Origin of the sequence: Niabella pedocola (assembly GCF_021044425.1) — a bacterium.
GTDB lineage: Bacteria > Bacteroidota > Bacteroidia > Chitinophagales > Chitinophagaceae > Niabella > Niabella pedocola.
The window spans coordinates 173,014-230,684 of the sequence record NZ_JAJNEC010000005.1; the positions used below are offsets into that span (position 1 = coordinate 173,014).

The window sequence follows — 57,671 nt, forward strand, 5'->3', positions numbered from 1 at the left end:
CGCCGGATGCCGGTGAGTTTGACGGACGGCATATTGAATTTGCAAAGATCGATATCGATCTCCGGAAAGTGCGGTGGTGGATGGACACGATCACCACCCAGATCGATCTTACAACAGCGGAAAGAAGCGGACTCCTGGTAAAAAAACTGGCGGCCAACGCCCGGGTTACCCCACGGGAAATTACCTTTAACAACCTCGACCTGCAAACGAACGACAGCCGGCTTACAGATTACTTCAGTATGAAGTTCGCCAGCTTCGCAAGTATGAACCGGTATATTTCCGATGTGCATATGGAAGGGCGGTTTAAAAAAGCCAATGTGAACAGCGATGATATCGCCTTCTTTGCACCGGCCATGCGCACCTGGAAGAAGAAGATCATTTTAAGCGGTGATATCAAAGGACCGGTAGCCTCCCTCACCGGTCATAAACTCGAGATCCAGGCCGGCAACCAAACCTATTTTGCAGGTGATGCCACGCTAAGCGGGTTGCCGGATATCGATGAAACGTTTATCGACATTAAGGCCAATGATTTCCGTACCACCTATGCAGATGCACTGGCCTTTGCCCCCGCCCTCAAAAAAATAACGGTGCCAGACCTGGCACGACTGCAATACCTCAATTTTGTGGGAAGCTATACCGGATTTATCCGTGACTTTGTAACCTATGGTACACTACGCACGGCGCTGGGAACCGTAAAAACGGATGTCAATATGAAGATCCCGGCAACGGGTAACCCGGTATACTCCGGTAACGTGTCTACCGACAATTTCAACCTCGGCCCTTTCCTGAAAAACCAGGACCTTGGTTTTGTAAGCTTCAATGCCAAACTGAAGGGAGCCGGCTTTGATCCCGCCAGGGGAAGTGTAGCCCTTTCGGCCACGGTGAATTATGTCGATTTTAATCAATACCGCTATAAGAACATTACCGCCGACGGAGAGATCAACAACAAGGTTTTTGACGGAAAGCTTAAGGTGGCAGACCCTAATGCCGACCTCGACCTGAACGGGCTGGTAGACTTCAGTAAAACAACACCGGCTTTTAATTTTATCTCCGACATCCGTAAGATCCGTTTTAAAACCCTGAATCTTTTCCAGGAGAACATCGAACTCACCGGCAAGATCAATGCCCAGTTTACCGGCAAATCGATTGATGACTTCCTGGGGCATGCCACCGTTACCGACGCCGTGCTGATACGCAATGATTCGCCGCTGTCCTTCGACTCGCTGGCCATTTATTCTTCGCAGGAAGAGGACAAGAAACGGCTTCATATTGCTTCCAACGAGTTTTCGGTAGATCTGTTTGGCATTTACAATATCCGGGATCTCCCCAATTCCGTGATCGGTTTTCTCAACCGCTACTATCCCGCCTATATCAAACCACCCACCCGGGCGGTGAAGGAACAGGCATTTTCATTTGAAATAAAAACGCACAACTTCGACGCCTTTACCCCCATTATCGATAGCAGCCTGGGTGGGCTCAACAATGCCTCCGTTACGGGCAGCATCAATACCTTTACCAATAGCCTGGCACTGGATGCAGAGGTACCTTTCTTTAGCTACGACCGTTTGAAGTTCAACGATGTTAGCTTAACGGGAAGAGGCAATTACGACAGCCTGTCGCTTACCGGGAGAACCACCAACATCCTGATCGGCGATAGTTTAAATGTTCCGCTCGCGCTGTTTAATATCTCTGCCCGGAATGATGTATCACGGGTGATGATCTACTCCGGAGGGGCGGCGGGACTCGACCAGGCCCGGCTGAACACCCTGGTGCGCACTTACAGCAATGGGGTCAAGATCGAGTTTGCCCCCTCCTCTTTTGTACTCAATGGAAAAACCTGGAACATTGAGAATAACGGCGAACTGGAATTCCGCCAGAATGTTCCGGCACACGGGCAGCTGGTGCTGCGGGAAAGCAGCCAGGAAATCCGCATCCGTACCCTGCCCTCGGATGTTGGCAGCTGGAACGATATTGCCGTTACATTAAAAGACCTGAACCTGGGGGATCTTTCCAAATACATTGTGCCGGATAACCGGTTAGAAGGGATGGCCTCCGGCGACTTCCTGCTGGAGAACCCGGGAAAAAACATGCGGATCATCTCTAATAATTTTATGGGCAGGGGCATCCGCTTCGACAACGACTCCCTCGGCGATATATCAGCCCGGATGGTCTTTGATCTTCCAACCAGGGAACTGGTGGTCAATGGCAAAACGCTGCATCCCCAGCAAAAAGACCTGGCGTTTAACATCAACCTCTTTTTAAAAGACCACCAAAGTCAGCAAAACAACATCATCTCCCTTAACGCTACCAGCTTCGATATCAAATATATCAACCGGTTCCTGGGCTTTTTATTTTCCGATATGCAGGGTGAGATCACCGGGAAATTTGATCTGAAGGGGCCGTTTGACCAGCTGAACATCGTGGGCAAAGGACGCCTGCATAAGGCCGGGCTTCGGGTAAACTTTACCCAATGTTACTATGCCCTGGAAGACAATGAAATTGAACTGAAGGAAAACGAGATCAACCTGGACGGCATCGTATTGCGGGACACCATTACCAATAACCCGGTATACCTCCAGGGAAGCATTGCACATAATTCGTTTAAGAATATGTTCTTTGACGTAAACGTATCTACCCGTAAACCCGGCACCCGTGGCGCCGCCAATAACCGGCCGGTACAGGTGTTGAACACTACGTATAACGACAACAAAACATTCTATGGCAAGGTAAGGGCTACCGGTTCTTTTTCACTGGTGGGTCCGGAAGACAATGCCTATATGAAAATAGATGCCATTGCCTCCAGCAAGGATGAAAGCACGTTTACCATTGCCTCCTCCAGTTCCAAAGCGGGTCAGATGCCGGACTGGCTGGTAGAACGGAAGTTTGGAGAAGCGATCGGCGACAGTATCTACCGGGATAAAACCAGTAAGATCACCTACGATCTGGATGTAACAGCGAACCCGAAAGTAGAAATGAAATTCGTGATGGACGACCTTACGGGTGATGAGATCAAGGGGCGCGGATCGGGCACGCTGAACATTCACTCCGGCACTACGGAACCCCTGAGCATTCACGGACGTTTTGACATTACCGAGGGCAGTTATAACTATACCTTCCAGTCTTTCTTTAAAAAACCGTTTGAAATAAAGAAAGGCGGCGAAAATTATATTTCCTGGACGGGAGACCCCATCAGGGCCAACCTCAACCTGGAAGCCCAGTACAAGGCCGAGCGTGTAAGTTTCTCGCCCCTGGCAAAGATCAATATCGACCAGGCCTATGCCAATACCCGGGAGAATGTTTATGTAACGGCGCTGCTTACCGGCTTGCTGTCAAAGCCCGATTTTAAGTTCCGCCTGGAACTGGACCCCAACAGTAAATACCGGAACGATTTTAATATCACCAATGCCCTGCAGCAGATTGAAACCAACGAAACCGAAGTAACCCGCCAGGTAACTTACCTGATCGTTTTCAATAGTTTTGCGCCACCGGAAACCGGCTCCAATTTCGGAAGCACTGTAAACGAATTCACATATAATACCATATCCAGTTTATCCGGGTTATTCTTTAACGAGATCAATAAAAAGCTGAATAACGAGCTCACAAAGATCCTGGGCGCCGATGTAAGTGTGGTCTTTAACGGTTCGGTATACAACCGCAATATCTTATCAACGCCCAGCAATAATTTCGACATCAACCAGGCCAATGTAAACGGCGCGATACTGGTACCGTTGTTTAAAGACCGTTTTGTAATTTCCCTGGGCAGCTCGATGGAAGTGCCGCTGGCCTCCTCCATCCAGCAGAGCGTTCAGTTCCTTCCCGATGTAACAGCTGCGTGGATGCTGAACCAGAGCGGTACCATCCGGTTAAACTTTTTTTACCGGGAAAACCTGGATTACCTTACCACCAACAGCACCGGGGCCGCCAAGCTCAAACGGACGGGGGGCGGTATTTCCTTCCGGAAAGAATTTGATACCCTCGGCGAAATTTTCCGTAATGTACGTAAACAGGTACAGCGGGAAATGCTGCTGCAAAGTCCCGTACGGCCGGATTCTTCAAAGCCGGCGCCATCCGATTCATCCCTGCAAAAACGGGTAGAACCCGCGCTTATGGAAAAGAAGAAGGAACCGCTTTCGGCTACACCCAAGCCGAAGGTGGATTGATGGTTGGAATGGAGATTCAGGATTTCAGAATTGAGCTTTCAGACAATTTGAAACATGTGTAAGTGGAGGTATGGATACAGCGCCTCCGGGCCACTTCAGCCTTGCTCAAAATTTCCTACTTTTACCCTTTTTGATTCCAGTGAAATACGACAGCACTATGTGGAGAAAACTTTTGGGCATTCCATGCATGATCATTGGCGGCATGATCTTTTTATTTTTCCTGTACAATCTGCAAAACATCCACATACCTCGGGCCGGGCTGTATACTACAGCGGGAGCTGTTATTTTTATAGCCGGAACCCTTCTTATAGACCCGCACCCTTATTTTAAATACCGCAAACAAAGAGCCGCCGCCCTAAACGCATTCAACAACCTGCTGGCAAACGGGGAAAAGATCACCGTAGATCTCAGGGAATGTATAATAACAGCACACCAGTATTATGAGGAATTTGAAACCGGCACCAACCGCTCGCGCGCTTTGGATGCAGCCATTGGCGAAGCCCATCGCAATATCCGGTCGGCTGAAATCCGTCAGAGTTTCTTTTCCTTTTCGTATTTCAACCCCCGCTTAAATCAAACGGAAATCTTTAAAAGTCCGGTTATTTATAAAGACAAAATCACATTGGAATTCCTGTTGCATCATCAGCAAACAACGCTTTTGTATGTCAGCAAGTCGGATCGTTCTTTATACTACTTCGACCTCGATTTTTTGGAAACATAACGGCTGCCACCCGGGAGTCAATCATCGAGCCATCAGCTATTAGCTATCAGCAGTCAGTTATCAGTTGGTTCTGGACTGAATTTGAAGATTTGAAAATGAAAATCCCATGGTCCATCTTCAGGTTTCATCTATCAGTGGATCCCGTTGAGCGACATGGATTCTATTCCAGGCATTAAACGAAATTCAACCTGAAACGTTGAACATTTAACCTGGAACGGACCTTTAGCTCACGCTTGAAAATCCTTCCGTTGTAACCGTTATTTTCTCGCGCATCATTTCGCGCACAGCAGTTATAATACCTTCGGCATCATAACCACATTCCCGGTGCAGCTCCTTGGGTGTGCCATGCTCTACAAGACGATCAGGAATCCCCAGGATCCGTACCTCGTTTTTATAACCGTGTTTGGCCATAAATTCGAGTACCGCGGCACCGATGCCACCGATAACGGTTCCATCTTCTACCGTAACCAGTTTGGGATATTTTTGACAGGCTTCGTGAAGCAATGCTTCATCCAGCGGTTTTGCAAAACGCAGATCGTAATGTCCGGGTAAAATGCCGTCCTGGTGCAGGGTACGGATCGCGGATGCTGCAAAATTGCCCGGGTGGCCAAAGCTCAGGATGGCAATATCTTTTCCTTCCTTTAACCGGCGGCCCTTACCAACAGGAATTTCTTCCATGGGCGTGCGCCATTCCGGCATCACTCCCTCGCCGCGCGGATAGCGGATCACAAAAGGAAATTCATTTTTTTTCAGTTGCGCGGTATACATCAGGTTGCGCAGCTCCGACTCATTCATCGGCGCGCTCACAATCATATTGGGAATACAGCGGAAGTACGCAATATCATAACAACCATGGTGGGTGGGGCCATCATCCCCTACCAACCCGGCCCGATCTAAACAAAAGATCACCGGCAGCTGCTGGATGGCTACATCATGCACGGCCTGATCATAGGCACGCTGCATAAAGGAGGAATAAATATTACAAAAAACCCGCAACCCCTGGGTGGCCATACCCGCACTGAGGGTAACCGCATGTTGCTCACAGATTCCCACATCCAGTGCACGGTTGGGCATTTGCTCCATCATGTACTTTAAGGAGCTACCCGACGGCATGGCCGGGGTAATTCCAAAGATGCGGTCATTTTTTTCTGCGAGTTCGATGATCGTTTTACCAAATACATCCTGGTATTTGGGAGGCTGGGGCGTTTCAAAAGTCTTTTTAATGATCTCGCCGGTCACCTTATCAAACAAGCCGGGTGCATGCCATTTGGTTTGGTCCTTTTCAGCCAGCGCATATCCCTTTCCTTTTGTGGTGATCACGTGCAGGATCTTGGGACCGCCGATCTGTTTCAGATCCTTTAAAGTATCTACCAGTTTGGTGATATTATGCCCGTCGATAGGCCCGAAATACCGCAGCTTCAGCGACTCAAAAAGATTCGAGTTGCTGTTCAGCATGCCCTTTAGCCCTTCCGCCAGTTTATGCGCAATGCTCTTGGAAATGCTTTTGCCCACCGGCAGTTTATTCAAGGCATTCCAAACATCATCTTTAAATTTATTGTACTTTGGAGAAACGGTAATATCGGTAAGGTACTCTTTTAATGCCCCTACATTCGGATCAATGCCGATGCCATTATCATTCAGGATGATCAGCATATCGGTATTGGATACACCTGCGTGATTCATGGCTTCAAAAGCCATCCCTGCCGTCATGGAACCATCGCCGATCACAGCCACCACCTTACGATCCTTTTCACCTTTGTATTTTGCCGCAATCGCCATACCCAAAGCCGCCGAAATAGACGTGGAGGAATGTCCCACTCCAAAGGTATCATATTCGCTTTCCGCGATCTTGGGAAACCCGCTCAACCCGTTATACTTCCGGTTGGTTTCAAAGCGATCCCGGCGGCCGGTAATAATTTTATGCCCATAGGCCTGATGCCCCACATCCCAAACCAGGAGATCTTCCGGTGTATTGTATACATAGTGCAGGGCCGTGGTCAGTTCCACCACCCCTAAACTGGCAGCAAAATGCCCGCCATGTACACTTACTACATCAATAATGTATTGCCTGAGTTCATCGCAAAATTCGTGAAGTTTATCTTCCGGTATCTTTTTAAGATCCGCAGGTGTATTCACTTGCTGCAAAAGTGGTCCAGGAGTTATTGCCATTCGCATCCGATTATGCTGCAAAAATACATAAATATTCCCTTTATGGAGGAGTTTTCCTTTCCCGGAAGGAATGCCTCAGAAGCACTGAAACACAGAAATTTAAATACCAGGTATAGGGGTCAAAGACATAAATCCGAAATAAAGACGGCTGTTCCGGGAATTTATAATCTTTTCATGGCTCCGGTGTGTGCGCTGCCCCGTTTCACGCAACGATGCTGAGGGGCAAAGACGTAAAGCGACTGCAAAAGCCACGAATACGTTCGTTGCCGGTTATTTATCGAAGTACCGTGCTTTGATCCATTTCGATTCAGTCCCAAATTAAATAAAAAAAATTCAACGCTTCAGTGTCTCAGTGCTTCTGTGGCCATTACCCCGGCTTCAGGAAAGATCCAGTGTTTCATAGGAGGTCAGCGCATCATCAAACACCGAAAAAACCGCCGGGTAACCCTTTTTTATAAACCCGATGCGGTCATCCATCCGTATGGCCCGTGCCGGCCGGCAGGTAGCCATCTCTACAGCCTCCTGTAAGGAAACACCCACGAAATCCACGGCGTTCTTCATGGCCTCGGGCATTGATATCGCTGCCCCGGCTAAACTGCCTGCTTTATCGCGGTAATAGCCATCGATCATTTCAATATCCAGCCCCTCCCAATCGAAACGCGTTTTCCGGCGTCCCAGGAAGGATGCATCGCTGATGAGGAACAGGTGGTCTTTTTTCTGCCGGTACGCAACCCGGGCAGCCGCGTAATGACAGTGCCCTCCGTCCAGTATAATAGGTGCATAGACCGCTTCGTTATCAAAAGTAGCCCCCACCAGGCCGCATTCCCGGTGCCCCAGTTGAGTCATGGCGTTATAAAGATGCGTAACCAGGCGAATGCCCATCGCGAAATAACGTTGCGCCTGTTCGTAATTCATCATTGAATGACCCGCCGACAACACAATACCGGTATTGAGCAGGCGTTCCAGCTGTACATCGGTAAAACATTCCGGGGCGATGGTCATAACCTGTATCACCCCCTGGCCCAATGCAATGATTTCATCCAGTTCGCGGTCCGTGGGTTTGCGGATGATCTGTTCATTATGCGCTCCTTTTTTTGCCGGGTTCATAAACGGTCCTTCCAGGTGCATGCCCAGGGTGCCGGGTTGTGTTTCGTTAAACCGGCGGATGGCATCAATGGCAGTGCGTATGGTTTCCTGCGGGGAACTGATCAGGGTGGTCAGGAAAAAAGGCGTAGCATAGGCCCTGCTGGCCTGGTACATATCCTCAAGGGTTTCCAGGTCCGGATTTTTTGAAAAGTAACGCCCGGTGCCCCCGTTTAGCTGGATATCGATAAAGCCTGCGGAAATATTTTTGCCTTTGAGCTCAACCGGTTCGGCCGTCTCCGGCACTTCTTTTTGCACAGCAACGATCCGGCCTTCGTTTATAAGGATACAATGTTCTGTTAACACTTCACTGCCGGTATAAATAACGGCATTGTGGATTGCCTTCATGGTAATGGGGTTTATGCAAATATAACAACTGGCTAAACGCAGAACGCCAAACGCAGAACGCAGATTTCTGGTTGAATGCTACAGGTTCAATTACTGTTTAATACTCAATGTATGTTCACAATTGACCATTCACCATTGCCTTTCGGGGACATGGACACAGAGGAAACCTGCCATAGATTTCAGTTCATCGATCCCGGACGTAATCAGCTGAAGACTGATTGCTGAATGCTGACGGCTCATTTTCACATTCCTACGTCTTCATATTTTCAAATTCCCCGGAGTCCCGCATCTCCTGTATATTTACAGTAATTGAAGCAAGATGTCAAAGAGAACCGATTATATTTCCTGGGATGAATATTTTATGGGCGTGGCCCTGTTGTCTGGCAAGCGGAGCAAGGATCCTTCCACACAGGTGGGAGCCTGCATCGTAAATCAACAGAACAAGATCGTAGGTGTAGGATATAACGGGTTGCCCATCGGCATCAGCGACGACCAGTTTCCCTGGCAAAACGAAGGTGCGTTCCTGGATACCAAGTACCCCTATGTTTGTCATGCAGAGCTCAATGCCATCCTGAACAATATCGGCATGAATCTCAGTGGCTGTAAGATCTACACTGCTTTATTCCCCTGCAATGAATGCAGCAAGGCCATTATACAATCCGGCATCGGCGAAGTGATTTACCTTTCAGACAAATATGCCAGTAAAGAAAGTTTTATTGCAGCCAAACGCATGCTGCAAACAGCCGGTATTCAGCTCCGGAAGATGACGCCGGATGTAAATGAGGTTACTCTTTCCTTTGATGAAAAAGGCGTATGATCCGCAGGACATCCCTTTAAAGATTTTGTAAAAGCAGTGTTACAGGTGAAACCATTCAGCAAGCTGTGCCGGTATCCCGCAATGGCGCTGCTGCCATCATTAAAGTTTTTTATACCGCAACTGCAGCACATCATTACTCAGTTGCTCCTGTGCAACCAACTTAAGCCGGATATTTAACCCGTCATTTGTACCTAAGATTCCCCCAACTGTAATCGTTGGAATCACATTTAACACCACATCGGTTACCCGGTCCTTTTCAAGGAATGCATTGTAGGTCTCTGTACCGCCGCCAATAAACATTTCATTAGCGCCCCTTGCCTCCAGGTATTTCACCGCCTCTTCGGGACTATTGGTTACCTGATATGCATCAGTTGTTTGTCGAGTTGAAGAAAGTATAACAAATACCACCTCCGGAAGTACTTCCCTCACCTTGTCGATTCCACCAAAGGCGGTTACAAAATTTTCGAATGATTTTCTTCCCATTACAAGATTCCCCACACGGTTTATATACTGAATGGACAAGCCGATTATCTCCGACGGCACTTCATGACCGGCATTTTCAGACAGGAGTAGTTTTCCATTTGCAGAAACATTTGCGTATACTGTTATTTTCATAAAAAGAATTTGTATCACCAAAAGTATCAGCGAATTACTTTACTTTCATTATCCGTTAACCGGAGGTAACCACTTACCTGGAAGTAACTATGCATATAAAAAGACCAGAAAAAACAAGGCCAGAATGTATCCAGAACCTGCTTGCACTAAGGGACAGTCTTGAACTTTTAGGAGGCAAGTGGAAACTTTTGATCGTACTGCATATCAGCTGCCGGCCAAAAGAATTGCTGCATTTCAAAAAACTGGAAAAAGAAATCACCGGCATATCGGCGAAGATGCTTTCAAAAGAGTTGAAAATACTTGAAGAAAATAAAATCGTAACCCGTACCGTCCAAAACACCCGGCCGGTTACCGTTACCTATACCCTCACAACATACGGGCAAACACTTATTCCCATCGCAGATGCATTGCAACAATGGGGCTTACACCACCGGAAAATAATAAAAGGAAAATAAAGCAAGCGGAATATTAATCAACAGACACGGTGCTGGCGACTAGTTAAATATTCCGTTGATTTCCGTTAGTATAATGGGTTTGCCACCCGTTACTACGATGGTATGCTCATGTTGGGCCATATACCCGCCGTTGTTTCCAACCAGCGTCCACCCGTCATTCAGTTCTGTTGCATAGGAGGATGTGGTAGCAATAAATGTTTCAATGGCCACAACGGAGTTCTTTTTAAACCGGCGTTGGTCAAACCGGTTTTTGTAATTGAGCAACTCTTCCGGCTGTTCGTGCAGTCCTCTGCCGATGCCATGCCCGCCGAGATTTTTAATGACCAGGAACCCCTTCTTTTTAGCTGCGGTTTCCATGATATGTCCCACATCGGCAATCTTAACCCCGCCTTTAATGTGTTCAAGCGCCTGTTTCAGTATGGCACGGGATGCCTCCACCAATGGCTGATGTTGATGGATGTCGTTTCCAAGAACAAAGGAGGCGCCGTTATCTGCCCAAAAGCCGTTCAGCTCAGCCGATACATCAATATTGACCAGGCTACCCTCCCTTAATATCCGTTTAACGGACGGTATACCATGACAGAATTCATGATCAACACTGATGCAGGCACATCCCGGGAATCCGTAGGTTAGCTTCGGAGCGGGTCTTGCACCAAAACCTGAGAGTATCGCAGCTCCGTAATCGTCCAGCTCTTTTGTGCTCATTCCCGGCCGGGCATAGTCCATCATTTGTTTTAATGTATATGCAACCGCTTCTCCTGCATGTTGCATACCGGTCAGCTCCGATTCCTTGGTTATAGACATGGTTGTTGTTTTAAGATTGTAAAGGTATGCACTCTTGCAAATTTACTTTTTTATTGTTCATGGCAGACGGGGGAAAAGAGTGCGCATTCTCAACCCGGGGGCATAGTTCCCCGCTAAAAGCAAATAGTGCCCCTCACTCAAATATTTTATCGATCTGTGCGGAAGGGTCTGCAAAGAATTCTTTAACGCTACACAGTTCCTTGAACTCCTGGTGCTCATAGTCTGCAAAAGCAAAGCATTTCTTTTTGGGATACCACACCAAAAAACCGTCGCTGCTGTAATTATCCACAGCACTCAGCAGGTCTAAAAATTTATGTTTCATCCAGTTTACCTCCTTCACTTCTAAAACTGTATTGAATTCAATAAACCGTACATTTTCATTACCGGGCAGCTCTATCCGCCGGTTGGCACCGCGCAGTATTTTCAGGAGCGCATCCGGCAACTTATAACTTTTTAGCGCTTCCAGCCGTTGTTCCTCGTTGTGCCATTGCTCGGGCTCCAGCGCTTTCAGAAAGGCCTTCATCTCTTCGTTCTGATTGACCGCTGCACAGTTATACGGCCGTTCTCCATAATGGTCCTTTATCGTAACATCCGCTCCGTGCGCTACCAGGCGTTTTACCGTTTCCAGGTCGTTGTTCCCCGCTGCAACATGTACTGGTGTGGAGTTATAGGGAAATACCATATCCGGTTTGCAAAAGTTTACATCCACCCCCTGCTCCAGCAACAACGCAATGGCCTTATACTGGCGGTTGGAGACGGCCTGCCGCAGGGAACTGCCATCATTTTTAAGATCATAACCGGCTTCGATCAATACGGGAATCAGGTGGTAGTTATTACCATACAGTGCAGCTCCCAGAGCAGACTTACCTATTTTATGCCGGGCATTGACATCGGCACCGTTTTCAATCAGGTGCTTTACTATTTTTACATCGCCCCAGGAACAGCCTCCTAAAATGGCCGGATTTTCGGTATTATTCAATTCCACCTTTTTTGAGAGCAGCCAATCCAGTACCTTTTTCTTCTTTTCGTATAGGGCAAGGGTAAGCGGCGTTTCGGCAACCCGTACGGTAATCTGGATCTTTTTATTGATGTCAAGTCCGCCGGTCATTTTATGTTCCAAAGCGGCAATATCTTCGGCCATGATCAGTTGGGCGATTTCGGTCAGTTCGGCGTTCGGTCCAAATAATTTCATTTCTTGTTTTTTGATGTGAAGGCTCCATGCATTCACACAGATGTAGCAGACACAAGATATTACTTTTTACGACAGATACATATAACCGCCTTATATCCCTGCCGCACCTCGGATTTAAAAAACAACTATACAGATCATCATTCCGCAAGCCAGTATGGAAAACAGCGTCCGGATATGATTGTACCGGTTCCAGGGAGTTTCAAAACGGGAGCGCACGGCTTTAGCCGCCTCCGGATCCAGCTGATCAATATCCTGCCGCTCCAGGTAATTGTTCAATGGTACATTGCATAACATCGTAACCATAAACACGCCGCCCGTATACACCAGCGCAATCACCAGCATCCACATAAACAAAAACTGATCTTCAAAAAAACGGATAATTGTGGTAGCAATAAGAAAGAGGGGGGCACCGATAAAACACAACAGGAACACGGGATTCAGGATTGCTTTATTGATTTTTTGCATTGCCAATAAATAGCTTTTATCATCCAGTTGCTTCAGTCCCTGCGTTACCGCAACGCTGAACGAAAAGAAGAGTCCTGCCATCAATGCTACCAGCATCAGGGCTACAAAAAAACACACATTCCCCAGTATCATGTTAAATAGATTTGATTCATAAAAATGTACCCGGTCGTTATCAATAGCCGGCACACGGCGTTATCCGAGCGTCTGCCAGGAAATGCCGTCCGGCTTTTCCAGTGCCAGGCATTCCGCGGCCCATTCCAGTTCGATGGCAACCAGTTTTACAAAAACCGTCTTTAGCCAGTCAGGCATAGGTTCATGCCTGATCCGGCTGAAATGTACCGCACAGGCGGCCGCTGCTGCGCTTCCGCCATCCGGTATGATCGTTGCCGGCCGGGGTCCTCCTTCCAGGTATAGTGTAGGCAACAGCCGTGCCAGATCGGAACGGGCACTGCCCTGCGCGGCATGGCTCCAATCTACAAACACCACCTGCTGCCCGTCAAAACAGATATTGTCACTGCGCATATCACCATGAACAAGATGGTTGCCCGATTCATCATTAAGCGCTTCGGCTGCGGTTAATGCAGCTACCGACGCCCGGAACCGACGTTCCGAACATAATTCCAGCGCCAAAAACGGTTCGGGGTTTGCAGCAAGCTCCGGCCAAAGCAGCCATTGTTTAGAAGGCAGCAACGGGAGATCCGCTATAGTAGGTAACCCGGTCAGCCTCCGTAGTCCTGAAAAAACTTGTTCCTGATCGCCCCGCCGCCAATGTACCCCACGGTGGCCCGCCGGCCAATAGGCCGCACTCAGGTCCTGGGTTAACAGTACCGGATAGCCGCCTGGCACTTCGATCCAATCGATCACGCGGGGCATCAGCGGCTCCTGAACAGCAGCCAATACCAACTGTTCCCGGTGCAGCCATACGGTGGTCTGCGGATCCGTTGCCGCCTTTACAAATACCTTGCTGCCATCGTTGAAGGATACAGAGAACCGGTGTGCCGCCGAAAGACCACATTCCGGAACCGTCCAGACCATGGTCTTTTTCCGGAAGCGGGTTTCTACCAGCTCCCGCAGATATGACGGGGGTTGATTGTTTGCATTCATATAGCAGCACATTGTATGTTTTCACAGAAATAAAATTTCAATATCAGGTCAACAAAACCCAGGGCGGTCCTGTTCAGCGCTACCGCACACAGAGCAGGGCTGCCGCCACCACACCTGCGGTTTCCGTACGCAGCCTTGTTGCACCAAGGGTTACGGGCTGGTACCCGTTTGCCAACGCGGTGCCGATTTCCTCCGTTGTAAAATCACCTTCCGGTCCTATAAGGATAATAGTGTCTGCATCTGCCAGCTGGTCTTTCAGGGAATACTTTTCATTTTCCACGCAATGTGCAATAAACTTCCGGGGAACAGCATGAAAATCCCGGTCTTTTATAAAGTCTGCATACTTCAGAGGTTCGGGCAGCTGCGGCAACCAAACCTGCCGGCTTTGCAATAAAGCACTGATCAGGATCTGCTGCAGCCGTTCTGTTTTAGCGCGTTCTTTTTCCGTACGCTCACTGATCAGGGGAATGATTGCCGCAACGCCGATCTCCGTTGCTTTTTCGAGGAACCATTCAAAACGGTTCGCATTTTTTAGTAAAGAAATGGCGACCGTAACCCGCGGATGGCGGGGCGGTGAAAAAACGGTGTCGGAAACCGTTACCGTGCAATGTTTTTTATGGGGATCAGCAATGATAGCGGTAAGCAGATGGCCTTTACCATCTGTAAGATGCAGCCTTTCGCCGGTCTGCATCCGCAATACCTGTACGATATGACGGGAATTGTTTTCGTCCAGCACCATGTTACTTTCGCCGGGCGTATATTGACTGATATAAAAAAAAGGAAGCTGCAAAACAGCGCTTTGTTTAAGGTTTAAAATTCAGGGTTCAATGTTCAAGGCCTGCCCGCCGTACTAGTTTCAATATGAACCGTTACACGTTGCACCTTAAACTAAATTAAAAAGGCGCTTCCTCCAGGTCGTCAAACTCATCGTCCTTCATCTTATTCATCTTGCTCTCTACCTGGAACAATTTGGCGCCGCCGCCACCACCGCCTTCTTCTTCATCGATCCGCTTCCAGCTGCTGCCCGGCGCGGCCATAATATTATACGGATCTTCTTCCCAACTGATGAATTTTTGAATATGTAGTAATGCCTTCAGTTTAATGGTTTCGAGTGAACCATTCCGGTGCTTGGCGATCTTTACCTCGGTTAACCCCCGCTGGTCCTCACCTTCGGCGCTGGTGTTCATATCATAGTAATCCGGGCGGTACAGGAACATAACCATATCCGCATCCTGCTCAATGGCACCCGATTCCCGAAGGTCACTCAACTGCGGTACCCGGTTACCATCCTTGGAGCCCCGTTGCTCCACGGCCCGGCTTAGCTGAGACAATGCAATGATGGGCACGCTTAACTCCTTGGCCAATCCTTTCAGGTTCCGGCTGATGGAGCTGATCTCCTGTTCCCGGTTGCCTTTGGAATCGCCACTGCCGCTCATCAGCTGCAGGTAGTCGATAATGATCATGCCGATATTGTGTTTATTTTTGAGTTTACGGCATTTGGCCCGCAGCTCAAAGATATTCAGTGCCGGTGTATCATCTATAAACAACGGAGCCTGTGAAAGCCGCTGGATACCCTTGGTATAGAGCTGCTTCATTTCATGATCTTCCATTTTACCCCGTGCGATCTTTTCCAGCATGATTTCACTTTCGGCAGACAGCACCCGCTGTACCAGCTGGGCGGCACTCATCTCCAGGGAAAAGAAGGCCACCGCCGTGGGGCGTTCTTTCTTTTTATCCATCACCGCGTTACGTGCCAGGTTCAGCGCAAAGGCGGTCTTCCCCACCGCAGGACGTGCCGCAAGGATGATCAGATCCGTATTCTGCCAGCCATAGGTGACCTTGTCCAGCATTTTAAACCCACTGGGTACACCGGTAATGTCTTCGTTGCGGTGCCGCAGGTCTTCGATCCGTTGTATGGTTTGCACCAATACCGAATCGATCGGTTGTATGGTACTGCGCAGGTGTGAATTGGTGATCTCAAATAGTTTAGATTCGGCGTCGTCCAGCAGTTCAAATACATCTGTGCTGTCTTCAAATGCATCATTGATGATTTCCCCGCTGATCCGGATCAGTTCGCGCTGTATAAACTTCTGTAATACGATCCGTGCATGCGATTCAATATTCGCCGCGGAAACAACAGCGTTGGTAAGCCGGGTAACATAATAGGCGCCCCCTACCATTTCCAGCTCCTCACGTCCTCTTAATTCCTCAACAACGGTAAGGATATCGATGGGCTGACTTTTATGCGCCAGCGACTGCATGGCCCGGAAGATCCGCTGGTTGGCGTCTACATAAAAACAATCCGCTTTTAATACTTCGATAACAGCGTCAAACGCATTCTTCTCCAGCATGATGGCACCCAGGATGGCCTCCTCCAGCTCTCTGGCCTGAGGGGGTACCTTTCCATAAACCATCGTTCCCAGGTCAACCGCCGTTCTGCGTTTCTGCTTCCGATCTTTATTTACATCTTTTAAATCCATTATATTAAAACAACTGTTTTTCTGCCCTTTAAGACAAAAATCCGCTATCATTAGCTATACACCAATGATTTCGCGGTTCATTTTTCCAACCTTAAATTTATCAATTTTAGGGAAGATTCTGTTATGGTCCCTTGAAATCAGGAAGCGAATTTAGACCCTAAAAAGGGTAGAAAAAAATCTTTATTTCTGGACCAATTATTAACAGGGTTATACACAGGAGCGAGGATTGAGATTTGAGAATCGGGAATCGGGAAATCGGGTGTGCAGTTCCAAAGCCGGGCGTTACGGCCATCGCTCTTCCGGCCGAACGCTAAAAGCAGCGCCCTCACCTTCATCACAAATCCCGAATCTGAATACTGAGCTAAAAATCGTTTTCTTTGCAGTATGGACATCGTGCAGAAATACTTTGATGATTTTACGGCTACGCAACAGGACCAACTAAAGGCGTTGGAAGAATTGTACCGCGACTGGAATGAAAAAATAAATGTGATCAGCCGTAAGGATATCGAAAGTCTTTATGAAAAGCATGTGCTGCATTCGCTCAGCATTGCCGCGGTTTTTCACTTCCCGCCCGGCACACAGGTGGTAGACCTGGGCGCAGGCGGTGGGTTTCCCGGTGTTCCGCTGGCCATCTTCTTCCCGGAGGTAGAGTTTTTGCTGGTAGACAGCATTGGTAAAAAATTAAAAGTAGTAGATGCTGTAAGTGAGGCCATCGGCCTGAAAAATTTACAGACGCGGCATTGTCGTATCGAAGACGTAAAAGACAAAAAGTTTGATTTTGTCGTTTCCAGGGCCGTAGCACCGCTGAAGGATCTCTGGCAATGGAGCCGGCCGCTGATCCGGAAAGACCCCGCCAAACATACGGTGCGGCTGATTGAAAAAGGAGATCATGCCCCCGGGCTGATCTGTTTGAAGGGCGGCGATCTTACACAGGAAATTTTTGAAAGCGGCACCCGGCCGCATATAATGGCCATCAGTGACCTGTTTACCGAACCCTTCTTCGAAGAAAAGTACCTGGTATACGTGCCGAAATAGTGCTGGCCAGCTATTGCTTCGGAGGTTCCGGCCATACAACATTTCCGGTCCATTGTCGCAAACTATCCTCCAGCACCCGTGTTACAATAGCTTGGATCTTCGAAGGTAGTTTATCAAACTCTTTAATTTGCTGGGGAGCATATTGACTTTCATCCTTCCAATGGGCTTCAGTACCAGGATTTATACGAGTATAAGCAGTATAGGATACATAAGACTGATACACCATTGGGTTTTCAGGATCAAACACCTTCGGGCGATATGGACCATTCATAAGCGGTATTTGAACAACCTTAAAAACTTTTAAAATACCGGATTCTAATACCCAACAAGAAGCATTAGATTTAAAGCCTCAACAATCTTGTTCATTGCCAAGCAGCAAGACGATTATCACTTTTAAATCCGCATTCCTTCTTCAATGTCGTTTACTTAGACGATTTTTTTTATCATTGCCGCAGATACGCTGATGGTGCCTGCAGCGCTTTCGCTGCGCTATTGTTGAGTACGATTAAGGCCTGTGCCAGATCTGCGTATCTGCTGCCCTTAACGGGGCAACACTGGTTCCTTATTACAATTGCACATGCGGCATTTCCCGCTCCGCATCATAGGCCATAAAAAAGTAATTATATCCTTTTTCAAACTGACCGATGAACTCATGCCGGTTAAAGCCGGGCTGGCCTCTCAGGAAATATTGTTGCAGGGTAAGGGTATACCCCAAGGCATCAAAAAAGTCAAACATTAGTTCCGGTGTGGCGCCGTAAAGATCGCTGCCGCCCTTTCCAAACTCAAACAATACCACGGGGCGGTGTTGTTGCAGGATCCGCTGCCCTCCTTTCAATACTTCCAACTCCGCCCCTTCCACATCGATCTTGATCAAACGGACCGGCATTTCCGGCGGAACCACTTCTTCCAGACGTTCTACTTTCACCCGGATCTTTTCAGTGGCATATTGTGTATCCTGAAAATTCCGCTCCTTTAATCCGCTTACCGCAGGGCGGTCTTTAAACACAGTAAATTCCGCTTCCCCGGCCTCGCTGGAAAGGGCCGTATTAAAAAGACGCACCCGGCTGCCATATTTTTTTTGTAACTGGGCAAACAGGTATGGGATGGGTTCAAATCCTATATGTTGCCCTTGCGGCGCTCTTTTCAGAATAGCAGAAAGGATCTCGCCCTTGTGCGCGCCGATATCAATGCAGTTGCTGTCCTCTTTTAATATCCGTTTGATCACGTCAAAGGTTTCAAAGTCGTACCGGTCAAACGGCGGCTGCAATACTTTTTCTGAAAAATGATAAAAACGGTACGCCATTTTTTTAGCTGCCGTTGTTACCACCTGTGGAACATATTTGCGTTTCATGAGCTGTAAAAATAGGGCATTTAGCGTCAAAGGACAATGAGCCGCAAAAAGAACTTCATAAGGATCGGCCGATCCCCGCTCCTAGCTCCCCGCTCCTTTGATGGTTACCGGTTTGCGCTAAGCAGCGGTATGTAATGGTAACCAATGGTGTTTACCAACGGGGCTACAAAGCGCACCATTTACTGCTGATTATTTGAGGCTAAAGCCTGACTGCTGAATGGCCTAAACAATTTGTGCTTTTATCTGGTTGAACCAGTTTTGATTGGCACTTCCGAAAAAATGATAATCAATAAAAAAGTACATCACCTGGCCGCTGCTGGTGGCAATACGCAACGGTTGCCCGCCCAAACCAAAGTTATGCATAAGCGTTTTCGTATAGTATTCGTCAAACCCGATATACAGCTGCGAAATCCGGTCCAGCGGAACCGAATAGTATTCATTGCCCGATAATTCGATGGATTTTTCGGTAAGTGCAATATCCGTTGCATGTTGATGAAATGGCGGACCACCGGTAATACGGATTCCCCCACCGCGATCTTTGCCACGCGTTAAAACCTCATGTTTAAAACACCACAAGGCAGTACCGGTTATCAATAGTGTTTTCATGCCTTAATAATGCCCTTTAAAGGTACAGCTTTTTATTTTTTAACCGAAAGTGCCTATATTGGTGCAGCGCGCATGCATAAACAACACGCCGTAGTGGCGCTGGTTATTTTCAATCAATCAGCTGCAAGGCCTGTACGGGTTCAAATGACTGCAACGATACCAGTACCGTTTATGCATCCGGGCCAACGTTATACAAATATTTTCTATATGACCCGATACACGTCCCTGCTTTTTTGCCTGGTTTTTTTACTAACCAGCCCGTTCCTGCATGCACAACCAGCATCGCAGAGCCGCGAGCCCCTGTTACCTATAGTGGAAAAGATTGTTGATGAGGTGCAGCAGCACTCCCAATTGGAAAAACTGGCGGGCGAGCTGCTGGATGGTATTGGTCCCCGTCTGGTAGGCACACCCGAAATGCAAAAAGCCGGCGATTGGGCGATCGCGAAATTTCAAAGCTGGGGCATCAGCGGGAGCAAACAATCGTTTGGTGAATGGCGCGGATGGCAGCGGGGCATTTCACAGGTAGAGATGATCGCCCCACGCATCAAAAGCCTCGAAGCCACACAACTGGCCTGGAGCCCTGCAACCAAAACACCGGTACAGGGCGAGGTAGTGGTTTTGCCCCCTGTAAACAATGCGGATGCATTTGCCGAATGGTTAAAAACGATAAGAGGGAAAGTGGTATTGATCTCCCAATACCAGCGCTCCGGCCGGCCCGATTACCAGATCAAGGAATTTGCCACCCCGGAATTGTATGAGAAGATGATGCGGGAACGGGCCGGCGATGCAGAAGCCTTCCGTAAATCTATGGCCAATACCGGGTATACAGCCAATACATTGCCGGAGGCCCTGGAAAAATCCGGGGCTGCGGCCATTGCCATTTCAAACTGGACGGGCATTATGGGCGCTAACCGTATTTTTGGGGCGCGTACCAAAAAGATCCCGACCATCGATATTGCGGTGGAAGACTATGGCATGTTATACAGGATGGCGGTAAACGGGTTAGCACCCCGCATCCGGATCCATGTACAATCCAAAGAGCTGGGCATGGTTCCAACCTTCAATATTGTGGGTCGCATCGAGGGGAAGGAAAAGCCCAATGAATATGTAGTGCTTTCAGCACACTTCGATTCCTGGGACGGCGCCCAGGGAGCCACCGATAATGGTACGGGTACCATTACCATGATGGAAACGATACGGGTATTAAAAAAATTATACCCCAACAACAAACGCACCATACTGGTTTGTTTGTGGGGAAGCGAGGAACAGGGACTGAACGGTTCCCGCGCCTTTGTAAAAGACAATCCGCAAATCGTACAAAACATCCAGGCGGTATTTAACCAGGATAATGGTACCGGACGTATTGCCAATATCAGCGGCCAGGGTTTTGTAAATGCATACGACTACCTGGGCCGGTGGCTGTCCGCCGCTCCTAAAAAGATCACCACAGGTATTGAAACCAGCTTCCCCGGAATGCCCGGTGGCGGCGGATCGGATCATGCGTCTTTTGTAGCTGCAGGCGTGCCGGCATTTATGCTCAGCTCATTGAGCTGGGGCTACGGCGGCTATACCTGGCATACCAACCGGGACACCTATGATAAGATCGTTTTTGATGAAGTAAAGAATAATGTGATCCTTACGGCTGTACTGGCTTATATGGCATCAGAAGATCCTCAGACGGCCAACCGCGATCAGCGGGTACTACCGGTTGTAAACGGTAAACCATCGGCATGGCCGGAAATAAAAGATCCCGAACGCCGGGGCGGCGTTGAAAAATAGCGCTTTGTTTTCCGGGTGCTTACGGGTGCTGCTCAAAAGAATGGTGCGTTCGGATGCCCATCTAACAGCCCCCGGGTACACTGCTACGTTGGAACAACGCTTTTTTATTACACGCCATTTTTGTTGATCATCATCGCGGTAAAAATTCCTGCAAACCGTTTTTCACAGACGGCGCAACTTCTTTTATTTCAAATTTCTTTCTTTCAGTAGTTTTTCCAATGCTTTTTGATATTTCCGGTTCCGGGTCGCTATCGGAATATAAATTAAGGGCAGCAAACTTAGCAGGCCAAAACCTTTTTTAACGATGCTGAAAACCGATATACCGATTAAAACACCAATAATTGCAGCATCGAAAATAACAGTTGTTTTACTTTTTTTTACTTCCTGTAATAACGCCTCATCTGTTAATGTGGACAGCTCTTTTTGATTCATTTATATAATTTATGGAACTTGTTAAGTTGCGTAATGTGTAATAAAAAACGGCCTCGCCGTACGACACTTTCCGATCCGACAATGATGCTTCAGGGGAAAGAAATGAACCCGGTCAACCCCTTTCCTTCGGATAAAAAACGGTATCAGCCATTCAGGCCTCAGGCTTCCCGTTCCGCAAATGGCTGAAGCCGTTAATACTTCAGCTCCAGGCGGTTGTTTCTCCGGTTCACATCGGCCATACGCTGCGAAGGATCTATTTCTGCAACGGCGATGTCTGTTAAGCGGTGATTGGTTTCTACCGTATAGTATTTATTGGTCCAGGGCCAGGGCTGGTATACCAGCCATTTAATGGTTTTATTTTCCGCCGGCTTGGCCTGGTACATGAGGTCCAGCGGCACATTGTGCATTTCCCTGGTGCTGTCTTTAAACGTGATCAAAAAATCAACCGGCATCGGCATCAGGCCATCGTTACGCAAACGGATCTTTGTTTTGCCGCCTTCCTCCCAAAGACTGTCAATTGCATAATCGATCGTACGGGTGGTATAGATCCAGTAATCGCGGTACCAGTCCAGCTTTGTACCGCTGGTGCGTTCGGCCACCCGCAGGAAATCATCCGGGTCCGGGTGTTTGAATTTCCATAGATCGTAATATTTCAACAATACCCGGTCTCTAACCTCCTCACCCAGGATATACCCCAGCTGAACCAGGTACAGCGCTCCTTTGATATAGCTGCCCTGCGCATATGCATAGTTGGTATTGTAATGATCGGCAGGCGTGCTCAATGCTTCTTCTTTCCCGCTTTTTGCCAGGTTCTGGTAATAAATGTACGTGGAATCCGGCCGGCTATATCCCTGCACGCCCTGCTGGTTCAGCCAGTTAGAAACGCGGGTATCGGCATAGTCCGCACCACCCTCGTCCATCCAGGAATACCGCGTTTCGTTGGTAGCCAGCCGCCCGTAAAACCATTCGTGCATCCATTCGTGCAGCCAGGCTCCCGGAGAAGCCAGCAAGGTGGCCATGGGATACTCCATCCCCCCATCGCCCCCGGTGATAAACGAATATTGTTTGTAGGGATACCGGCCAAAGGTTTGTTCAATATAAGGCAGCGCCCGCTCTGCATCGGATAGCACCTTTTCCCATTTATCCGCTTTGGATTTTGTCTCCTTATAAAGCAGGTGCAGCGTAAGGTCGTTCCGTATCTTTTTTGTTTTGTGAATAAAACCGGTATCCGCGGCCCACATAAAATCATGTACCTCCGGTGCGGTAAATCTCCAGGTGAGCCGGTTGCCCGCCGGCCGTTTCACAGCCGTACCTTCGGGTTCATAGCCATAACCGATCTGACTGGCATTGGTAAGGTACCCGGTACCTCCAAGTATATAATTTTTATCAATGGTGATATTCACTTCAAAATCGCCGAAATTTCCATAAAACTCACGCCCTACATAGGGTGTGGGATGCCAGCCGTCCTTGTCATAAGCACTAAGCTTGGGGTACCACTGGCTCATGGAGTATTGCACCTTGGTATCGGGATTATCACGGCCGCTTCTCCGGATCTGCAGGGGCACCTGTGCTTCAAAATTCATATCAAAAATCACTTTTTGCGCCGGCAGGATCGGATGGGTGAGTTTCACGATCAGGATCGTGCCCTGCACTTCGTAGGGTTGCGGCACGCCGTTCATCCGTAGTGCATTTATTTTCTGATACCCGATCTCGTCCGGCTTGAGGTTCGAGATCCGGTCCTTTACCCGGGGATCCCAATCCTGTTTTGTGCCGATCATAATACCGCCCTGTCTTCTGCTCCGCTCGTCCATCATACTGCCCGGCTGAAATGCATTCCAGAACAAGTGATAGTACACCCGGTCCAGGGTATCCGGCGATTGATTCCAGTATTCCAGCTTTTGTTTGCCGGTAAACCGGTTGGTTGCCACATTCATATCTACATCCATCGTGTACTTCACACGCTGCTGCCAGTATCCGTTCTGCGCGTGTACCGAAACCACAAAGCCTGCCAGTAATAAAAACAATAACCCTTTTGAGGTACGCATATCAAAATTTTAAATTCTGGCGGAAAATAATCAAAAAAACATAAAGGCCTGTGGGAAAATCGATAAATGCCCTTAGTTCTGATGCGGAGGTGTATGGAGCCGCTTCCCCGATTCGCTGAAATATTGGTACCGCGGCGTTGTTTCGGCATTTTTCAACAGGAGCCGGTAGGTCTCATACCCGCTTGGAATATAGATTACATCTACATCTTCCACATCGGCGGCATCCAGGCGGGAACGCCGGAACCCCGACTTTATTTTTTCTGGGAGCCGGTCAAAACTAAAATTCATGGCCGTATACGCCCATTCATTTTTTTTATAAATGGCTTCATATTGTTCATTTTTCATCAGGAAATCAACCACCGTCCGGTTTCCGTTGACCCTGCATTTCAGATCCGTAGCATAGGGATACTGGATATAAAACAACTCTGCAATGCCCTTGGGAACACTGATATTCTGGGCTTTTGCCGGCAGGGCTGCGATTAAACAACACCCGGCAATGCCCAACAGCCGCAAGGTCCGGCGTATGCGCGGTACCCGTTGCAGATGAAAAAAAACAGATCGTATATATAGCTTCATAATAAAAAGCCGTAGCCGCCCGGAGCATTGTTCATGCGCCATCAGTCATCACAATATCCATCAGCGGCACTCAGATCATCTGCCGCACCGGTTAATGCCGGCATGCAGCGTTGCCGCAAACCTGTTCCCCTACTGCCCCAGTTCATTCCGGAGCGTGCGGATCTCGGTTTGCAATGCCTGCACTTTGTGCAACAAATGTGCGATGGTTTCCAGTCCCTCTATATTGATATCGAGATCATAATGCATATGCATGTATTTCTCAAGATCCGTCAGCTGTTCAAACGCAATGAAAACCCCTTCTTCACGCCGGGTTAGTTCAATCAGTCCGTGCTCATCCAGCGAATGCACAAAAGCGACTTCGATGCGGTAATAGGAGCAGCATTGTTCTACAGAGATGCTATGAATATTTTCGGTCATGATTTGCTTTCTGTCTCCTTTGCCAGTTCTTTAAATAATGCTTTTTCCTTTTCGGATAGATTTTTGGGTAATTGTACCTGGTAGGTAATATACAGGTCTCCGAAACTGCCCTCCTTCTTATAAACGGGAAAACCCTTTCCTTTCAGGCGCACCTTTGTTTCATTCTGCGTTTCGGGATGGATCGTCAGCTTTACCTTCCCGTCCATCGTATCCACCATTTCCTCGCCACCCAAAACGGCCTTGTACAAGCTGATGGGTACCTGGGCGTACAGATCATTCCCTTTTCTGATAAACGCGGTATTGTTCTGGATAACAAATGTGATATACAGATCGCCGTTGGGCCCGCCGTTCACACCCGGGGCGCCATACCCGGATATCTTGATCTCCTGGCCGTTCTCGATCCCCGCCGGTACCGTAATCCGGATACTCTTTTCGTTTACAGTAAAGGTTTGCTGATGCGTTTTATAGGCATCAGACAGGTTCAGGGTTACCGAAGCCCGGTAATCCTGGCCCTTGAACCGGGTAGCCGACTGGCCGCCACGTCCCGCGCCTTTGCCAAACATAGAAGAAAAGAAATCAGAGAAATCCCCCTCATCGCCCGACTGGTAACTGTAATAATCGCCACCTTCAAAAGGATGCCCTTGCCGCCGGCCTCCGGACGACTGCTGCTGCCGCGCCTGTTCAAACTGATCGGCATGCTTCCAGTCTGCACCATACTGATCGTATTTCTTACGTTTCTCCGGATCACTCAGCACCTCATGTGCTTCGTTGATCTGCTGAAAAAGTTTCACCGCTTCCTTATCATCCGGGTTCAGATCCGGGTGATGTTTCCGTGCCAGTTTGCGATAGGCCTTTTTAATGTCTTCTGCCGAAGCATCTTTGCCAAGTCCCAGCACTTTATAATAGTCGATATAATCCATTTACTCAAAATAATGTTTCAAGTTAAAACATAAATGGAAAAATTCCAACAAACATTCCCTGCTAATTTTATGCAAACAGCAGGTAGATCACCGCAATGGCCAGTAAAGAAATCAACCAGAGACTTACCAGGGAAAATTTCAGGATCGTAACATATTTTTCCTTAAACAACCGGTCCTTCAAAAAAACATACATCGTGATCGAATAAATGCTGTTTGTAACAATCCAGACTATGGGAAATAAAAGATAGGGATTCATCTGAAGTGGTTTAGCGTGGAGGATAAAAGTAGCCAAAAACCATTAACCGGCAGCCCGGCAACTGTTAAATTAGCGATTTGATAACACCCTTCCGATATTCTTTATACTTAGCACCCTACTAACCAGTTAGATACCGGGGCCAATAAATGTTTGCGTTTCTCAGCAGAGTTCCTATTTTTACTCAAATTAGCAGAATGGAAGTAGCAATTGAGCAATCCTGGAAAAAAGAGCTGCAGGATGAATTTCAGAAGCCCTATTTTGAAACACTGGCAGAACACCTTAAAACGGAGAAACAGGCAGGCAAAACGATCTATCCGGCCGGCAAAAATATTTTCAATGCTTTTAATACCACACCGTTTGACCAGGTAAAAGTGCTGCTGCTGGGGCAGGATCCCTATCATGGGCCCGGCCAGGCGCACGGACTCTGTTTCTCGGTGCAAAAAGGAGTGCCGCCCCCGCCATCGCTGGTGAATATTTATAAGGAACTGCATGCAGACCTGGGGGTTTCCATTCCTAAAAGCGGGGATCTCACCCACTGGGCGCAGCAGGGTGTATTTATGCTTAATGCATCCTTAACCGTAAGGGCCGGCGAACCGATGAGCCATGCCAAAATTGGTTGGGCCACATTTACCGATGCGGTGATCCGTAAGGTATCGGATCACAAACAACATGTGGTCTTTATTTTATGGGGACGTTTTGCGCAGGAAAAAGCATCCCTCATCGATGCATCCAAACACTTTATCATCAAATCGGCACACCCCTCTCCCCTTTCAGCACATAACGGGTTCTTTGGCAGCAAACCCTTTTCAAAAACCAACGAATACCTTACAGCACACGGTATCGATCCCATCGACTGGAAGATTACGGATGTATAGCGTTACACGTTCAAGAGTTCTCCCGGCTGGTACTCAACCGGATGCTTAATTCAACGTTGTTCACTTAAGCTTTTTTTTATCCTTGCCGAAAGCCCACCAATGGCACCTTCAGGGCTTTCGCTGCGCCATTGTTAAATACTATTAAGACATGTACAAATCTGCGCATCTGTGACCCTAAAAAACGCTTTTTTTTATACTCGCTGCATTATGCTGACGGCCCCTGCGATAATGCTGAATACTATTAAGACCGTACCAGATCTGCGCATCTGCGGCCCCAACAAAACGCTTTTATCATTGCCCAAGCCCCACCAATAGCACCTGCAGCGCTTCCACTGCGCTATTGTTAAATACTATTAAAGCCGTACCAGATCTGCGCATCTGCGGCCCTAACAAAACGCTTTTATCATTGCCCAAGACCCACCAATAGCACCTGCAGCGCTTCCACTGCGCTATTGTTAAATACTATTAAAGCCGTACCAGATCTGCGCATCTGCGGCCCTAACAAAACGACATTCAATCTCTATTCAGGATGCTCCATTCCCGCTTCCCAATACTGAATGCCGAGTCCGCGATCCGGAGGCTTCACGCTCAATTCCGGATTCCGGATCCTGAATTCTCAATTCTCGTTTATATTTGCATTTTATGTACCAACTTTTACGCAAGTTTTATTTTTCATTTCCGCCGGAGCGCGTTCACTATATGGCAATGCGCCATTTACAGCTATTTACCAAAAACAAATTCGGCAAAACCATCATCCGGTCCTTTACTGACGCCCCGGTAAAGGAAACCCGCTTTTTGAACCTCAGGTTTAAGAACCCGGTAGGCCTGGGAGCCGGTTTTGACAAGAATGCTGTTTTTTTGAATGAACTGGAAGCGCTGGGATTTGGCTTTGTGGAGATCGGCACCGTTACGCCGTTGCCGCAGGATGGCAATGAGCAGCCGCGGCTGTTTCGCCTGCCGGCCGATAAGGCGCTGATTAACCGGATGGGATTTAATAATGACGGCGTTGAAAAAATTGCGCAGCGCCTGGAAGCATGGCGTACAAAAAAAGCAGGCAGCAGGGAGCCATACCCCCTGATCATCGGCGGCAATATCGGCAAGAACAAGGTCACGCCCAATGAAAATGCCTGGCAGGATTATGCCACCTGTTTTAACCGGCTGCATCCGTTTGTGGATTATTTTGTGGTAAATGTAAGCAGTCCGAATACACCCGGTTTGCGGGAGCTGCAGGATAAAGACGCACTCCGGAAAATTTTGCTCAACCTGGCCATGATCAACAATGGAAAGGCTTTTGCGAAGCCGATACTCCTGAAAATCGCACCGGATCTCAGCCAGGAACAGATCGATGATGTGATTTCACTGGCACTGGAAATCAAACTCGACGGTCTTGTGGCTACCAATACAACGATCGACCGGAGCAACCTCGTTACCCCGGGCAGCGTGGTGGAAAGTATTGGCGCGGGGGGATTAAGCGGCAAACCCGTACAACAAAAAAGCACGGCGATCGTACAATATATTACGGAACAAACCAATGGTGCGATCCCCATCATTGCATCCGGCGGTATCTTTACGGCGGCAGACGCAAAGGAAAAGCTAGCGGCGGGCGCCTCCCTGGTACAGATCTGGACCGGCTTTATTTACGAAGGCCCCACCATTGTAAAAAACATCTGTACCCAATTGTAAACCAAACCATATTATGACACTTTTATTTATCTCAACTGCTGAACTATTCACCGTTGATTCGCTCATCAGCTTCCTGATCCTTTCCATTTTAGAAATTGTACTGGGGATCGACAATGTTATTTTTGTAAGCATCATCCTCAACCGGCTACATAAGGATTCAAGAAAAAAGGCCCGGCGCGTATGGATGGTAACCGGCATTTTATCCCGCTGTTTGCTGCTGATGGGACTGAGCTGGCTGTTGGCTCAAAAAGGCAAACACATCATCCCCGAATCCTGGTTTGGCAAAGGATTTGACCTGGCAAGCATCGTAATGCTGGCGGGCGGACTTTTCCTGATCTATAAATCGGTAAAAGAGATCCATCATAAACTGGAGGGAGAAGATCCTTCAGCGGCTACGAAAAATCAAAAACAACTCAGCTTTGGACAGGCCATCGGCCAGATACTTGTGATTGATGCGGTGTTTTCATTCGATAGTGTGATCACGGCGGGTGGAACGGCCAAGCATATTGAGATCATGATTGCAGCGGTAATTGTGGCCATGACCGTGATGTTTGCCTTTAGTGCCAGGATCTCCGACTTTATACAAAACCACCCCACCATTAAAATGCTGGCCCTTTCCTTCCTGGTGATGATTGGTGTAAGCCTGATTGTTGAAGGATGGAATGCAGATATGGCACATGAGCTGCATTTAAAAAACTACATTTATTTTGCCATGGCTTTTTCGTTCATTGTAGAATTATTGAATTTATTCATGCGCAAAAGACAGCAGCAGCATGTTGTTCAGTTAAACGGTCCGGTGCTGCCCAAGGACGAAGACAAAAAAGAAAACACCGCCCCATAAGCGCAGGAGCGAGGCAAAGTTCAAAGCATAAGGTTTAACGATGCCGTTCAAACCCGCTTTATAACGGATGCATTTTTACGTGGCAGGTACGGTCTTGTTTGATGCAGGGTGTTGATTTTCAGATCTTCATATCCCCGCATCCGAACGTCAAATGCTCCATCTGCCTTTTTAATTCCAGGTAAATTGTGTAAATTACGATGAGATCGCATCATAGATTAAACAGTTTTTTTATGAAAACAATACATCGCCCGTTGCTGATCTTATTATCAGCAATTGTTATACTCACTGCCTGCTCCACGCAACAGCAGGCAACCGGTTCGCCCACAGCGGTAACAGACGCTGTTACTTCACGTAATTATACATTTGTGGCCACCAGCGTTTTTCCCACGGAAGACAGCCGCTTCAATCCCCGGTTATTGCTTCCCAATGCCAGTAATCTTTACCAGCTTACATCCCGTTATGATGTACGGGTAACTTCGGATTCGGTAATTGCCTACCTGCCTTTTTTTGGACGGTCGTATACCGCACCGATGGATCCTACCAAGGGCGGCATTAAATTCACCTCCACCAAGTTCGATTATAAAAAAACACAGCGGAAAAGCAATTATGAAATAGAAATCACACCACAGGACAATACGGAAGTACGGTCGCTTTACCTTACGGTGTCACCTTCGGGGTTTGCATCGCTGCGCGTGCTGAGCGTAAACAAAACGCCCATTTCATTCAATGGCAATGTAGAGGCCAATTAATAACAAACAACAGCTACTTCTTTTTCCTCCAACGAAATGGAAGTATCATTCCCCGCAGATCAGCGGAAAAAATCTACGTACATCAGCCGGGAACAATGCATCAGATGATGCGGATCAATAAAATGAGGACCCGGCATCCGCCGTTACCCATACCACCAGCAGGAAATAAAAAACTATAAAATTCCTGCGCTTCAGTGCTTCTGTGGCAATACAAAAATCATTATTTTCGGGATCATGATGACCGTGTCCCTGAAAACAACGATCAGAAATATTGTTCTTATAACGCTCCTGGTTTTATCCGTAGTTCCGGGTAGCGCCACCATCATACCGGCCGGAGATAGCGCCCTGAAGAGCACTCCGGAACAGGCGTTGCAATACCTGAACAGTATCCGGAACCTGCGGCAAAGTAAATGGTGGCCCAATGTTGCTCCTGACCAGCTGCTCAACAATCTGAAGACCTTTACGATTAAACCACTTGCCTTTTATGAAGGCAAAACCACCAATTTTTGCGCGTATTCGGCCCTTACTTATATACCACTTACCTACGATCCCCTGGGCTTTGCCCGCTTTATGATCGAGTTGTACAAGAACGGGCAGGCCAACTTTGGAAAGAACCAGCTAAAGCCCACCAAACCCGTACGGATGGAAGCCGGCCTGCTGCGCTATAAAGGCTCTCTGGATCTCAACCCTGCGGGCCAAATGTGGTTTCTTACCCTGGCGGATCATTATAAAGGCTACCTTAACTTTTTTAACCGGCGTTTTCAAAAAGGCGATGAAAATACGTTCTGGGCCTCCACCAATTTTGCAAAGTTTAACCGGATGCTCCGGCGCCTGTTCAACGGAACTGTAAAAGCCCGGGGTGCCGATCTGTTCCGTCCTAAAATCAACGACCTGCCCGAATACCTTGAAGCCCATATGCAGAAGGGCCTGGTATTCCTTTACCTCAACAACAAAAAGCTCTACCGGAAATCGCATAAACAATCGCTCATCAGCACACCCACCCACTATGTGTTGCTCACCAATATCCGGCGGCTTCAGGATGGCAATATCGAATTTGAATACTGGGATTATGGTGCAAGGACCGTACAGCAATTATCTCCACAATTTTTAAAAAACATCATTTACGGGGTCAGTGTCTGGACCCAGCGGGTTTCAAAATGAAGAAGAACAGTTATATATTAACCGGCATTTGCGGGCTGCTCAGTATACTTGCGTCCTGCTCCTATCCCAAAAATTTTACAACGGATTTTTATGCCCGGAACGAACCGAGGCTGGAAGCCATTAAGGATGACTTTAGCCGGCTATATGCCCAGCATTCCTTTTCCATCCTTTTTGAAGAAAAGACCTTTACAAATATCTCTTTTGAATTCAATGAAGACAGCGTCAAATATATCTACCATTTCAACATCAATGAACCGGCTTTCTCCGATAGCCTCAAAGCACATCGCTACAATGCTGCAGCCGTAAAAAAACTGGTAGATGATATGCGTACCATCCAATGTACATGGATCGCAAACGTGGATTATTATGAAGGATTCCAGGCACGCAAACTGGTACAGATGTCCGTACGGAATAAAGCCCTCAACAACAAACTGAAAGGAGAAAGTTATTGTATCCTGGTGTTTTTTGAAAGGCCGCAGCCCTTTAACAATAAGGGTATTTTCCTGGACCGCTCCGACCGGAAACGACGCCGGCAAATCAATGGAAATCTGCTGAAAAGAGTGAACGATAAAGTGGGTTACGCCATTAATAAGCAGTACCGTTAAGTGTTAAATATACACACTTGTTAGTAATTCTTGACCTGGATTAAGTACCATTAGGGCTTCAATCGTTATTTTTGCAGGATGTTGATGGAAAAAGAATGTGTTCGATTTGCGATCCTCGATCTGAATGCGGGGCTTCCCAACCAGGGCATGCGCTGCATCAGAGAGATTGTAGAACGGTGGGCAGACGAAAAACAGGTTGACCTGATTTATGATGTATTTGATGTACGGGTAAAGAACGAATTGCCGGATCTTTCATACGACATCTATATTTCAAGCGGTGGCCCGGGCGATCCGTTGAGCACCCGTTTTGACGACTGGGATATTAACTGGAATAAATGGCTGAAAGAAACATTGCGGTGGAATGAAAACCCGGGCAATGAACAAAAGAAATATGTTTTTTTTATCTGCCATTCTTTTCAGCTGGCCAGCAGGTATTTTAATGCCGGACTGATCTGCAAGCGCAAGTCTACTTCCTTTGGTGTGTTTCCCATGCATATGTTACCGGAAGCGAATGCGAACCCGGTATTTGAAAACTTAAGCGATCCGTTTTATGCAGTGGACAGCCGGGATTTTCAGCTGATACAACCCAATTTTGATATCTTAAATGAGATGGGGGCCTATATTACCTGCATTGAAAAGGAACGCCCGCATGTACCTTACGAACGGGCAGTGATGGGCATTTCATTTAACCCGTATATGTTTGGTACCCAGTTTCATCCTGAAGCAGATGCCGCGGGTATGCTGAAACATTTTCAATCGGAAGACAAACGTAAGATGGTCATCGAAAATTACGGAGAGCCAAAGCTATCCAGTATGATCGACCAGCTTAAAGATCCTGATAAGATCATGTGGACCAACAAGCATTTAATTCCCAATTTCTTAAATGAGGCCTACAGTCATATTGTATCTGTAAGTTTTGTAGAATCGTAGCAATTATACTGGCCTCCGAGGTTAAAAAATTCACCGCAGAGAAATGAGTACGCAGTGTTACGCTGAGGTTTATAATTTAAAATCCTTCCCTCGTGTAACCTTCGCGTCTCCGCACCCTAGCGGTTAAAAAAATCTTCCCAAAAAAAGAGGCTGCCCCTTCCGGGAACAGCCTCTTTATACATTCTTCATTGATGCGTTAGAACTTCAGTTCCGGCCATCCCTCACGGTATGTACGTTTTACATACTGGTTGGCGGGCTCAAAGTTGGTTACCCTCATATTGGCACCATCCCATTGCAAGGTAATACCTCTTCCGGGGAATTTGCCTTTTGCATCCTTGTAGTTAAAGCTGCGGATGGCCAGGTTCCCCATCAGGATACTTTCAGTAAGCGGCACGGCATAACCGATAAATGGAGAATCTACCATTTTGCTTCCTTTTTCATAACCTGCAATACAGGCGTCTACCCATTGTTTGTAGTGCCCTTCGGCCCCGCCGGGAATACGCGCGTATTTTTTGGCCACCTTCAATCCGTTCATTTTGGAAACCGGCAACAGGGTTGGATCCTGTCCATACACGCCGCACATCATCTTGCCCTTGGTTCCTACAAACAAGGCGCCATTGCCTACATCGCCTTTACCCCCCATAATATCGTTGGGGCCCAGTTCATCCGGGCGCTCCGGCTGAATCCCTCCATCCATCCAGTGTATCTTCACCGGCTTTCCGTTCTTCCCTTTGTATTTAAAATGGATCGAAGAAGAAACCGGCGGACTATCCGGTGCATATACCTGGTTCCAGTTCTGGGCATAGGGCGTAGATAAACTACAGGTTACTTCCTCGGGGAAGCCCAGTCCTAATACTTTGAATACGGGGCCTACAATATGACAGGCCATATCACCCAGCGCACCGGTACCATAATCCCACCAGCCACGCCAGTTAAACGGCACCACATTGCCCTCATACTCCCGGTAAGGCGCCGTACCCAGCCAAAGGTCCCAATTGAGGCCTTCCGGAACGGGTGGCTTTTCCTGCGGCCATACGATGCCTTGCGGCCATACCGGACGGTTTGTCCAGCAATACACCGACTCCACTTCGCCGATCAGCCCGGCCTCATACCACTCGCGCAGATCCCGAACCCCGTCGTTTGAAGAACCCTGGTCGCCCATTTGGGTTACCACCTTGTAACGTTTGGCAGCATCGCCCAGCATGCGCGATTCCCAGATATCATGCGTCAGCGGTTTTTGCACATATACGTGTTTATTCAGTTGCATGGCATGAAACGCTACGATGGCATGTGTATGATCCGGCGTACTTACGCTTACCGCGTCGAAGTGTTTGCTTTCCTTGTCCAGCAGCTCTCTCCAGTCGCTGTAATATTTTGCATTCGGAAACCGTTTACGGCTGCCTGCGGCCTGACGATCATCTACATCGCACAGAAACCCGATCTCGGCATTGCCGCTTTTGTAAAAGCTGCTGATATCACCCGCACCTTTTCCGCCAACACCCACACCGGCCACCACCAGCTTATCGCTGGGGGCTACATAACCTCTTCCCAATACATGCCGCGGCACAATAAAAAAGGCGCTGCCCGCAAGCGCAGTGTTCCGTATGAATTTTCTCCGTGAGTTATCTTTTTTTTGATCCATAATCGCGTTAAAAATAGTTTGAACAGAATTTAAATACCATTAGAGGTTCAGACTCCAACCTTCCCGGTACGTTCTTTTTACGAATTGGTTGGCTTCATCAAAATTGGTGATCTTCATATTCGCTGCATCCCACAACAGTTTCTTACGACCGGTGAACTTGCTCTTTCCCCAACCGGATACACTGGGATCCATATACAGCGCACTGCGGATGGCCAGGTTACCCATCAGGATGCTTTCGGTAAACGGACCGGCATATTCAAACGGAGAACTGGTTTCGCCCTTGCCATAACCGGCGATACAGGCATTTACCCATTGCAGATAGTGTCCGTCGGTTCCACCCGGTACCCGGGCAATGGTTTGTTTAACAGCCTTTGCACTTTCATTTTTTGATAAAGGCAGCAGCCGCGGGTTGGCTCCATAACAATCGGCCAGCAGTTTCCCTTTGGTTCCGATAAACAGCACCCCTCCATCCCAGTTACCAAAGGATTCTTCCGGTTGCAGTTCATCGGGGCGCTTGGGCAGCAACCCGCCGTCGTACCAGGAAACCTTCAGGGTTCCCTTTTTATCTTTCCGCGGGTATTCCAGGTGAATGATCGATGCTACCGGGCAGCTCGCGCTGTTGTTAGCTTCCTGGTTCATGCCCGTCCACTGGTTGGCAATGCTGCACTCCGCCGATGTAGGATAATCGATGGGAAGGATCCGGTAAATAGGGTCCATAATGTGGCAGGCCATATCGCCCAGGGCGCCGGTACCATATGCCCAAAATCCCCTCCAGTTAAACGGCACATAGGCCGGGTTAAAATCTTCCTTGGGTGCTGTTCCCAGCCACAGGTTCCAATCCAGTTCACTGGGCACCGGATGATCGCCCGAAGGCTTGGGCACACCCTGCGGCCAAATGGGCCGGTTGGTCCATGCCTGCGCTTCCACGATATCCCCGATCAAACCTGCGTTATACAGCTCTTTCATTCTTCTTACCCCATCGCCGGAGCCGCCCTGGTTGCCCATTTGGGTAACTACCTTGTATTTTTTGGCAGCCTGCGCCAGGATGCGCGCTTCATAAATATCGTGGGTTAATGGCTTTTGTGTATATACGTGCTTCCCCAATTGCATGGCAGCCAGCGTAGCCACGGCATGGGTATGATCCGGTGTACTGATGCTGCAGGCATCGATATTCTTGGCTTCCTTTTGCAGCATCTCCCGGAAATCTTTGTAATAGTTGGCTTTGGGAAAATTCTTCCTCGACTTTACCGCCTGACGGTCGTCCACATCGCAAAGCGCCACGATGTTTACATTCGGGCTTTTTGCAAACGACGCCAGATCACTTTCACCTTTTCCTCCTGCACCAATTCCCGCGATGTTCAGTTTATCACTGGGAGCCACATGCCCCCGTCCCAGTACATGCCGGGGCACAATAAAAAAAGCACTGCCCGCCAGCGCTGAGTTCCGGATAAATTTTCTTCTGGAATATTGATTTTTTGGTTTCATAATGGCGAAAAAATTTAAATTTAGTTTTAAAAAACGATCAAAGTAATGATTTTCATTTAAACGGAATATAAACAGTTGATAGTTTTTCCTGTTTTTTTGAAATTATTTAATTCAGGGGGCGGTTTACCTTACTTTTTATTTCATCCTTAAAAACGACCGATACCTTGTACTGCATCGGCGCGTAATACAGCTCCAGCACTTTCCGTATTTTTTCCTTGGCCTGTTCAATATACATGGTATAGGCTTCCATCTGTTTACGGGTATCGGTATACAGCTTTTTTTCAACGGTACTGTACGCGGCATCGCCCGGGGTTACCAGCAATCCCCTCCGGGTCATGGCATCGGCCCGGTCCAGCCGCAGTTCATAACTCAGTAACTGCGGAACGGGCAATACAATATATACCTGCTTGTTCTTTTCTTCAATGGTAAGCTGCTGCGCGCCCAGGTCTACCCCGTACTTGGCCACATACGGAACGGTAATATTCAGGGTATGTTCCGTAAACATTTTTCTGAATTCATCGGTCAGACTGCCATCATTGGCAATATTGGTGGTTTTAATACTGGCGGAACCCTGTACTTCCAGCGACGACAGCTCCGCCACCTCCTGTACAAAGGCCGCATTCAGCGCGATATGATCAACGGTTTTGGTACCGTTCTTTTTTCCCAGGAAATAGGCCAGCAATCCAATACCCACCACACAAAACAAGAGCACAACCGGTAAACAGCTTTTTTGCATAAGTACATCATTTGAGGGTTCAAATTCCTGTTAAAATTAGCCGAAAATCATCGAAAACCACGCCCCGGTTTATTACTTAAAAAATAGGATTCAGAATTATAAACATTTCATTGTATATTGGGTCTCCATTTTAAAAAAAAATTAAACAGGCCATCTGAATATGAAAGAATTGCAAATCAAAAAACAGGGCAAAAAATATGATGTGGTTATTGTGGGTTCGGGAGCCGGCGGTGGAATGGCCGCTTATACACTTTCAAAAGCCGGGCTCAGTGTGTGTGTGCTGGAAGCGGGTCCGATGTACGATCCTCAAAAAGAAATTTATCAGCTGAAAAGCCCCTGGGAGTCAAAACGCCGGGGCCGTTCTACCAAATACCGTCCGTTTGGTGATTTTGACGCCTGCTATGGCGGATGGGAAATTGAAGGAGAACCTTACACCAAGGAATCCGGAACAGAATGGGAATGGTTCCGGGCGCGTATGCTCGGAGGCCGTACCAATCACTGGGGCCGTATTTCCCTGCGCTTCGGACCCCGGGATTTTAAGGGGTACAGCCACGACGGCATTGGTGCAGACTGGCCCATCAGCTACGACGATATCAAACCCTACTATGATAAGGTAGATCAACTGATCGGGATCTTCGGCAGTGTGGAAAACCTGCCCAATGAACCGGACGGCATCTTTTTACCGCCGCCCAAGCCTCGTTTGCATGAGCTTTTTATAAAAAAAGGCGCGCAGAAATCAAATGTACCAATCATCCCTTCCCGCTTGTCCATCCTTACCAAAAAATTGAACGATGAGCGGGGTTCCTGTTTCTTCTGTGCCCAGTGCGGCCGGAACTGTAGTATGGCCAAGGCCGACTTCTCCTCTTCAAATGTATTGATCTATCCAGCGTTAAAAACCGGCAAGCTGGAAGTGATCGCCAATGCCATGGCCCGCGAGGTATTGACCAACTCGGAGGGGATTGCAACCGGTGTATCTTATGTAAACAAAGACGATATGCTGGAGTATCAGGTAGAAGGCCGCGTGGTGATCCTGGCGGCCAGTGCCTGCGAAACGGCCCGGCTCCTGCTCAACTCCAAATCGCAGCGCCACCCGAACGGACTGGCCAACAGCAGCAATGTGGTGGGCAAATACCTGCAGGACAGCACGGGTGCCGCTATGGGCGGATATATTCCGGAGCTCTTTGGCAGAAAGCGGTATAACGAAGATGGTGTAGGTGGTATGCACGTATACTCTCCCTGGTGGGGCGATGACAAAAAACTGGATTTCCCCCGCGGTTATCATATTGAATACTGGGGCGGCTTTGGTCAGCCCGCATACGGCTTTGGCATGGGCATCGAATCCTTCAACGGTAAATATCCCGTAAACGGCAAAAAGAAAGAAGCCGGTGGTTATGGGAAATCGTTGAAAGAAGACCAGCGCTATTTTTATGGTGCTACCGTTGGTATGGCCGGACGCGGAGAAGCCATTGCCTTTGAGCACAACCGTTGCGAGATCGACCCCGCGGTGGTTGACAAATATGGTATCCCTGTTTTGAAATTCAATGTAAAGCTGAGCGATTACGAGGTGAAGCAGGCCAAACACATGAAAGAAACCTTCAAGGAGATCATGCACAATATGGGAGCTGTGATCACTTGGGGAGATGACGGTCCGGAAAATAATTATGGTATCGACAAACCCGGGTATATCATTCATGAGGCGGGAACGGCACGTATGGGTGATGATGCCAAAACCTCCGTTCTTAATAAATGGAGCCAGGCGCATGATTGTAAAAACCTGTTTTGTGTAGACGGAAGCCAGTTTACCTCACAGGCCAACAAGAACATTACCTGGACGATCCTGGCGTTGAGTATGCGGGCCAGCGAATACATCATTGAAGAAATGAAAAAACAGAATTTGTAGGAGACAGCATTCAGAATTGAGAATTGAGAATTCAGCATCCAGTATACAGACAGCATACAGAATTGAGCATCAAAAATCAAATTGATAACAATGAAAAGACGTGATTCACTCAAATATATAGCAGCCAGTGCCCTGGCAACCGGTACCCTGGCCATTGGTTGTAAACCAGAGGAGAAAAAAAACGATACCACTACCACCGCTCCCGATAAAAAAACCGGGCTTCACCGGTACGAAGATGAAAAGGCACATGAAGAGGAAGTGGATAAGATGCCCGACTTTTTCAATGCACACGAAATGGCCACCATTACCGTTTTGGCCGATATCATCATTCCAAAAGATGAAGTAAGCGGCAGTGCCAGCGAAGCAAAAGTTCCTGACTTTATTCACTTCACCGTAAAAGATCAGCCCAAGATGCAAACGCCCATGAGAGGCGGGCTTCGCTGGCTGGATGTACAGTGCCTGAATAAATTTGGTAAGCCTTTTAAAGATTGTACCGCCGAGCAGCAAATTCAGCTTGTAGACCTGATCGCCTACCCGGACCGGGCAAAGGACAAACCGGAGTTGAGCCAGGGCGTAGCCTTCTTTACGCAGATGCGCAACCTTACCGTTACCGGTTTTTACACCTCCGAGATCGGTGTAAAGGATATCGGTTATGCCGGCAATAAGCCCAACCAGTGGAACGGGGTACCCGATGATGTATTAAAACAATACAACCTCGCCTATACCGAAAAAGAGTTAAAAGAATGCGTCAGCTTTAGCTGATCCATCATCTATAATGCATCAGAAAGCCATCTCTTCTGGAGATGGCTTTCTGATGGAATGGCTGCGGCCGGTATTTGCACAGGCATCGCAACGCATCAAAGTTAAGAAGCAAAACCTAATGGTTTTAGATTGCGCTTAACCATACCGAACAGTGTTAATCGGCCCTGATCAATCGGGATTATTTCAGCTTCTATGCGGCGTCTATGCGTAATTCACGTAGATCCTGAAATAAATTGCCAATAACAAGTTACGCATATCAGGAATGAATCACACTTTAGTCCTGCCGGGTATTTCATTTGCATTACAAAATCAATGTTGTCATGACAGAACACAATTATAGTCATCCTGAACTTGTTTCAGGATCTGCTCTAGTTGTAACACTATTTTTTGCGGCAAAAAAAAATGCCACAAAATTCTTTGCTACAAAGATCGGCCTCCGGTCTTGTTGATAGCCGCAGATCTTAAGAAGAGTAAAGAACATAATCTGCGGCCAGTTATCATCCGGAGCCCAATAAAGATATTTTTTTGCCGGCGCATAAATCCGTAATTTTCATCTAGCTGTTTGCTCAATTGATCATATTGGATGCCATTGGACTGTATAAACTGCTTATTAGGAGGGCATATAAACCTAAACCTTGATTTATTCTTACAGCGTTTCATACCGTATCTTAGCGAGAGCTCCTGAAAAAAGTCTCATCATAAATAAAATTCACAATATGCTTACCAGCGGCTATAACCAACTATTCCTTCATAATATCAATACATTCAAGGCACAATGCGAAAAAAACAAAGAGTATGCGGCTTTCTATCCCTCCTTTGGAGCAACAGAACACGAACCTGCTGAGTTCCTGATTTACGGACAGGCGGTTAAGGGCTGGAAACCGGTCTTTGATGCTTCCACGCCATTTGATCAAAGGTCTTTCATCCGTGACGCCATATCGTATTCCAATGATCGCTATAAAGAAAAGAACCATTCTCCCCTGGATTGGGTCAATGTATATTGGAGTAAAAGCAGCTATTCAACCTTTGTTAACACTGAAGCCGAAAGGGATTTTTATCCTTCGATTTCATACAACACATCCCGGTCTTTTTTCTGGAATGTAACCTACAAACTCGTTTGCCGTTATTATGGTCTTGATGAATACGGTTGGGAATGGGCAAAAAAAATCGTCTGGTCCAACCTCTATAAAATAGCCCCGGCAGCAATGCAAAATCCCAATGATGAGGAATGTCTTTGGCAGGAAGCAGGTGCCTCGGCCTTAATAAAAAGTGAACTCGATGAAATAAAGCCAAAATTTTGCATTGTAATTACAAACGACACATGGTGGCAGCCCTTCAGAACACAACTAAAAACAACAGTGCTGCATACACAAAAAGACAGTATCATCGAATCCGTTGAAGCATATGGTCAAACCAGGATCATTGTAACTACAAGGCCATTTGCCGGGAACAGTGATAACCATGCAAGCCGCATCCTGGAATTACTCCGGTAGCACCCGTGTTAAACACCATAAGACACCCATTTTATTTTATCTTAGCGGAGCAAAGACCTGTTTCAGAGCAATGTTGAACGCAGACAGGAACACAATACCTTTCAAATCAATATACCGATGACACAACGCATATACCAGGTAGACGCTTTTACCGGCAAGGTTTTTTCCGGTAACCCCGCCGCCGTATGCCCGCTGGAGTACTGGCTGCCGGACGACCTGCTGCAAAAGATCGCCATGGAAAACAACCTGGCCGAAACGGCATTTTATGTACCGCAGGCAGACCAGTTTGAGATCCGGTGGTTTACGCCTACTGTTGAAGTAGACCTTTGCGGTCATGCCACGCTGGCGGCTGCCTTTGTATTGTTTCACCGGGAAGGATATGCGGGCAACAGCATCCGGTTTTACTCCCCGAGAAGCGGCGCCTTAACCGTTACCCGGGAGGAAACATGGCTGACGCTCAATTTTCCGGCAGACCCGCTGCAAGAAGTGCCGTTGACGGAACAGCTGAAAAGCTGCTTTAATAAAGCACCCCGCCGGGCTTTCAAAGGCAAAACCGATTACATGCTGGTATTTGATACAACGGATGATATCGTAACGTTGCAGCCCGATTTCGGCGCCATCAGCATACTGGATGCCCGCGGGGTGATGGCTACCGCACCGGGGCAAACCACCGACTTTGTATCCCGCTTTTTTGCGCCGCAATCCGGCATCCCGGAAGATCCGGTTACTGGTTCAGCACACACCAGCCTGGTGCCCTATTGGGCAAAGCAGCTCAACAAAACGCAGCTTTCCGCCTTGCAGCTCTCGGAACGCCAGGGCTTTTTGCAATGCCGCTACCTTAATGACCGGGTGGAGATCAGCGGACAGGGAAAACTATACCTTACCGGAGAAATCTACCTGGATTAATTGACGGCACACTACTTTTAGTGGGAATATTTCGTTCTTTTTACAGTCTTCAGTAATTTCGGCCCGTGATTTCACAGAATACCATACAGGAGATTTTAGCCCGGATCGATATCCTGGACGTTGTAGGCGAGTTTGTTAAGCTAAAGAAAAGAGGTGCGAATTACCTGGGTGTTTGTCCGTTCCATAACGAAAAGACCCCCTCCTTTACCGTATCCCCTTCCAAGGAAATTTACAAATGCTTCGGCTGCGGCAAGAGCGGCAATACCATCAGCTTCGTTATGGAGCATGAAAAATACAGCTATGTAGAAACCCTCAAATGGCTGGCCAACCGGTATGGTATTGAAGTGGAAGAAACCTTTGCCAGCGCGGAGCAAAAAGAGCAGTACCTGACCGCAGACAGCCTGTTTATCATCAATAATTTCGCCGAACAGTATTTTTCCAAAGCACTGATGCAGTCGGAGGAAGGACGCGCCATTGGCCTGAGTTATTTTAAAGAACGGGGATTTCGCGAAGGGATCATTGAAAAATTCAAACTGGGCTATGCCCCTGCCGAACGGGATGCTTTTACCAAAGAGGCCCTGGCCAAACAATACAATAAAGACCTGCTGATCAAAACGGGGCTGGTCGTAGAGCGCAATGGTACCCTGCTCGACAATTACCGGGGAAGGGTGATCTTTCCCGTGCATAATCACAGCGGGAAAGTAATGGGGTTTGGTGCCCGTATTTTAAAAACGACGGATAAAGCACCTAAATATATCAATACGCCCGAGAATGAGATCTACATCAAAAGCAAGATCCTCTACGGTTCCTATTTTGCCCGCACCGCTATTGAAAAAGCAGATGAATGCCTGCTGGTGGAAGGATATACCGACGTGGTTTCCCTGCACCAGGCCGGCATTGAAAACGTGGTGGCATCGGGCGGTACCTCACTTACGGTAGACCAGCTGCGGCTGATTAAAAAATACACCAACAACCTCACCATTATTTACGACGGGGATGCAGCCGGTGTAAAAGCCGCGCTGCGGGGGCTGGACCTGGCGCTGGAAGAAAGCCTGAATGTAAAGCTGGTGCTGATCCCGGACAAAGAGGACCCGGACAGTTATGTAAACAAAGTGGGTGCCGGTGCCTTTACCGATTTTATCAAAAAAAACAAGAAAGACTTTATCCTGTTCCAGCTGGAGTCTTCACTAACCACCATTGGCGATGACCCGGTAAAAAAATCGGAACTCGTAAATAAGATCGCGGAGTCGATCAGCCGGATCAATAAGGCCGAGGACTTTACCAAACAGCAGGATTATATTAAAGAATCTGCAGCCATCCTGCAGATCGACGAGGCCGGCCTGCACGCCCTGGTAAACAAATACATCCGGGATAAAGTAACCGCAATGGAGCGCAAAGCAGCCAGCAACGCCCAAAAAGAGCAGCCGGTTCTGCAGGATCCCTTGGGCAGTTATGACGATGCCACCTTTGACCTGCTGTTTAAAGACCAGTTGCAGGAAAAAGAACTGGCGCGTGTGCTGCTGGAGTACGGCAGCCGGCAATGGGATGATCATGCATCCATTGCCCAGCACGTGTTTGATGAAATTGACGAACTGGAAATTGAAGACCCGGAGGTCAATCTTTTACTGGCTTCTATTAAGCAATTGCTGCGCAATCATCCCGAACAGCTGAACGATAAATATTTTATCTACAACGAGAATAAACAACTCAGCGCCTTTGCGGTATCACTGCTCAACCACCCCTATGAGGAAAGTGAACGCTGGGCCGCCGACTTCAGTCCCAATACCGGTTACCAGCGCGATCTGTTCAAACAAAGTTTTGAGGCATTTTCCCAGGTGATCAGCAAGGGCAACGAGAAGGATCTGAACAAATACAAACTGATCTCCGAAGACCGGACCAATCAAAAAGTAGAATCCGCCATTCAATACCTGAAGCTCAAAAAGATCCGCCGCATGCTGCTGCAAAATCAGAACGATATGGCTGGCCAGCTGAGCGAACATAAGTTTAAGGAGCTCCACTTCATCCACAAATCGTTAAAGGACATGGAGCGGGAGATCACCAATCTTCTGGGAACCGTGATCCTGCATTAGTCCGGAACCGTTTCAGGTTTAACGTTTGACCCCGGCATTCATCCACATCGGCTTTTTCTTAAGGATCTTTTTGTACGTAGGACAATCTGCTGCATGACAGCCGGCCAGGTAGCCGGTGCTCATCAGGAATTCATTGACGATTTCCCCCCCGGTAAACTTAAAATGTTTTTTAAACAGCTTTACCCATTCCTCCCTGGTTTTGGGATGATGCTGATCGAGCCAGTTTTTAAACGACCCGAATTCTTTTTGAATACCGGTGATCACTTTGGCATTTTCAATGGCCGCATTAATTTTCAGCCGGTTCCGGATAATGCCCGCATCGGCCATCAATGCATCGAATTTCTTTTGGGTATAGCGGCTTACTTTTTTTATATCAAACTGATCAAATGCGCTGTAGAACGCCGCTTTCTTTTTAAGGATGGTTTCCCAGCTCAAACCGGCCTGGTTGATCTCCAGCACCAGCCGGGCAAACAGTTCATTATCCGATTCCAGCGGAAAGCCGTATTCGGTATCATGATACACTTCATGAACCGTTCCCTTCCCTTTTTCTTTAACAAATGTGCAGTAAAATGACATGCTGCAAAATGCAATAAATTTTTTTGAAAAATATTTTGAATATAAAAAAACTTCCCCTTATCTTTGCAATCCCTTTACGGAACAACACACTGTAACACAGGGACAAAGAAGCTTCAAAAGAAGTACTTGACATATCGGGAGTTTAGCTCAGTTGGTTCAGAGCATCTGCCTTACAAGCAGAGGGTCGGCGGTTCGAGCCCGTCAACTCCCACTACTACAAAAAAGGGTTTCATTGAATGAAACCCTTTTTTGTTTTTAGCAGGGTACCCACATCTCCTGTATGAGGCGTGGACGTTTCTGAAAAAGATTGTATCGAAAAGCAACCTACCGGGACTCTATCTGGACCATTTGGAACTTTGCAGGGGTGCCGGCAATAATTGCCTGTTCCCTGGTAATAAGAAAATAACAAGAAAGAGTAACATAATGCCGATTATATACGTTTACTTTCCCGGGCGTCCCCTTCGGGAGACACCCGGAGAAATACATAAGAACATCCTTCCTTCCATCATACATACGCACCCGATGTTTTACTCATACTCCAACTCCACTACCGAAGTTTCACGGGAGGTTACAATATCCGTGGTATACTTGGCTACCGATCCGTCGGCAGATATGGTATAATGGTTTTGGACATGCCAGTAAAGATTTCCATTCGTTTGAAATGTTTTTGCCTCCACCATCAGGTTTTTGGAAGGCCGGCCAAACAATGTTGCCAGCGGCCAGTAATGGTAAAAGCCGCCGGGTTGCAGGTTTGGTACGTTGCTGAAAAAAAACTGCTTGTTGTAAACGGTGCCGCCACTGAATGTGGTTTTGGAAGCAATATAATTACCATCTTTCATTTCCGGCGCTTCCTCAAAGAAACTCGTTCCGCTTGACCCTTTAACACCGGTCATATAACCATCGGCATTGTAGGTATACGTATAGGTATAGGTAATGGCACCTTCGGTATTTTTAAAAATCATCTGGGTAATGGCACCCAGTTCATTCAGCGTGCATTCGTAGGTGCGGCTAAGCAGGTTGCCGGGCAAATCATACTCGGTAACGAGTAACATAGCGGGCGATTGGAAATTGAAAACATCTTTCTTTGTATCGCTGGTATAAGTGGCGGGCCGCCCTTTTGCATCATACGTTAACGTATAGGTTTCTTTACTTCCATCCGAATATGTCTCTACTGATTTTGAGATCCGCTTATAAGCTACTGGTTTCTTTTCAACGGGAATGTATACTGTACCCTTTTTGCAACTTGCAATACCGAATGCAACTGCTATTACTATTCCGAAGATTCTTGATACGTTCATTGCATTGTTTTTTTATTGATCAATTTTTGTTTTGTTACACAAAAATGCAATACCGATGCGCCGTCTTCAAAATACAGTTATGTAAAACGGATAAACAACTTGCTGAAGTGATCGAATAAAATGTCCGGGTGGCCCCGGGGCGTCTCCAAAGCAGTGGGCTATCGTTATTTGGAAACAATTATTGTGCAAGATAAAAGCCTGCGTTAACGGATCAACCGTTACCGGTCGATCCATTTTTTAAACAACGGAGCCTTTTCCCTGCTGATGTCAATTTCGAGTTTCAAGGGCTGTTTTAACTGAACCACCAGCTTTTGGTTGCCGTGTGGCTTTACCGACTGGATGGAATGAATATTGATAATGGCCTGGCGGTTCGCCCTGAAAAAGATCGCCGGGTCAAGCACTTCCTCGATATCCTCCAGTGCCGAAAAATCGTAAATAAACCGGTCGCCATTGAACGTGTACACATAGTTAAGGTTATCCTTATAGAAGAGCGCGATAGCCCTGGTTTCCACCGGGGCCCATTTATTGCCGGAATTGATCACAAACCGCTCTTTATATTGTACTTTCGACAATAACGGGTTGGAAAAATACTGTACGAGTTGCTGCAGATCACCCGGAACAAAATTTTTATTTTCCTGCATGCTTCTTACCTTGTCAATGGCCTTCTTAAGATCCTCCTCCTGCACCGGTTTTAATAAATAATCCACCCCGTTCACTTTAAAGGCACGGATCGCATATTCTTCATACGCCGTACAAAAAATAACCGGACAGTTCAGCGTAAATTCATCGAAGAGCTCAAAACTCAATCCATCACTCAACCGGATATCCATAAACAGCAAATCCGGGGCCGCATTGTTCATAAACCACCTGCGTGCCGTTTTGAGACTTGGAAGCATTTCGATCACCTGCACGTCATCCGCAACAGCAGCAATATTGGCCTTCATCTCTTCCGCAATCAGGCTTTCATCCTCTATAATTACAGCTCTCATATGTCTTCTTTTTATTGGTTTTAGTATATGCCCCACCGGCTGGTTACTGTTTTTTTACAATCATTTTATAGCAATGGGATTTTTACGGTAAAATACTGCCCGTCCTCTATTATGACTACCGGTTTATCTGCATAATAGCGGTATAAGGTTTGCAGATTTGCCAATCCTCTTTTATTACTTGTTTCAACCATGCGGTATCGTTGCAGGTTGTTTCTTACAATCACATAATCATCCTCCGCAAAGATGCGGATACGCAGGGGGCATTCGATATCAGCGGTATTGTGTTTAATGGCATTTTCCACGAGATTTTGCAAACTTACCGGCACCATATACTTACTGAGCAATGTATCCGGTATATCAATCGTTACTTCCAACCCATCTTTAAAACGGGTCTTTTGCAGCTCAACAAAGGTTTTAACAAATTCGAGTTCATCCTGCAGGTGCACCAGTTCCTGCTCATCGCTCTTTAACACATAGCGATATACCCGGCTCATTCCATCCAGGAAGGTGGTTGCCGTTTTGGTATCACTCTTAATTAAACTTCGCAGCGCGGTTAAAGAATTAAACAGGAAATGAGGATTCAAATGCTGTTTCAGGCTTTCATACTGTACCATCGTCTTTTCCTTCTCCAGCGATTCGGCCTTGGTTTCCAGGCTTAAAATCTGTCGCTGTTTGTTCATCCGGAAACGATAAAACATAAAGACGGACAGCATTATAAGCAGTGCCGCAATGGTTTTAAACCACCCGGTTTTGTAAAAAACTGTGGCAACCTGCAGCCGGAGCCGTTTTTCCTCCCCATTCCAGTTGCTTATATTGGAAGAGGCCTTGTACAAAAATGTATAATCGCCGCCGGGCACACTGCTGTAAACCACTTTGGGATCCTGCGTATAATGCCAGTCTTTTTCCAACCCATCCAGTTTGTAGGCATACCACACCGGCGCATTATAACTTACAGCTTCAAGTTCTATGGTAAAAAAATTCTCATCCTGCTTTAATGCAATCACGTCACTGCTGTTGATGGTACGCATGGGAACATGCTTATTACCGCTGATGCCGATATCCGCAATAAAACAACGGGCAGCGGTCCGGTCTGTTTTGTATTGCAGGGGATTGAACTGTACGTATCCCCTGCGGGACGGCATGATATATTCGCCGTTTTTTAGTTTTATGGCCGGGTGTTCCGCAAAATCAGTGATCAGCAACCCGGCCCCTGCGCCTATGGAGGTAAAATAACGTCTTGATTTTCCCAGCATTACCATCCCGGCCGCAGTACCCAACCATACCCGGTTGCTGTCGTCAACCGCAATGCCTCCCACAATATTACTGGGCAAGCCATCCTTCACCGTATAAGAAGTAAATATATTTTTATCCGCATCAATGCAGGTAACACCATTGAAGGTTGATACCCATATTTTACCATCTTTATCCTCGTTAATGCTGATGATCACATCCCCGACAATGGTGTTGGGCGTTTTATCGGTGCTTCTCCAAAGTTTTGTAGCACCGGTTAAAGGATTATATACAGACACCCCGTCGCCATTATAACCAAACCAGATCCTTTTCTTACGGTCTTCAAATACAAACCGTACCGTGTAGCCTGTATATTTCTTTAACACAGGATGAGCGGCCACACTGTGAAATCTTCTTTCGGCAGGTATATAATAATAAAGCCCGTCATAGTCTCTTGAGCCGAACCACAGCGTACCGTCGCTGGTTTTGTTGGCACTAAAATAAAATGATTGCGGTATAGAATCTTTGATGGTAAGAAAATCCATCTTACCCGTTGCCCGGTTCAGGCGGTTTACACCGGCGCCCGTAGCTACCCATATATCATGGTTCGCGTCTTCAACAATGGCGCGTACCGAGTTAAAATAGATCATATCCGGCTTGCCGGGTTGGTTCCTCCACACCTGGTACCTGCCGGTTTGCACATGATACATTGAAATACCATTGCCGGTCGTAAACCAAAGGTTGCCTTCATGGTCTTCTTCAATACCCCGGGTAAGTGTATGTACATCGGCGCTGCCAAAGGGATAGCCCACTTTGAATACATTTTTCTGCTGATCGACATAGTTTACCCCGATATCGGATCCCAGCCATATCCTCTTATCCTTCCCCCTCCAGATCGAAAACATCAGGTTGCTGAGCAAGGAATTTTTAGCATCCGGGGCATACTTGTAATGCGTTAGCTTTTTCTGTTGCGGGTTATAGCAAAGCAATCCGTTCAGATTGGTAATGATCCAGATGGTATGGTTGTCATCTTCTGCAAATCCGTTTACCAAACTTTTTACATCGCTTTGATCTTTTACCAGTAAATGGTCAAGCACTTCGGCTTGCTGGGTTTGCCCATCAATGCGCAGCAGCCGGAAAGCTGCGTGATTGGCCAGCCAAACATCCCCTGCGTCCGATACCATTATTTTATGAATCACTTTTCCTTCCAGCTCTTTTACCGCGTAATGCCTGGCCTTTCCCGATTTTACATTATAAACTAGATAGTAGCCCTCACCCCCGAGATAGAGGTCATTTCCGTTCAGAAAAGCGCTGCCGGCCTTTATGGCGCCCAGTAACCGGTTCGAAGCGCTATCATTGCTCAGCAGCTCAAACCGGTCGGCTACAGGATTATAACAGCGTAAACCCGATCTTGACACCAGGTATAGGCGGTCCGCAGCAACAGGCACAATGGTGTTTACAGTAAACCCGGCTGCCTTTTTTATTTTCCGGAATGTAAAAGACGTATAATCGAATTCCACCAGCTCGTTCCAAAAACCGAACCATAGCCGGCCATCGGGCCCACAGGCCATCGCATTACAAACCGAAGCCGGGGGAGCACTGCTATCGGTACGATCATAACCAAATTGCCGGATCGTTTTTCCATTGTAGCGGTTCAATGCGCCGCCCGAAGCAAACCACATATAGCCATATTTATCCTGGCATATCGCATGCGTCCAGCCATCATTTAATCCGTCGGCGGTTGTAATCTGATGAAAGACCACCGGTTGTTGCGCAAACAGCCGGATCCAAAGGAAAAGCAGAAAAATGAGAAGGCTCTTTTTCATTAAAAATCAAAATAACAACAACGGATTCAATACCCAAAAGCAGTAGCGCCAACCGGATATTTTTTACGCCGAACCGGATAAACTACCGGCTAAGGCGCTCCTGTTAAAAACATCCGGGCGCACATTTCTCAATAACGCAGTTATGGATCTGCCCTGATTGATAAAGTTATAAAAAACCAGGCTTCAGACAATACAGGAATTTAATACGCGCATGTTTCTTCCGGGTCTTTCCGGGAAAGGCAGGCGGGTACCGCTACTTTGTACCGGTAAAGGTGTGGGGGCCGCTCACGAGTGAACCCGCCGATAAAAACAATGCTGAAATTTACAGCTGCATCGCCGGTATTACCCGAAAAGCGATCGGTTACACAGTTTTAGTCAATACCGGCTTTGAACACTTTGGAGTATTGTATGGTACCATCCCGGTCAACCTGGCGGATACGGATGTACAGTTCCTTATCTTTATCAACCGGCACTGAAGCCTCTTTGCTGCATGACGCGATGATGAGTACGATACATGCCAGCGCCAGCAATGCCTGCACTGTGATACGGCGGCGGCCTGCAGCAATGATAAGCCCCAGTATGGAGGCCATACCTGCACCCAGGAGTGCATTTTCCGATTGCAGATCGATTTCAAACTGATAGTGGAGTTCGGTAGCCTCATTGCCCGCCGCAGCCTTTGAAGCAACCGAACCGATCTTTTGGAATGCGAGCCCGTCAACAGATGCTTCCACATCAAAATGGTCGCTCTGTTTTTCAGATTCCGTGGTCCAGTTCACCTGCAATACCCCGTTTTGCACCGAGGCCGTAGCAGGGCCAAAAGATACCGGCAGTGCAATCGAAAAAGCACAGGTTGTGGGTAACGGATACGGAACCAAGCCCTCATTTTTCAGGTCCCAGTTATTGGGATTGTTGAGCTGGGCTCTGAGCGTTGCCAACGATCCGGCGGAAGTAGCGGTGCACTTCACGATGCCGTTATCAAATTCAGCACCATTGGTTCCAGGCGAAAGCAAGCCCATGATGGCGTTCACTCCTGTTGTAAGACCGGGAGGCAGGGCCGACCGTGTTTGGATATACGACCAGGAAGTACCTCCGATATTGTCCCAGCCGGCATAGGTGCTGGCAAGTTGCGTTCCGGACAGGATCTCACTGTTCATATGTATACCGGCAATAAAGGTGGGTGAAGCAGCGGTGCCCTGAAAGGCCAGCACCTGGTCTCCCCCAACAGACAAAATAAACAACCCCGATCCCGAATAAGAAACGTTACCGGCAGATGCCGAAAGAACGCTGGATGCCTGCCCGGTTGCTTTTATGGTAACTTGTGCAAATTGCGATAACGCGCCGGTGGATTTCCATTGAATAATACCTTCCGCAGTTCCCAGGGCTGCAGGAGAAAGTGCCGTATTCCATCCGTTGTCTGTAAAATTGATGATGGTATTATTTGCAATACCTCCGGTCTTTAAAACAACAAACGTAAATGAAGATTCGTTGTTATTGGAGTTGATGGCATTATAGCCTACGAATGCAATATCACCGGCTAGCAGTGGTTGTGCATATCCCTTATTGATGCCAAACATCAATAAGATTATCATCATAAACAGGTAGATTTTTTTCATTGCAAGAGGGGTTTAAACTGCAAGTTAAGCAGATCGTGCCCATCTTTGAAATAAAATCTCAGGCAATGGCTACCCGGTTCCGAAAAAAGGAGGCGTCCTCCCGGATAAAAAAAATGTTTTTAACTGCGCCCGGCATCATGAAAGCGGATCTTCAATACCAGGAGCAACCGGTCATCAACAACTTGTTTCAGCATCTGCAATGCGCTTGATACTTCACAGATGCTGATCCGCCGCAGCCAAAACGCTCGTTCGGGATCACACACCCGCATTCGTATTATAAACAGCAGCGTTGCGATCTGCAGCTGCCCGGATGGGCTTTATTCTGCTTTTATCTTTTCCAGCAGCGCTTTCAGCTCCTGTACCCGCTGCGGGTATTTTGCAGCAAGATTCGTTCGCTCGCCCGGATCCTTGTTGAGATCGTATAGCTGATCCTCCGGACTGTAGCCGGTTTCAATATTTACAGCACCCATCAGTGCAGGTCCTTTTGAAGGGCTGAGGTATTTCCAACCGTCTTTTACAATACATAAAGCGCTGTTGGCCGGCTGTTCCACAATATAATCCCGGTGCGTTGCCGTTTGGCCCGTTAAGGTTGAAAGATAATTCCTGCTGTCGGTAAATTCTCCTTTTGGAAGTTTTACATTCAGCAAGGCAGCAAACGAGGCCATCAGGTCGATCTGGCTTACCAGCGCAGCTGATTTTTTTCCTCCTGCAACCTTCGCCGGCCACTGCACGATAAAAGGTACTCTTGTACCGGCTTCAAAAGCGCTGTATTTACCGCCACGGTAAATTCCCGCGGCTTTATGATGAAGTGTAGCTGCAGCTTCGGCCGATTGGTCGATATATCCGTCGTTCAATACCGGCCCGTTATCGCTGCTGAAAATAACAATGGTATTTTTTAACAGCCCCCGCTCTTTCAGTGCATTCATTACCACACCCACGCTATGATCCATTTCCAGGATCACGTCGCCCCGGTAACCGAGCCTGCTTTTTCCCTTAAATTCTGTTCCGGGCATACGGGGAACATGAATATTATGAATGGCATAATATAAAAAGAAGGGCTTTTTGCTTTTCAGGCTTTGATCGATAAAATCCACGGCCTTGTTGTTGAACACATACCCCAGTTCTTCGTCCGTCCATTCACTCCTTTTTCCTCCCTGCATAAACCCGATACGGCCAATACCATTTACAATATGCCCGTCGTGTCCCTGCCGGGGATCATTGGGCTGCTTTAATAGTTCAGGATGCTCCTTTCCTGTCAGCTCTCCCGGGAACGCTTTATGATAGTCAACAGCGATCGGATCTTTTTCCTCCAGCCCGATAGCCCGCTGATTTTCCATAAAGATCGTGGGAACCCGGTCTGCCGTTGCAGGAAATATAAACGAATAATCAAACCCTACTTCCCTGGGCCCGGGTGTAACTTCCTTATTCCAGTCTACCGGCGACTGGTTCCCCAGCCCCAGGTGCCATTTCCCCACTACCCCGGTTACATAGCCGGCCTGCTGAAACACTTTTGGCAGGGTGGTGATATCGGTGGGGATGACCAGGTTGGCGTCGCCCGGAAGAATATTGGTTCCTTTTTTCCGCCAGGCATACCTGCCCGAAAGCAAGGAATACCGGGAAGGCGTACAGGTAGAGGCCGTGGCATGGGCATTGGAAAAATTAACGCCGTTTTGCGCGAGCCGGTCGATATTGGGCGTTGCGATCGCCGTTGCACCGTTACAACTTAAATCTCCATAACCCAGATCGTCGGTATAAATCACCAACACATTCGGGCGGTTCGTGGTTTGGCAAAACCCGGATAACAGACTCCAGGCAAGTATTGCGGTAAACATCCATTTTTTCTGCATGATCAAAAATAAAATTTATTTCAGATTGGGGTTAATATTTACTTCAGCCTGTGGTACCGGCCAGGGATAATTTTCGGCTTTAAAATTCTTCGATGTCACATACCAGCGGCTATCAGGATCGGTAGCTCCGTCGGGTGCCTTCCTTAAGTTCTTTGCGCCCGGATAAGAGGCCCCGAAGAATTTACCCTGCAATACCGTTACGGCATCGTTCCAGCGATAAAGATCCCATAAACGGGTACCTTCCAGCGCCAGCTCCACGCGGCGCTCTTTTTTCAGAAGGGTCATCAGCTTTGCCGGATCCTGTTCCGTAACCGGGGGCATGGAAACTGAAGCGCGGGCACGCACTTTATTGATCGTTTCGTCCAGCAGCCCCTGCCCTACAATGCCCATCCGTACCTGGGCCTCCAGGTAACTGAGCAGTACTTCTGCATAGCGGATAATAGGCAGGTCGATACCGGAATTCTGCAGATCGCCACCTCCAAAGCCGTCATACGCAAACTTCCGCATGCTGAAACCCGTTCTGGTAGCTTGTTTACTTAATGTTAGCTGATCCGGAGAACTGGTCATATCCGGATGACTGATATAAGGCGCTCCTTTAAAAAGCGCATTGTTGTAAAGGATGGTAACCGCCAGCCGCGGATCACGGTTCTTTCCAAAATCTGCGGGATCGTACTGCGGACTGTTATAGGAAAACGCGCTGCCATCTTTGAAGTCATAGGCTTCGGCCAGGCTTCCGAGCGGACAAAAAATACCCCAGCCTGCCGACATTGCGGGAAAGAAATGCTGTAGCATCCCGTTGGGTGCCAGGTCAACCAGGTACTGCGTTGCAAAAATAATTTCCTTGCTGCTTTCGTTGGTACCGTTAAACAGGCTGGCATAATCCGGATCGATCAGGTGCTCATTCAGATCTATGATCTTTTTATATGTTACAGCCGCCTGCTGCCAGTTTTCCTGCTGCAGGTACAAACGCCCTAAAAAAGCCAGTGCCGCCTGTTGTGTGGCGCGTCCTCTTTCCGCCGCAACCAGTTGTTTGGCCGTTGGCAGGTCGGCCGCCGCATCGGTGAGTTCTTTTGCCACAAAAACCTGTACATCGCTTAAAGGGGTTTTAGTTACCTTATTGGCCTCATCGGGTTGCAATACACCGGTAACCAACGGAACGGCCCCAAAATAAGTAGAGAGATACAGATACTGTGTGGCCCGCAGGAACCGCGCCTCAGCAATCACCCTTTTTTTCAGGGCATCCCCGATGACCGCCTTACCAATATTGTCCAGGAAATAATTACAGCGCGAAATCCGGGAATAGCTGTTGCTCCAGTAATTAGAATAATCCCCGATATTGGCGGTAAGCGTTCCATTGGTAAGTTTATTGAAATTGGAGTTATCGCCTCTGCGGTCATAAGCATTATCGGTTGCAAACTCAAGAAACAGCAACCCGTTATACGACCACCAGTCAGTTGGGCCGAATTCAGCGGCTTTCTGCATCTGAATATTCCCCCGGTATAACGCGGTTAAGGCCACATTTACGTTGGCTTCGCTGGTCCAGAAAACATCATTGGCAAACTGATCCCTGGGATACAGGTCCAGCTTTTTGGCACAGGAGCAAAAACCAACAATAAGCAGGGCTACACAAGCCCAAACCGAAGCCTTTTTTCTAACTATCATTTGTTTCATTGTTGTAAAAGTTTATACGCTGTTTTACAATTGGAGCGGGTATTAAAAGTTCACATTTACACCCAGGGTAAAATTGGCCAGGATGGGATAATAATCACCGGCCGTATTGATCTCCGGATCCCATCCCTTTGGATAGCGGCTGAAGGTTGCCAGGTTCTCCGCTGCCGCAAATACCCGCAGCGACTGTATGCCCATCCATTTAAGACTTTTGTCGCCCAGGGTATATCCCAGCTGGATATTCTTAATGCGGAGATAGCTTCCGTTCAGCAACCAGAAATCGGATAGCAGGGTATTGGGAGTGCCGGTATTGGCAATTTCCTCCATACGGGGGTACCGTGCATTCCGGTCAGGATGCTGCGCCGTCCACCTTCCATCCAGCTGCCACCGCTGGATGTTGCCGTTCTGGTACATGGCATAGCCTGCATAGTTGGTGAGGCGGCCATTTACGCCGCTTACACCCTGCAGCAGGGCACTGAAATCCACTCCCGCATATCCCGCATTGATTGCGATCCCATAGGTATATCTGGGAATATTGGTACCCAATATCGCCCGGTCGTAGGTTGCGTCGACCTTGCCATCCGGCTTCCCGTCCGGGCCGCTGATATCCTTATAACGGATATCACCAGGTTTCGGCTTGGGATTGATGGCGGTTTGATTGGCATACCCGTCAATATCCGCCTGGTCTATAAACAAACCATCTGCACGATACCCGTAATACAGGTCGATCGGGTAGCCCAGGAAGCGGCTGGAACCGTTTCCTACCAGGCCGTTAGGTTGCGGAATGTTCAGCCCCGGCCCAAGGTCCAGCACCTTGTTCCGGATCACCGAAAGGTTCGCCCGCATTCCATATGTGAATTTGTTCCGGGTTTCGTTATATCCCAGTTCAAATTCCCAACCTTTATTACTCAGCTTACCGGCGTTGATAGTGCCCACGCCAAATCCCAGCACCGCAGAATAACTGCTTCCGGGGTTGGCCAGGATATCATATCCGTAACGGTCAAAATACGCGGCACTGAAGCTCAGCCGGCCGTTTAGCGCAGTTCCTTCCAGTGCAATATCCTTGGTACGGGTAGACTCCCAGTGAAGCGTGGTATCTGTAAGCGTGGTCAGGATAGAACCGGCCGCAATCGTATTTCCGAACGGATAGCTGTAATTGCCGCCCAGCGCCAACACCAGCTGCCAGGGGTAATTACCAATGTTCTGATTGCCCAGCGTACCATAAGAAGCCCGGAGTTTGAGCTCGTTGATCCACGGAACATGTTGCTTAAAAAAGGGTTCCTCAGAAATACGCCAGCCCAATGCATACCCGGGAAAATCGGCATATCGAAGCGTGGGCGGGAACCGTGAAGATCCATCGCGGCGAACCGTCACTTCGGCCAGGTAGCGTGTTGCATAATTATACTGGAGCCGACCGAAATAAGAATCCATGGCCCACTCCGTTTTATTACCGGAATTGGTTTGGGTTCCGGGATCACCGGCGTTTAGCTCGGTAAGACTGTTGGATACATACCCGTTCCGGAAGTTGGAAGAAACACGATCGCCGTTATATTCATAGGTATGCCCCAGCAATATATTGACCGCATGACGTCCAAAAGTATTTTTATATTCCAGTAATTGCTGCAAGGTCTTATACTCCACTTCTTCGTTGTTCTGGGTCAGGTTGCCGGGCCCCAGTTTTACCGATGCATTCAGTACCTGGTTCGACAAAAAACGCCTAGACCAGTTGGAACCGTTGGTATAACCACCAATACCGGAAAGGGTAAGGCCATGTACAATTTCCCAGTCGAGACGCAGGTTCCCCGCCAGGTTCGTCCACTTTGAATCAAAGAAGGATTCATTATTAAGATAGGTATAAGGCGTTCCCTTATTGGCAAGGCCGGTACCAAAATCACCGTTGCTGAGCAGATAAGGAAAAGTGGCCGGGATCCGTACCACCTGGCTGATGCCCGTAAGCATATCATTAAAATCCTGGGTGGCTGATGGCGCGGGCTGATTGTTCAGCTCCTGCGTGGCAGCCAGTCTTGTTGAAAGTTTCAGCTTTTCCGCAAGCCGGTTCGTCATATTAAAACGCAGGTTATAGCGCTGGTAGTCATTCCGGGCCACAATACCGTTCTGATAAAGATATCCCAGCGACAGCAGGTAGTCTGTATTGCCGGTCTTATTCGCAACGGACAGGTTATGCCCCGTTTGCAATGTCCCGTTTTTAAACATCAGGTCGATATAATTTACGTCCGGATAACGATCAGGATCTGAACCATCGCGGAACTTCTGGATCTCTTCTTCTGTATAGGTACCGGGTGTGGCTTCGTTGCGTGCCTGCGCGTATTCCCAGGAATGCACAAACTCGGGATATTGGGTAGCGCGCTGCGTGCCGATATAGCCATTATAGCCGATCTTTATTTTCCCGTTCATTCCCTGGCCGGATTTTGTTGTAACCAGGATCACACCATTTGCCGCCCTTGAACCGTAGATCGCTGCTGATGCAGCATCCTTCAACACGGATATGCTGGAAATATCATTGGGGTCTATATTGCTTAACTGACCGGGAATGCCGTCGATCAATACCAACGCATCCGGGTTGGCACCAAACGATGAAACACCGCGGATCCGGATCGTTCCGGCACTGCCGCCTCCAGGCTGTCCCGAACGCTGGATAACCGTAACACCCGGCATCTGTCCGGTAAGTGCCTGTGTAGCCTGTGTAACCGCCCGGTTATTAAGGTCCTTCGCATTTACCTGCGAAATGGCACCGATCACATTTACCCTTCGCTGCGTACCATACCCCACTACCACCACTTCGTCCATTTGCCCGGGTAAGGCCGCCAGCCGCATCATAATACTGCTTTTTTCACCGGCATTCAGTGAAAAATGCA

47 protein-coding genes and 1 tRNA gene (2 of these 48 only partly in view) are annotated in these 57,671 nt (G+C 47.8%); 19 read left to right on the forward strand and 29 right to left on the reverse strand.

Translation table 11 applies throughout. The annotated features are described in order from the left end of the window. Both LQ567_RS08395 and LQ567_RS08400 read left to right on the forward strand, forming a co-directional pair. Positions 1-4,160, forward strand: partial view of a translocation/assembly module TamB domain-containing protein gene (locus tag LQ567_RS08395; protein ID WP_231004054.1) — the 3' portion only. It extends 712 nt beyond the left edge of the window; only the last 4,160 of its 4,872 coding nucleotides appear in the window; its start codon lies beyond the left edge, outside the window; the stop codon is at positions 4,158-4,160. 157 nt (positions 4,161-4,317) lie between these two features. Continuing rightward, positions 4,318-4,881: a hypothetical protein gene (locus LQ567_RS08400; RefSeq protein ID WP_231004055.1), complete on the forward strand. Its 564-nt coding sequence runs from the start codon at positions 4,318-4,320 to the stop codon at positions 4,879-4,881. Positions 4,882-5,103: 222 nt separating this feature from the next. Here the strand turns inward: LQ567_RS08400 and dxs are convergent, their stop codons facing one another. Then, positions 5,104-7,050, reverse strand: coding sequence for a 1-deoxy-D-xylulose-5-phosphate synthase (dxs, locus tag LQ567_RS08405; protein WP_231004056.1), 1,947 nt, complete (start codon positions 7,048-7,050; stop codon positions 5,104-5,106). Between the two features lie 378 nt (positions 7,051-7,428). Beyond that, positions 7,429-8,541, reverse strand: a complete 1,113-nt coding sequence (gene nagA, locus LQ567_RS08410; protein WP_231004057.1) for an N-acetylglucosamine-6-phosphate deacetylase — start codon at positions 8,539-8,541, stop codon at positions 7,429-7,431. 319 nt (positions 8,542-8,860) lie between these two features. Between nagA and LQ567_RS08415 the strand changes: the two genes are divergently transcribed. Next, positions 8,861-9,358 carry a deoxycytidylate deaminase gene (locus LQ567_RS08415; protein WP_231004058.1) on the forward strand — a complete coding sequence of 166 codons (498 nt, stop codon included), beginning with the start codon at positions 8,861-8,863 and terminating at the stop codon, positions 9,356-9,358. A gap of 99 nt (positions 9,359-9,457) precedes the next feature. Here LQ567_RS08415 and LQ567_RS08420 read toward each other — a convergent pair whose 3' ends face one another. Next, the gene (locus LQ567_RS08420) at positions 9,458-9,973 is read right to left on the reverse strand and encodes a dihydrofolate reductase family protein (RefSeq protein ID WP_231004059.1); all 516 of its coding nucleotides are present in this window, start codon (positions 9,971-9,973) and stop codon (positions 9,458-9,460) included. Between the two features lie 89 nt (positions 9,974-10,062). On the opposite strand from LQ567_RS08420, the gene LQ567_RS08425 reads away from it, so the two are divergent. Further along, the gene (locus LQ567_RS08425) at positions 10,063-10,428 is read left to right on the forward strand and encodes a winged helix-turn-helix transcriptional regulator (protein WP_231004060.1); all 366 of its coding nucleotides are present in this window, start codon (positions 10,063-10,065) and stop codon (positions 10,426-10,428) included. Between the two features lie 39 nt (positions 10,429-10,467). Here LQ567_RS08425 and map read toward each other — a convergent pair whose 3' ends face one another. The 6 genes from map to dnaB all read right to left on the reverse strand — a co-directional run bounded on the left by map (position 10,468) and on the right by dnaB (position 16,473). Continuing rightward, the gene (map, locus tag LQ567_RS08430) at positions 10,468-11,232 is read right to left on the reverse strand and encodes a type I methionyl aminopeptidase (RefSeq protein WP_231004061.1); all 765 of its coding nucleotides are present in this window, start codon (positions 11,230-11,232) and stop codon (positions 10,468-10,470) included. A 133-nt stretch (positions 11,233-11,365) separates the two neighbouring features. After that, positions 11,366-12,424, reverse strand: a complete 1,059-nt coding sequence (locus tag LQ567_RS08435) for an ankyrin repeat domain-containing protein (protein ID WP_231004062.1) — start codon at positions 12,422-12,424, stop codon at positions 11,366-11,368. A 114-nt stretch (positions 12,425-12,538) separates the two neighbouring features. Continuing rightward, positions 12,539-13,021 carry an anthrone oxygenase family protein gene (locus LQ567_RS08440; protein ID WP_231004063.1) on the reverse strand — a complete coding sequence of 161 codons (483 nt, stop codon included), beginning with the start codon at positions 13,019-13,021 and terminating at the stop codon, positions 12,539-12,541. A gap of 60 nt (positions 13,022-13,081) precedes the next feature. Beyond that, entirely contained in the window at positions 13,082-13,993 is a 912-nt protein-coding gene (locus LQ567_RS08445; RefSeq protein ID WP_231004064.1) for a phosphotransferase, read from the reverse strand. A 79-nt stretch (positions 13,994-14,072) separates the two neighbouring features. Beyond that, a complete protein-coding gene (locus LQ567_RS08450; RefSeq protein WP_231004065.1) occupies positions 14,073-14,783 on the reverse strand; it encodes an RsmE family RNA methyltransferase in 711 nt (236 codons plus the stop codon). Positions 14,784-14,886: 103 nt separating this feature from the next. Beyond that, a complete protein-coding gene (gene dnaB, locus LQ567_RS08455; protein ID WP_231004066.1) occupies positions 14,887-16,473 on the reverse strand; it encodes a replicative DNA helicase in 1,587 nt (528 codons plus the stop codon). Between the two features lie 384 nt (positions 16,474-16,857). Here dnaB and rsmG point away from each other — a divergent pair, with 384 nt between their 5' ends. Then, positions 16,858-17,508, forward strand: coding sequence for a 16S rRNA (guanine(527)-N(7))-methyltransferase RsmG (gene rsmG / locus LQ567_RS08460; RefSeq protein WP_231004067.1), 651 nt, complete (start codon positions 16,858-16,860; stop codon positions 17,506-17,508). Positions 17,509-17,518: 10 nt separating this feature from the next. On the opposite strand, the gene LQ567_RS08465 is transcribed toward rsmG, so the two are convergent. The 3 genes from LQ567_RS08465 to LQ567_RS08475 all read right to left on the reverse strand — a co-directional run bounded on the left by LQ567_RS08465 (position 17,519) and on the right by LQ567_RS08475 (position 19,465). Continuing rightward, positions 17,519-17,779: a hypothetical protein gene (locus LQ567_RS08465; RefSeq protein WP_231004068.1), complete on the reverse strand. Its 261-nt coding sequence runs from the start codon at positions 17,777-17,779 to the stop codon at positions 17,519-17,521. A gap of 294 nt (positions 17,780-18,073) precedes the next feature. Continuing rightward, positions 18,074-18,859, reverse strand: a complete 786-nt coding sequence (locus LQ567_RS08470; RefSeq protein WP_231004069.1) for an FkbM family methyltransferase — start codon at positions 18,857-18,859, stop codon at positions 18,074-18,076. Positions 18,860-19,081: 222 nt separating this feature from the next. Beyond that, positions 19,082-19,465: a hypothetical protein gene (locus LQ567_RS08475; protein ID WP_231004070.1), complete on the reverse strand. Its 384-nt coding sequence runs from the start codon at positions 19,463-19,465 to the stop codon at positions 19,082-19,084. Positions 19,466-19,672: 207 nt separating this feature from the next. On the opposite strand from LQ567_RS08475, the gene LQ567_RS08480 reads away from it, so the two are divergent. Further along, positions 19,673-21,244 carry a M20/M25/M40 family metallo-hydrolase gene (locus LQ567_RS08480; RefSeq protein WP_231004071.1) on the forward strand — a complete coding sequence of 524 codons (1,572 nt, stop codon included), beginning with the start codon at positions 19,673-19,675 and terminating at the stop codon, positions 21,242-21,244. A gap of 183 nt (positions 21,245-21,427) precedes the next feature. On the opposite strand, the gene LQ567_RS08485 is transcribed toward LQ567_RS08480, so the two are convergent. The 6 genes from LQ567_RS08485 to LQ567_RS08510 form a co-directional block, all read right to left on the reverse strand. Further along, positions 21,428-21,676 (reverse strand): hypothetical protein, encoded by a 249-nt coding sequence (locus tag LQ567_RS08485; RefSeq protein WP_231004072.1) that lies wholly within the window; start codon positions 21,674-21,676, stop codon positions 21,428-21,430. Positions 21,677-21,867: 191 nt separating this feature from the next. Beyond that, positions 21,868-23,721 carry a M1 family metallopeptidase gene (locus LQ567_RS08490; protein WP_231004073.1) on the reverse strand — a complete coding sequence of 618 codons (1,854 nt, stop codon included), beginning with the start codon at positions 23,719-23,721 and terminating at the stop codon, positions 21,868-21,870. 72 nt (positions 23,722-23,793) lie between these two features. Beyond that, positions 23,794-24,297, reverse strand: coding sequence for a hypothetical protein (locus tag LQ567_RS08495; RefSeq protein WP_231004074.1), 504 nt, complete (start codon positions 24,295-24,297; stop codon positions 23,794-23,796). A gap of 129 nt (positions 24,298-24,426) precedes the next feature. After that, positions 24,427-24,714, reverse strand: coding sequence for a chaperone modulator CbpM (locus tag LQ567_RS08500; RefSeq protein ID WP_231004075.1), 288 nt, complete (start codon positions 24,712-24,714; stop codon positions 24,427-24,429). Then, the gene (locus tag LQ567_RS08505; RefSeq protein WP_231004076.1) at positions 24,711-25,634 is read right to left on the reverse strand and encodes a DnaJ C-terminal domain-containing protein; all 924 of its coding nucleotides are present in this window, start codon (positions 25,632-25,634) and stop codon (positions 24,711-24,713) included. Before LQ567_RS08505 ends, LQ567_RS08500 begins: the two co-directional genes overlap by 4 nt. Positions 25,635-25,701: 67 nt before the next feature. After that, positions 25,702-25,890: a hypothetical protein gene (locus LQ567_RS08510; RefSeq protein ID WP_231004077.1), complete on the reverse strand. Its 189-nt coding sequence runs from the start codon at positions 25,888-25,890 to the stop codon at positions 25,702-25,704. Positions 25,891-26,084: 194 nt separating this feature from the next. Between LQ567_RS08510 and ung the strand changes: the two genes are divergently transcribed. From ung to LQ567_RS08545, 7 genes are all read left to right on the forward strand, one after another. Further along, entirely contained in the window at positions 26,085-26,765 is a 681-nt protein-coding gene (gene ung / locus LQ567_RS08515; RefSeq protein ID WP_231004078.1) for a uracil-DNA glycosylase, read from the forward strand. A gap of 642 nt (positions 26,766-27,407) precedes the next feature. Continuing rightward, entirely contained in the window at positions 27,408-28,448 is a 1,041-nt protein-coding gene (locus tag LQ567_RS08520; protein WP_231004079.1) for a quinone-dependent dihydroorotate dehydrogenase, read from the forward strand. Positions 28,449-28,461: 13 nt separating this feature from the next. Next, positions 28,462-29,289 (forward strand): TerC family protein, encoded by an 828-nt coding sequence (locus tag LQ567_RS08525; RefSeq protein ID WP_231004080.1) that lies wholly within the window; start codon positions 28,462-28,464, stop codon positions 29,287-29,289. 230 nt (positions 29,290-29,519) lie between these two features. Then, a complete protein-coding gene (locus tag LQ567_RS08530; protein WP_231004081.1) occupies positions 29,520-30,038 on the forward strand; it encodes a DUF4251 domain-containing protein in 519 nt (172 codons plus the stop codon). Positions 30,039-30,272: 234 nt separating this feature from the next. After that, entirely contained in the window at positions 30,273-31,199 is a 927-nt protein-coding gene (locus LQ567_RS08535) for a hypothetical protein (RefSeq protein WP_231004082.1), read from the forward strand. Next, positions 31,196-31,804, forward strand: coding sequence for a hypothetical protein (locus LQ567_RS08540; RefSeq protein ID WP_231004083.1), 609 nt, complete (start codon positions 31,196-31,198; stop codon positions 31,802-31,804). The genes LQ567_RS08535 and LQ567_RS08540 overlap by 4 nt, the downstream gene beginning before the upstream one ends. Before the next feature lie 84 nt (positions 31,805-31,888). After that, positions 31,889-32,734, forward strand: coding sequence for a type 1 glutamine amidotransferase (locus tag LQ567_RS08545; protein WP_231004084.1), 846 nt, complete (start codon positions 31,889-31,891; stop codon positions 32,732-32,734). A 196-nt stretch (positions 32,735-32,930) separates the two neighbouring features. Here the strand turns inward: LQ567_RS08545 and LQ567_RS08550 are convergent, their stop codons facing one another. The 3 genes from LQ567_RS08550 to LQ567_RS08560 form a co-directional block, all read right to left on the reverse strand. After that, on the reverse strand, positions 32,931-34,376 hold the full coding sequence (locus LQ567_RS08550) for a Gfo/Idh/MocA family protein (RefSeq protein WP_231004085.1): 1,446 nt from the start codon (positions 34,374-34,376) through the stop codon (positions 32,931-32,933). A 39-nt stretch (positions 34,377-34,415) separates the two neighbouring features. Then, positions 34,416-35,861: a Gfo/Idh/MocA family protein gene (locus tag LQ567_RS08555; RefSeq protein ID WP_231004086.1), complete on the reverse strand. Its 1,446-nt coding sequence runs from the start codon at positions 35,859-35,861 to the stop codon at positions 34,416-34,418. A 106-nt stretch (positions 35,862-35,967) separates the two neighbouring features. After that, complete coding sequence (locus tag LQ567_RS08560; protein WP_231004087.1) at positions 35,968-36,597, reverse strand: DUF4230 domain-containing protein; 630 nt, start codon at positions 36,595-36,597, stop codon at positions 35,968-35,970. A gap of 160 nt (positions 36,598-36,757) precedes the next feature. Here LQ567_RS08560 and LQ567_RS08565 point away from each other — a divergent pair, with 160 nt between their 5' ends. The 5 genes from LQ567_RS08565 to dnaG all read left to right on the forward strand — a co-directional run bounded on the left by LQ567_RS08565 (position 36,758) and on the right by dnaG (position 43,748). Further along, complete coding sequence (locus LQ567_RS08565; RefSeq protein WP_231004088.1) at positions 36,758-38,497, forward strand: GMC oxidoreductase; 1,740 nt, start codon at positions 36,758-36,760, stop codon at positions 38,495-38,497. A 90-nt stretch (positions 38,498-38,587) separates the two neighbouring features. After that, positions 38,588-39,259, forward strand: a complete 672-nt coding sequence (locus LQ567_RS08570; protein WP_231004089.1) for a gluconate 2-dehydrogenase subunit 3 family protein — start codon at positions 38,588-38,590, stop codon at positions 39,257-39,259. Positions 39,260-39,975: 716 nt separating this feature from the next. Further along, positions 39,976-40,752: a hypothetical protein gene (locus tag LQ567_RS08575; RefSeq protein ID WP_231004090.1), complete on the forward strand. Its 777-nt coding sequence runs from the start codon at positions 39,976-39,978 to the stop codon at positions 40,750-40,752. A gap of 117 nt (positions 40,753-40,869) precedes the next feature. Beyond that, the gene (locus LQ567_RS08580) at positions 40,870-41,658 is read left to right on the forward strand and encodes a PhzF family phenazine biosynthesis protein (RefSeq protein WP_231004091.1); all 789 of its coding nucleotides are present in this window, start codon (positions 40,870-40,872) and stop codon (positions 41,656-41,658) included. Between the two features lie 65 nt (positions 41,659-41,723). Beyond that, positions 41,724-43,748, forward strand: a complete 2,025-nt coding sequence (gene dnaG, locus LQ567_RS08585) for a DNA primase (protein WP_231004092.1) — start codon at positions 41,724-41,726, stop codon at positions 43,746-43,748. An 18-nt stretch (positions 43,749-43,766) separates the two neighbouring features. On the opposite strand, the gene LQ567_RS08590 is transcribed toward dnaG, so the two are convergent. After that, positions 43,767-44,324, reverse strand: coding sequence for a DNA-3-methyladenine glycosylase I (locus LQ567_RS08590; protein ID WP_231004093.1), 558 nt, complete (start codon positions 44,322-44,324; stop codon positions 43,767-43,769). 136 nt (positions 44,325-44,460) lie between these two features. Between LQ567_RS08590 and LQ567_RS08595 the strand changes: the two genes are divergently transcribed. Continuing rightward, a tRNA-Val gene (locus LQ567_RS08595) sits at positions 44,461-44,535 on the forward strand. A 316-nt stretch (positions 44,536-44,851) separates the two neighbouring features. On the opposite strand, the gene LQ567_RS08600 is transcribed toward LQ567_RS08595, so the two are convergent. The 7 genes from LQ567_RS08600 to LQ567_RS08630 all read right to left on the reverse strand — a co-directional run. Next, positions 44,852-45,622: a hypothetical protein gene (locus LQ567_RS08600; RefSeq protein WP_231004094.1), complete on the reverse strand. Its 771-nt coding sequence runs from the start codon at positions 45,620-45,622 to the stop codon at positions 44,852-44,854. A 218-nt stretch (positions 45,623-45,840) separates the two neighbouring features. Next, positions 45,841-46,611, reverse strand: a complete 771-nt coding sequence (locus LQ567_RS08605; protein WP_231004095.1) for a LytR/AlgR family response regulator transcription factor — start codon at positions 46,609-46,611, stop codon at positions 45,841-45,843. A gap of 65 nt (positions 46,612-46,676) precedes the next feature. Next, the gene (locus LQ567_RS08610) at positions 46,677-49,667 is read right to left on the reverse strand and encodes a sensor histidine kinase (protein WP_231004096.1); all 2,991 of its coding nucleotides are present in this window, start codon (positions 49,665-49,667) and stop codon (positions 46,677-46,679) included. 371 nt (positions 49,668-50,038) lie between these two features. Continuing rightward, positions 50,039-51,259, reverse strand: a complete 1,221-nt coding sequence (locus LQ567_RS08615) for a hypothetical protein (RefSeq protein WP_231004097.1) — start codon at positions 51,257-51,259, stop codon at positions 50,039-50,041. A gap of 338 nt (positions 51,260-51,597) precedes the next feature. Next, entirely contained in the window at positions 51,598-53,127 is a 1,530-nt protein-coding gene (locus LQ567_RS08620; RefSeq protein ID WP_231004098.1) for a sulfatase-like hydrolase/transferase, read from the reverse strand. Between the two features lie 15 nt (positions 53,128-53,142). Further along, positions 53,143-54,798: a RagB/SusD family nutrient uptake outer membrane protein gene (locus LQ567_RS08625; RefSeq protein ID WP_231004099.1), complete on the reverse strand. Its 1,656-nt coding sequence runs from the start codon at positions 54,796-54,798 to the stop codon at positions 53,143-53,145. A gap of 42 nt (positions 54,799-54,840) precedes the next feature. Beyond that, positions 54,841-57,671: the 3' portion of a SusC/RagA family TonB-linked outer membrane protein gene (locus tag LQ567_RS08630; RefSeq protein WP_231004100.1), read on the reverse strand. The gene runs 274 nt beyond the window's last position; only the last 2,831 of its 3,105 coding nucleotides appear in the window; its start codon lies off the right edge, out of view — the gene reads right to left on this strand; it ends in the stop codon at positions 54,841-54,843.

Coding starts and splice junctions, on each gene's coding strand:
- LQ567_RS08465 (WP_231004068.1), bottom strand. CDS start 17,779: ATGAATGGTCCATATCGCCCGAAGGTGTTTGATCCTGAAAACCCAATG.
- LQ567_RS08525 (WP_231004080.1), top strand. CDS start 28,462: ATGACACTTTTATTTATCTCAACTGCTGAACTATTCACCGTTGATTCG.
- LQ567_RS08550 (WP_231004085.1), bottom strand. CDS start 34,376: ATGGATCAAAAAAAAGATAACTCACGGAGAAAATTCATACGGAACACT.
- LQ567_RS08520 (WP_231004079.1), top strand. CDS start 27,408: ATGTACCAACTTTTACGCAAGTTTTATTTTTCATTTCCGCCGGAGCGC.
- LQ567_RS08605 (WP_231004095.1), bottom strand. CDS start 46,611: ATGAGAGCTGTAATTATAGAGGATGAAAGCCTGATTGCGGAAGAGATG.
- LQ567_RS08510 (WP_231004077.1), bottom strand. CDS start 25,890: ATGAATCCCTATCTTTTATTTCCCATAGTCTGGATTGTTACAAACAGC.
- LQ567_RS08440 (WP_231004063.1), bottom strand. CDS start 13,021: ATGATACTGGGGAATGTGTGTTTTTTTGTAGCCCTGATGCTGGTAGCA.
- LQ567_RS08540 (WP_231004083.1), top strand. CDS start 31,196: ATGAAGAAGAACAGTTATATATTAACCGGCATTTGCGGGCTGCTCAGT.
- LQ567_RS08485 (WP_231004072.1), bottom strand. CDS start 21,676: ATGAATCAAAAAGAGCTGTCCACATTAACAGATGAGGCGTTATTACAG.
- dnaB (WP_231004066.1), bottom strand. CDS start 16,473: ATGGATTTAAAAGATGTAAATAAAGATCGGAAGCAGAAACGCAGAACG.
- map (WP_231004061.1), bottom strand. CDS start 11,232: ATGTCTATAACCAAGGAATCGGAGCTGACCGGTATGCAACATGCAGGA.
- LQ567_RS08475 (WP_231004070.1), bottom strand. CDS start 19,465: ATGAAAACACTATTGATAACCGGTACTGCCTTGTGGTGTTTTAAACAT.
- LQ567_RS08555 (WP_231004086.1), bottom strand. CDS start 35,861: ATGAAACCAAAAAATCAATATTCCAGAAGAAAATTTATCCGGAACTCA.
- LQ567_RS08610 (WP_231004096.1), bottom strand. CDS start 49,667: ATGAAAAAGAGCCTTCTCATTTTTCTGCTTTTCCTTTGGATCCGGCTG.
- LQ567_RS08535 (WP_231004082.1), top strand. CDS start 30,273: ATGATGACCGTGTCCCTGAAAACAACGATCAGAAATATTGTTCTTATA.
- LQ567_RS08425 (WP_231004060.1), top strand. CDS start 10,063: ATGCATATAAAAAGACCAGAAAAAACAAGGCCAGAATGTATCCAGAAC.
- LQ567_RS08545 (WP_231004084.1), top strand. CDS start 31,889: ATGGAAAAAGAATGTGTTCGATTTGCGATCCTCGATCTGAATGCGGGG.
- LQ567_RS08495 (WP_231004074.1), bottom strand. CDS start 24,297: ATGAAGCTATATATACGATCTGTTTTTTTTCATCTGCAACGGGTACCG.
- rsmG (WP_231004067.1), top strand. CDS start 16,858: ATGGACATCGTGCAGAAATACTTTGATGATTTTACGGCTACGCAACAG.
- LQ567_RS08620 (WP_231004098.1), bottom strand. CDS start 53,127: ATGCAGAAAAAATGGATGTTTACCGCAATACTTGCCTGGAGTCTGTTA.
- LQ567_RS08615 (WP_231004097.1), bottom strand. CDS start 51,259: ATGATGATAATCTTATTGATGTTTGGCATCAATAAGGGATATGCACAA.
- LQ567_RS08575 (WP_231004090.1), top strand. CDS start 39,976: ATGCTTACCAGCGGCTATAACCAACTATTCCTTCATAATATCAATACA.
- LQ567_RS08570 (WP_231004089.1), top strand. CDS start 38,588: ATGAAAAGACGTGATTCACTCAAATATATAGCAGCCAGTGCCCTGGCA.
- LQ567_RS08560 (WP_231004087.1), bottom strand. CDS start 36,597: ATGCAAAAAAGCTGTTTACCGGTTGTGCTCTTGTTTTGTGTGGTGGGT.
- LQ567_RS08565 (WP_231004088.1), top strand. CDS start 36,758: ATGAAAGAATTGCAAATCAAAAAACAGGGCAAAAAATATGATGTGGTT.
- LQ567_RS08400 (WP_231004055.1), top strand. CDS start 4,318: ATGTGGAGAAAACTTTTGGGCATTCCATGCATGATCATTGGCGGCATG.
- LQ567_RS08530 (WP_231004081.1), top strand. CDS start 29,520: ATGAAAACAATACATCGCCCGTTGCTGATCTTATTATCAGCAATTGTT.
- LQ567_RS08415 (WP_231004058.1), top strand. CDS start 8,861: ATGTCAAAGAGAACCGATTATATTTCCTGGGATGAATATTTTATGGGC.
- LQ567_RS08500 (WP_231004075.1), bottom strand. CDS start 24,714: ATGACCGAAAATATTCATAGCATCTCTGTAGAACAATGCTGCTCCTAT.
- LQ567_RS08490 (WP_231004073.1), bottom strand. CDS start 23,721: ATGCGTACCTCAAAAGGGTTATTGTTTTTATTACTGGCAGGCTTTGTG.
- dxs (WP_231004056.1), bottom strand. CDS start 7,050: ATGGCAATAACTCCTGGACCACTTTTGCAGCAAGTGAATACACCTGCG.
- LQ567_RS08580 (WP_231004091.1), top strand. CDS start 40,870: ATGACACAACGCATATACCAGGTAGACGCTTTTACCGGCAAGGTTTTT.
- LQ567_RS08480 (WP_231004071.1), top strand. CDS start 19,673: ATGACCCGATACACGTCCCTGCTTTTTTGCCTGGTTTTTTTACTAACC.
- LQ567_RS08590 (WP_231004093.1), bottom strand. CDS start 44,324: ATGTCATTTTACTGCACATTTGTTAAAGAAAAAGGGAAGGGAACGGTT.
- LQ567_RS08445 (WP_231004064.1), bottom strand. CDS start 13,993: ATGAATGCAAACAATCAACCCCCGTCATATCTGCGGGAGCTGGTAGAA.
- LQ567_RS08505 (WP_231004076.1), bottom strand. CDS start 25,634: ATGGATTATATCGACTATTATAAAGTGCTGGGACTTGGCAAAGATGCT.
- LQ567_RS08625 (WP_231004099.1), bottom strand. CDS start 54,798: ATGAAACAAATGATAGTTAGAAAAAAGGCTTCGGTTTGGGCTTGTGTA.
- LQ567_RS08600 (WP_231004094.1), bottom strand. CDS start 45,622: ATGAACGTATCAAGAATCTTCGGAATAGTAATAGCAGTTGCATTCGGT.
- LQ567_RS08420 (WP_231004059.1), bottom strand. CDS start 9,973: ATGAAAATAACAGTATACGCAAATGTTTCTGCAAATGGAAAACTACTC.
- nagA (WP_231004057.1), bottom strand. CDS start 8,541: ATGAAGGCAATCCACAATGCCGTTATTTATACCGGCAGTGAAGTGTTA.
- LQ567_RS08470 (WP_231004069.1), bottom strand. CDS start 18,859: ATGAAACGCAAATATGTTCCACAGGTGGTAACAACGGCAGCTAAAAAA.
- LQ567_RS08435 (WP_231004062.1), bottom strand. CDS start 12,424: ATGAAATTATTTGGACCGAACGCCGAACTGACCGAAATCGCCCAACTG.
- ung (WP_231004078.1), top strand. CDS start 26,085: ATGGAAGTAGCAATTGAGCAATCCTGGAAAAAAGAGCTGCAGGATGAA.